This is a genomic window from Xenorhabdus stockiae (assembly GCF_002632825.1).
GTDB lineage: Bacteria > Pseudomonadota > Gammaproteobacteria > Enterobacterales > Enterobacteriaceae > Xenorhabdus > Xenorhabdus stockiae.
Map to the genome: position 1 here is coordinate 115,343 of NZ_NJAJ01000006.1, position 57,114 is coordinate 172,456.

Annotated in this window: 52 protein-coding genes and 2 tRNA genes (1 of these 54 running past the window's edge); 35 read left to right on the top strand and 19 right to left on the bottom strand. The window is 44.3% G+C overall.

Annotated features, from left to right (window positions below):
* Both tamB and Xsto_RS04265 read left to right on the top strand, forming a co-directional pair.
* Positions 1 to 2,061 carry the 3' portion of an autotransporter assembly complex protein TamB gene (tamB, locus tag Xsto_RS04260; protein ID WP_099124190.1) on the top strand. It extends 1,701 nt beyond the left edge of the window, so 2,061 of the gene's 3,762 nt are visible here — the last part of the coding sequence; its start codon lies off the left edge, out of view; its stop codon occupies positions 2,059 to 2,061.
* Positions 2,062 to 2,063: 2 nt separating this feature from the next.
* Complete coding sequence (locus Xsto_RS04265) at positions 2,064 to 2,411, top strand: gamma-glutamylcyclotransferase family protein (RefSeq protein ID WP_099109381.1); 348 nt, start codon at positions 2,064 to 2,066, stop codon at positions 2,409 to 2,411.
* A gap of 113 nt (positions 2,412 to 2,524) precedes the next feature.
* On the opposite strand, the gene ppa is transcribed toward Xsto_RS04265, so the two are convergent.
* Positions 2,525 to 3,055, bottom strand: coding sequence for an inorganic diphosphatase (gene ppa, locus Xsto_RS04270; protein ID WP_099109382.1), 531 nt, complete (start codon positions 3,053 to 3,055; stop codon positions 2,525 to 2,527).
* Positions 3,056 to 3,231: 176 nt separating this feature from the next.
* A complete protein-coding gene (gene fbp, locus Xsto_RS04275; RefSeq protein WP_099109383.1) occupies positions 3,232 to 4,236 on the bottom strand; it encodes a class 1 fructose-bisphosphatase in 1,005 nt (334 codons plus the stop codon).
* 170 nt (positions 4,237 to 4,406) lie between these two features.
* Between fbp and mpl the strand changes: the two genes are divergently transcribed.
* Positions 4,407 to 5,777 carry a UDP-N-acetylmuramate:L-alanyl-gamma-D-glutamyl-meso-diaminopimelate ligase gene (gene mpl, locus Xsto_RS04280; protein WP_099124191.1) on the top strand — a complete coding sequence of 457 codons (1,371 nt, stop codon included), beginning with the start codon at positions 4,407 to 4,409 and terminating at the stop codon, positions 5,775 to 5,777.
* 73 nt (positions 5,778 to 5,850) lie between these two features.
* On the opposite strand, the gene argR is transcribed toward mpl, so the two are convergent.
* The gene (argR, locus tag Xsto_RS04285) at positions 5,851 to 6,321 is read right to left on the bottom strand and encodes a transcriptional regulator ArgR (protein ID WP_099109385.1); all 471 of its coding nucleotides are present in this window, start codon (positions 6,319 to 6,321) and stop codon (positions 5,851 to 5,853) included.
* A 446-nt stretch (positions 6,322 to 6,767) separates the two neighbouring features.
* On the opposite strand from argR, the gene mdh reads away from it, so the two are divergent.
* The gene (gene mdh / locus Xsto_RS04290) at positions 6,768 to 7,706 is read left to right on the top strand and encodes a malate dehydrogenase (RefSeq protein WP_099120008.1); all 939 of its coding nucleotides are present in this window, start codon (positions 6,768 to 6,770) and stop codon (positions 7,704 to 7,706) included.
* A 117-nt stretch (positions 7,707 to 7,823) separates the two neighbouring features.
* On the opposite strand, the gene Xsto_RS04295 is transcribed toward mdh, so the two are convergent.
* Positions 7,824 to 8,087: a helix-turn-helix domain-containing protein gene (locus tag Xsto_RS04295; protein ID WP_086955129.1), complete on the bottom strand. Its 264-nt coding sequence runs from the start codon at positions 8,085 to 8,087 to the stop codon at positions 7,824 to 7,826.
* A gap of 187 nt (positions 8,088 to 8,274) precedes the next feature.
* Here Xsto_RS04295 and Xsto_RS04300 point away from each other — a divergent pair, with 187 nt between their 5' ends.
* Both Xsto_RS04300 and Xsto_RS04305 read left to right on the top strand, forming a co-directional pair.
* Entirely contained in the window at positions 8,275 to 8,622 is a 348-nt protein-coding gene (locus Xsto_RS04300; RefSeq protein ID WP_099109388.1) for a DNA-binding protein, read from the top strand.
* 88 nt (positions 8,623 to 8,710) lie between these two features.
* Complete coding sequence (locus tag Xsto_RS04305) at positions 8,711 to 9,091, top strand: DNA-binding protein (RefSeq protein WP_099109389.1); 381 nt, start codon at positions 8,711 to 8,713, stop codon at positions 9,089 to 9,091.
* Between the two features lie 27 nt (positions 9,092 to 9,118).
* Here the strand turns inward: Xsto_RS04305 and ispB are convergent, their stop codons facing one another.
* Positions 9,119 to 10,090, bottom strand: coding sequence for an octaprenyl diphosphate synthase (gene ispB / locus Xsto_RS04310; RefSeq protein ID WP_099109390.1), 972 nt, complete (start codon positions 10,088 to 10,090; stop codon positions 9,119 to 9,121).
* 250 nt (positions 10,091 to 10,340) lie between these two features.
* On the opposite strand from ispB, the gene rplU reads away from it, so the two are divergent.
* The 3 genes from rplU (at position 10,341) to cgtA (ending at position 12,227) form a co-directional block, all read left to right on the top strand.
* Positions 10,341 to 10,649 carry a 50S ribosomal protein L21 gene (rplU, locus tag Xsto_RS04315; RefSeq protein ID WP_099109391.1) on the top strand — a complete coding sequence of 103 codons (309 nt, stop codon included), beginning with the start codon at positions 10,341 to 10,343 and terminating at the stop codon, positions 10,647 to 10,649.
* A 20-nt stretch (positions 10,650 to 10,669) separates the two neighbouring features.
* Positions 10,670 to 10,927, top strand: a complete 258-nt coding sequence (gene rpmA, locus Xsto_RS04320) for a 50S ribosomal protein L27 (RefSeq protein ID WP_038261469.1) — start codon at positions 10,670 to 10,672, stop codon at positions 10,925 to 10,927.
* A 130-nt stretch (positions 10,928 to 11,057) separates the two neighbouring features.
* Positions 11,058 to 12,227: an Obg family GTPase CgtA gene (gene cgtA / locus Xsto_RS04325; protein ID WP_099109392.1), complete on the top strand. Its 1,170-nt coding sequence runs from the start codon at positions 11,058 to 11,060 to the stop codon at positions 12,225 to 12,227.
* Positions 12,228 to 12,525: 298 nt separating this feature from the next.
* On the opposite strand, the gene dacB is transcribed toward cgtA, so the two are convergent.
* Positions 12,526 to 13,974: a serine-type D-Ala-D-Ala carboxypeptidase gene (dacB, locus tag Xsto_RS04330; RefSeq protein WP_169926584.1), complete on the bottom strand. Its 1,449-nt coding sequence runs from the start codon at positions 13,972 to 13,974 to the stop codon at positions 12,526 to 12,528.
* Positions 13,975 to 14,289: 315 nt separating this feature from the next.
* Between dacB and greA the strand changes: the two genes are divergently transcribed.
* A complete protein-coding gene (greA, locus tag Xsto_RS04335) occupies positions 14,290 to 14,766 on the top strand; it encodes a transcription elongation factor GreA (protein ID WP_099109394.1) in 477 nt (158 codons plus the stop codon).
* A 151-nt stretch (positions 14,767 to 14,917) separates the two neighbouring features.
* Here greA and yhbY read toward each other — a convergent pair whose 3' ends face one another.
* The gene (gene yhbY / locus Xsto_RS04340) at positions 14,918 to 15,211 is read right to left on the bottom strand and encodes a ribosome assembly RNA-binding protein YhbY (RefSeq protein WP_038261477.1); all 294 of its coding nucleotides are present in this window, start codon (positions 15,209 to 15,211) and stop codon (positions 14,918 to 14,920) included.
* 135 nt (positions 15,212 to 15,346) lie between these two features.
* Between yhbY and rlmE the strand changes: the two genes are divergently transcribed.
* The 16 genes from rlmE (at position 15,347) to Xsto_RS04420 (ending at position 33,741) form a co-directional block, all read left to right on the top strand.
* A complete protein-coding gene (gene rlmE / locus Xsto_RS04345; RefSeq protein ID WP_099109395.1) occupies positions 15,347 to 15,976 on the top strand; it encodes a 23S rRNA (uridine(2552)-2'-O)-methyltransferase RlmE in 630 nt (209 codons plus the stop codon).
* 47 nt (positions 15,977 to 16,023) lie between these two features.
* Entirely contained in the window at positions 16,024 to 17,955 is a 1,932-nt protein-coding gene (gene ftsH / locus Xsto_RS04350; protein WP_169926585.1) for an ATP-dependent zinc metalloprotease FtsH, read from the top strand.
* Between the two features lie 114 nt (positions 17,956 to 18,069).
* The gene (folP, locus tag Xsto_RS04355; RefSeq protein WP_099109397.1) at positions 18,070 to 18,927 is read left to right on the top strand and encodes a dihydropteroate synthase; all 858 of its coding nucleotides are present in this window, start codon (positions 18,070 to 18,072) and stop codon (positions 18,925 to 18,927) included.
* A 54-nt stretch (positions 18,928 to 18,981) separates the two neighbouring features.
* A complete protein-coding gene (gene glmM, locus Xsto_RS04360) occupies positions 18,982 to 20,319 on the top strand; it encodes a phosphoglucosamine mutase (RefSeq protein WP_099109398.1) in 1,338 nt (445 codons plus the stop codon).
* 186 nt (positions 20,320 to 20,505) lie between these two features.
* The gene (gene secG / locus Xsto_RS04365; RefSeq protein ID WP_099124193.1) at positions 20,506 to 20,853 is read left to right on the top strand and encodes a preprotein translocase subunit SecG; all 348 of its coding nucleotides are present in this window, start codon (positions 20,506 to 20,508) and stop codon (positions 20,851 to 20,853) included.
* 109 nt (positions 20,854 to 20,962) lie between these two features.
* Positions 20,963 to 21,052, top strand: a tRNA-Leu gene (locus Xsto_RS04370).
* Positions 21,053 to 21,110: 58 nt separating this feature from the next.
* Positions 21,111 to 21,187, top strand: a tRNA-Met gene (locus Xsto_RS04375).
* A 242-nt stretch (positions 21,188 to 21,429) separates the two neighbouring features.
* Entirely contained in the window at positions 21,430 to 21,882 is a 453-nt protein-coding gene (gene rimP, locus Xsto_RS04380; protein ID WP_141554488.1) for a ribosome maturation factor RimP, read from the top strand.
* Positions 21,883 to 21,903: 21 nt separating this feature from the next.
* On the top strand, positions 21,904 to 23,412 hold the full coding sequence (gene nusA / locus Xsto_RS04385) for a transcription termination factor NusA (RefSeq protein WP_099109401.1): 1,509 nt from the start codon (positions 21,904 to 21,906) through the stop codon (positions 23,410 to 23,412).
* Between the two features lie 25 nt (positions 23,413 to 23,437).
* Entirely contained in the window at positions 23,438 to 26,218 is a 2,781-nt protein-coding gene (infB, locus tag Xsto_RS04390) for a translation initiation factor IF-2 (RefSeq protein WP_099109402.1), read from the top strand.
* 125 nt (positions 26,219 to 26,343) lie between these two features.
* On the top strand, positions 26,344 to 26,754 hold the full coding sequence (rbfA, locus tag Xsto_RS04395) for a 30S ribosome-binding factor RbfA (protein ID WP_099109403.1): 411 nt from the start codon (positions 26,344 to 26,346) through the stop codon (positions 26,752 to 26,754).
* The gene (gene truB / locus Xsto_RS04400; RefSeq protein ID WP_099124195.1) at positions 26,754 to 27,713 is read left to right on the top strand and encodes a tRNA pseudouridine(55) synthase TruB; all 960 of its coding nucleotides are present in this window, start codon (positions 26,754 to 26,756) and stop codon (positions 27,711 to 27,713) included. The genes rbfA and truB overlap by 1 nt, the downstream gene beginning before the upstream one ends.
* Before the next feature lie 124 nt (positions 27,714 to 27,837).
* Positions 27,838 to 28,107: a 30S ribosomal protein S15 gene (rpsO, locus tag Xsto_RS04405; RefSeq protein WP_099109405.1), complete on the top strand. Its 270-nt coding sequence runs from the start codon at positions 27,838 to 27,840 to the stop codon at positions 28,105 to 28,107.
* Positions 28,108 to 28,406: 299 nt separating this feature from the next.
* On the top strand, positions 28,407 to 30,548 hold the full coding sequence (pnp, locus tag Xsto_RS04410; protein ID WP_099124196.1) for a polyribonucleotide nucleotidyltransferase: 2,142 nt from the start codon (positions 28,407 to 28,409) through the stop codon (positions 30,546 to 30,548).
* Between the two features lie 185 nt (positions 30,549 to 30,733).
* On the top strand, positions 30,734 to 31,621 hold the full coding sequence (nlpI, locus tag Xsto_RS04415) for a lipoprotein NlpI (protein WP_099109407.1): 888 nt from the start codon (positions 30,734 to 30,736) through the stop codon (positions 31,619 to 31,621).
* 170 nt (positions 31,622 to 31,791) lie between these two features.
* Positions 31,792 to 33,741 carry a DEAD/DEAH family ATP-dependent RNA helicase gene (locus tag Xsto_RS04420; RefSeq protein WP_099124197.1) on the top strand — a complete coding sequence of 650 codons (1,950 nt, stop codon included), beginning with the start codon at positions 31,792 to 31,794 and terminating at the stop codon, positions 33,739 to 33,741.
* A 105-nt stretch (positions 33,742 to 33,846) separates the two neighbouring features.
* Here the strand turns inward: Xsto_RS04420 and Xsto_RS04425 are convergent, their stop codons facing one another.
* The 4 genes from Xsto_RS04425 to Xsto_RS04440 form a co-directional block, all read right to left on the bottom strand.
* Positions 33,847 to 34,227: a hypothetical protein gene (locus Xsto_RS04425; RefSeq protein WP_099124198.1), complete on the bottom strand. Its 381-nt coding sequence runs from the start codon at positions 34,225 to 34,227 to the stop codon at positions 33,847 to 33,849.
* Positions 34,228 to 34,414: 187 nt separating this feature from the next.
* Positions 34,415 to 35,134 (bottom strand): two-component system response regulator BtsR, encoded by a 720-nt coding sequence (gene btsR, locus Xsto_RS04430; RefSeq protein WP_099109410.1) that lies wholly within the window; start codon positions 35,132 to 35,134, stop codon positions 34,415 to 34,417.
* 2 nt (positions 35,135 to 35,136) lie between these two features.
* Entirely contained in the window at positions 35,137 to 36,834 is a 1,698-nt protein-coding gene (locus Xsto_RS04435; RefSeq protein ID WP_099124199.1) for a sensor histidine kinase, read from the bottom strand.
* Positions 36,835 to 37,001: 167 nt separating this feature from the next.
* A complete protein-coding gene (locus tag Xsto_RS04440) occupies positions 37,002 to 40,040 on the bottom strand; it encodes an inverse autotransporter beta domain-containing protein (protein WP_099124200.1) in 3,039 nt (1,012 codons plus the stop codon).
* Positions 40,041 to 40,938: 898 nt separating this feature from the next.
* Here Xsto_RS04440 and Xsto_RS04445 point away from each other — a divergent pair.
* The 4 genes from Xsto_RS04445 (at position 40,939) to Xsto_RS04460 (ending at position 45,105) form a co-directional block, all read left to right on the top strand.
* Positions 40,939 to 41,910, top strand: coding sequence for an HlyD family secretion protein (locus Xsto_RS04445; protein ID WP_099109413.1), 972 nt, complete (start codon positions 40,939 to 40,941; stop codon positions 41,908 to 41,910).
* A gap of 12 nt (positions 41,911 to 41,922) precedes the next feature.
* Entirely contained in the window at positions 41,923 to 43,128 is a 1,206-nt protein-coding gene (locus tag Xsto_RS04450) for an ABC transporter permease (RefSeq protein WP_099124201.1), read from the top strand.
* 16 nt (positions 43,129 to 43,144) lie between these two features.
* Positions 43,145 to 44,302: an ABC transporter permease gene (locus Xsto_RS04455; protein WP_099124202.1), complete on the top strand. Its 1,158-nt coding sequence runs from the start codon at positions 43,145 to 43,147 to the stop codon at positions 44,300 to 44,302.
* A 299-nt stretch (positions 44,303 to 44,601) separates the two neighbouring features.
* Complete coding sequence (locus tag Xsto_RS04460) at positions 44,602 to 45,105, top strand: GNAT family N-acetyltransferase (RefSeq protein ID WP_099124203.1); 504 nt, start codon at positions 44,602 to 44,604, stop codon at positions 45,103 to 45,105.
* 57 nt (positions 45,106 to 45,162) lie between these two features.
* Here Xsto_RS04460 and Xsto_RS04465 read toward each other — a convergent pair whose 3' ends face one another.
* Positions 45,163 to 45,450 (bottom strand): GIY-YIG nuclease family protein, encoded by a 288-nt coding sequence (locus tag Xsto_RS04465; RefSeq protein WP_141554487.1) that lies wholly within the window; start codon positions 45,448 to 45,450, stop codon positions 45,163 to 45,165.
* A gap of 270 nt (positions 45,451 to 45,720) precedes the next feature.
* Here Xsto_RS04465 and bhsA point away from each other — a divergent pair, with 270 nt between their 5' ends.
* The gene (gene bhsA / locus Xsto_RS04470; protein ID WP_099109417.1) at positions 45,721 to 45,972 is read left to right on the top strand and encodes a multiple stress resistance protein BhsA; all 252 of its coding nucleotides are present in this window, start codon (positions 45,721 to 45,723) and stop codon (positions 45,970 to 45,972) included.
* Between the two features lie 112 nt (positions 45,973 to 46,084).
* Complete coding sequence (locus Xsto_RS04475; protein WP_169926586.1) at positions 46,085 to 46,516, top strand: YhbP family protein; 432 nt, start codon at positions 46,085 to 46,087, stop codon at positions 46,514 to 46,516.
* Positions 46,517 to 46,518: 2 nt separating this feature from the next.
* On the opposite strand, the gene nrdG is transcribed toward Xsto_RS04475, so the two are convergent.
* The 4 genes from nrdG to pyrI form a co-directional block, all read right to left on the bottom strand.
* Complete coding sequence (gene nrdG / locus Xsto_RS04480; RefSeq protein WP_099109427.1) at positions 46,519 to 46,983, bottom strand: anaerobic ribonucleoside-triphosphate reductase-activating protein; 465 nt, start codon at positions 46,981 to 46,983, stop codon at positions 46,519 to 46,521.
* 4 nt (positions 46,984 to 46,987) lie between these two features.
* Complete coding sequence (nrdD, locus tag Xsto_RS04485; RefSeq protein WP_099109418.1) at positions 46,988 to 49,030, bottom strand: anaerobic ribonucleoside-triphosphate reductase; 2,043 nt, start codon at positions 49,028 to 49,030, stop codon at positions 46,988 to 46,990.
* Between the two features lie 180 nt (positions 49,031 to 49,210).
* Entirely contained in the window at positions 49,211 to 49,597 is a 387-nt protein-coding gene (gene ridA, locus Xsto_RS04490; RefSeq protein WP_086955166.1) for a 2-iminobutanoate/2-iminopropanoate deaminase, read from the bottom strand.
* A 211-nt stretch (positions 49,598 to 49,808) separates the two neighbouring features.
* On the bottom strand, positions 49,809 to 50,285 hold the full coding sequence (gene pyrI, locus Xsto_RS04495) for an aspartate carbamoyltransferase regulatory subunit (protein WP_099124204.1): 477 nt from the start codon (positions 50,283 to 50,285) through the stop codon (positions 49,809 to 49,811).
* A gap of 300 nt (positions 50,286 to 50,585) precedes the next feature.
* Here pyrI and Xsto_RS04500 point away from each other — a divergent pair, with 300 nt between their 5' ends.
* Together Xsto_RS04500 and Xsto_RS04505 are read left to right on the top strand one after the other, a co-directional pair.
* Complete coding sequence (locus tag Xsto_RS04500) at positions 50,586 to 51,314, top strand: M15 family metallopeptidase (RefSeq protein WP_169926587.1); 729 nt, start codon at positions 50,586 to 50,588, stop codon at positions 51,312 to 51,314.
* 41 nt (positions 51,315 to 51,355) lie between these two features.
* Positions 51,356 to 52,573: a DUF819 family protein gene (locus Xsto_RS04505; RefSeq protein WP_099124206.1), complete on the top strand. Its 1,218-nt coding sequence runs from the start codon at positions 51,356 to 51,358 to the stop codon at positions 52,571 to 52,573.
* Between the two features lie 21 nt (positions 52,574 to 52,594).
* On the opposite strand, the gene Xsto_RS04510 is transcribed toward Xsto_RS04505, so the two are convergent.
* Positions 52,595 to 53,095 carry a DUF2867 domain-containing protein gene (locus Xsto_RS04510; RefSeq protein ID WP_099124207.1) on the bottom strand — a complete coding sequence of 167 codons (501 nt, stop codon included), beginning with the start codon at positions 53,093 to 53,095 and terminating at the stop codon, positions 52,595 to 52,597.
* Positions 53,096 to 53,427: 332 nt separating this feature from the next.
* On the opposite strand from Xsto_RS04510, the gene Xsto_RS04515 reads away from it, so the two are divergent.
* Positions 53,428 to 55,746 (top strand): FdhF/YdeP family oxidoreductase, encoded by a 2,319-nt coding sequence (locus Xsto_RS04515; protein WP_099124208.1) that lies wholly within the window; start codon positions 53,428 to 53,430, stop codon positions 55,744 to 55,746.
* 82 nt (positions 55,747 to 55,828) lie between these two features.
* On the opposite strand, the gene Xsto_RS04520 is transcribed toward Xsto_RS04515, so the two are convergent.
* Positions 55,829 to 56,746 (bottom strand): bestrophin family protein, encoded by a 918-nt coding sequence (locus tag Xsto_RS04520; RefSeq protein ID WP_099124209.1) that lies wholly within the window; start codon positions 56,744 to 56,746, stop codon positions 55,829 to 55,831.
* A 174-nt stretch (positions 56,747 to 56,920) separates the two neighbouring features.
* A partial coding sequence (locus tag Xsto_RS21845; RefSeq protein WP_211284284.1) for a hypothetical protein occupies positions 56,921 to 57,114 on the bottom strand: 194 nt, incomplete at its 5' end.

A 57,114-nucleotide genomic window follows, 5' to 3' on the forward strand; every position in this document is an offset into this window, starting at 1 on the left:
CAGGTCGTTGCAGACTTAAACGCGCGTGGTGTGCGTTGGCAAAATGATTTGTCGGTAGATAGCGCGGTTATTAAAGGTGATTTACGGTCAACGGATCAAATTGAAGGCCGGTTATCAGTCACCATTCGGCAACTGAAACAGGCCGATTTGGCTATCAATAATCTGGAGCTTAACGCCAAGGGCACAGAAAGACAGCATGAGCTGCAATTACGGGTGGATGGAAACCCTGTATCAGGCCGTTTGGCCCTGAATGGCAGTTTTGACCGCAAACAGGAACGCTGGAAAGGTAATATCAATAATACCTATTTTGATACACCTGTTGGCGAGTGGCGTTTAAGTAAAGCACTGACGTTTGATTACCAAAATGCACAGCAGAAAGTGATCGTTGGTACTCACTGTTGGCTGAATCCGAATGCCCAGCTCTGTATTCCGAAACCGATAGAAGCAGGTAGCAGCGGACAGGCTGATATCGTACTGGAGCGTTTTGATCTTGCTATGATCCAGCCATATCTGGATAAGACAACTCAGCTAAAAGGGATATTCAGTGGTAATGCTAATGTTAAATGGACGGAAGGGCATCAATTACCACAGGTAAAAATGGCGCTTGAAGGTGATGGTGTTCAGCTTCGACAGGTTGTGGAAGGTTCTACGTTACCCGTTAATTTCGAAAGGCTGACTCTGAATGCAGGCCTGAAAAACGGAAAGGTTGATTTATCGTGGTTGTTTAAACTGGTCGGTAATGGCCAATTAGATGGTCATGTTCAGATAGATGATCTGGATGGACGGCGTAAATTATCTGGTAATGTCGATGCCCGTTTTCTTTCTCTTAATCTGATTAAGCCCATTTTGGATAAAGGTGAAAAAGCTGACGGAACTTTGAATGCAAACTTGAATCTTGGCGGGAGTGTCAAGAATCCATTGTTATATGGTTTTCTGAAGGCTGATGTTTTTCAGGTTAATAGCCACTGGTTGCCATTTGATATTAACCAGAGTCAGTTATCCGTTTATTTTGATGGTGTTCGTTCTGATTTAGAAGGGGTCATTAAAACGCCTCAGGGACAGCTTAATCTCCACGGGAATGCAGACTGGCGTAATTTAAATGCCTGGTCTGCCAGAGTCACTGCTTATGGGGATAAACTGCGGGTTACTGTGCCACCTATGGTTAAAATAGATGTAAGTCCTGATTTGGTTTTTGAGGCAACACCTCATTTATTGAAACTCAATGGTAGTGTGGGTATCCCATGGGCCCGGATTACTGTACAAGAGTTACCTGAATCTGCCGTAGGTATTTCTTCTGACGAAGTAATGTTGGATAAAAATCTTCAGCCGATAGAAAAGAAAAAATCTTCCATTTTGATTCAAAGTGACTTAAATATTCACATAGGTAATGATGTTCGCTTGAATGCATTTGGCTTGAATGCCCAGTTGAAAGGAGATCTGAAAGTTATTCAGGATCAACAAGGTCTGGCGCTGAATGGTCAAATTGATATTCCGGATGGTCAATTTCGTGCTTATGGGCAGGATTTACAGGTGCGCAAGGGGCTGATTATGTTCTCTGGCCCACCGGATCAACCACTGTTGAATATTGAAGCAATCCGCAATCCTGAATCGACAGCGAATAATGTCATCGCTGGGGTGAGGGTAATGGGGCTGGCAGATAAGCCTAAAATTGAAATTTTCTCTGAGCCGGTTAAATCGCAACAGGAAGCACTTTCTTACTTGTTGCGTGGTGAAGGCTTAGAAAAGGGAGGCTCTGACAACTCCCAGATGACTTCTATGTTGATCGGCCTCGGCGTTGCCCAGAGCGGTAAATTAGTAGGCAAAATAGGTGAAACCTTTGGTGTCTCTGATCTGGCTCTGGATACACAGGGAGTTGGTGATAAATCGCAGGTTGTTGTGAGTGGTAAGATTACCAACGACTTACAGGTGAAATATGGTGTTGGGATTTTTGACTCACTGGCAACTCTGACCCTACGTTATCGGGTGATGCCAAGATTGTATCTGGAAGCGGTATCTGGTATTGATCAGGCTTTAGATCTGCTCTATGAGTTTGAGTTTTAACGATGCGAGTTATTGTTTATGGTAGCCTGAGGCGCAAACAAGGCAATCACCACTGGATGACCTATGCCCAACTTTTAGGAGAGCATCGGCTTGAGGGGTATGAAATTTATGACCTGGGGCATTATCCCGCGGTAGTCCGCGGCGAAGGCACTCTTGAATGTGAAGTTTATCGCATTACATCATCCATTTTGACTGAACTGGATGATTTGAAAAAGAACACTCAGGAATATCAAAGGGAATTGATAAAAACCCCCTACGGCAGCGCATGGATTTATTTGTATATGTTATCTGTCGAGGGTCTTACCCGAATAGAAAGTGGTGACTGGCTGAAACGTCACGAAGAAAAATAACGATCTGTATAGTATTTTTTAGGATCACTTTAATTGACTAACTAAAAAAAGCCTCTGTGCCGATAAGAACACAGAGGTTTTTTACGATCAAAACTTGCTGTTATCCGTCAGGATTATTTTTTGGCAGCACGTTCGAAAGAAGTCAGGATTTCAGCTTTAGCGGCTTCAACATTTTCCCAGCCGTCAACTTTTACCCACTTGCCTTTTTCCAGATCTTTGTAGTGTTCAAAGAAATGGGTAATCTGAGAACGCAGCAGTTCTGGCAGATCGTTCACATCTTTAATGTGATCGTATTCTTTGCTCAGTTTAGTATGAGGAACAGCAACCAGTTTAGCATCTTCACCGGATTCATCGGTCATTTTCAGCATACCAACCGGGCGGCAGCGGATAACGGAGCCTGGCTGCAATGGGTATGGAGTTGGAACCAGTACGTCAACCGGGTCACCATCAAGGGACAGAGTATTGTTGATGTAACCGTAGTTGCACGGATAGAACATAGCCGTTGACATGAAACGGTCTACAAACAGAGCGCCGGAGTCTTTGTCGACTTCATATTTAATTGGATCCGCATTTGCCGGGATCTCAATGATAACGTAGATGTCTTCTGGCAGTTCTTTACCCGCCGGTACGTTGTTCAGGCTCATAAAAGGTTTCCTTCAATTTCAAACCAAAATGGAGTGCGGGGTATTATAGCCAAAACAGGCCTAAAGTAATTCCATTTTTCTGATTAGCGGAGTGAACCATAATTTATGAAAGGTGTATTTCTTTATGAAGAAGAGACGAAACACCGTCTCTTCAATTAACTATTTAATAAATCGATTTATTCTTCGGGAAATTCAGCCATAAAACTTTCGGCTTTTTCCACCATCGATTTGGTTCCGACAAACAGTGGAACGCGCTGGTGCAACTCGCTTGGTTTGATATCCAGTATCCGGCTTGTACCGTCACTGGCTTTACCGCCAGCCTGTTCAGCCAGGAATGCAATCGGGTTGCACTCATACAGCAGACGTAATTTACCGGTCGGATGGCTGGCTGTACTTGGGTAAATGTAAATACCGCCTTTCAGCAGATTGCGATGGAAGTCAGCAACGAGCGAACCGACATAACGGGTAGTGTAAGGGCGCTGAGTTTCTTCATCCTGCTCCTGACAATATTTGATGTACTTCTTCACACCCAGAGGGAATTTAATGTAGTTCCCTTCGTTAATGGAATACATATTGCCTTTTGCCGGGAACTGAACTTTTTCATGAGTCAGGCAGAATACACCCAGAGAAGGATCATAAGTGAAGGTATGAACACCACAACCAGTGGTGTAAACCAACATGGTGGATGAGCCGTAGACGACATAACCAGCCGCAACTTGACGATGGCCCGGTTGCAGAAAGTCTTCTTCAGTCACCGGTTGCCCGATTGGTGTAATTCGGTGGTAAATGGAGAAAATAGTACCGACGGAAACGTTTACATCAATATTCGAAGAACCATCCAGTGGGTCCATCAAAACAACATATTTTGCATTTTCTGCCCGGTCGCCATCAAAGATGACGATATCGTCTTCTTCTTCAGAAGCGATACCCGCTACTTCACCGCGAGCTTTCAGTGCTGCCTTGAGTTTTTCATTGGCATACAAGTCCAGCTTCATCTGAACTTCACCCTGAACATTTGAAACACCGCTGGTGCCCAGAATATCCACGAGACCCGCTTTATTGATGTCCCGATGAATGATCTTGGCACCCAGTTTGATAGCAGAAAGTAATGCGGTCAATTCACCTGTAGCATGAGGAAAGTCGTGCTGTTTTTCGACGATGAATTCGCCTAATGTTTTCATGACGAAGGCCCTGATTTGGTTATGATTTTAAAAGAGTGCATCACATATGTGTTGCACTTAAGTGCGGGCAGTTTAGCTAAAGAATAGAATGATTGATAGGTCATTGCATTTCTAATCTATGATTTGATGGTTAGAATAGTGATACACTTCATGATATCGGATAGAAATAAATGCGTATTCATATTCTTGGCATCTGCGGAACTTTCATGGGAGGGCTGGCCATCCTCGCTCGCTCGTTAGGCCACGAAGTGACCGGTTCCGACGCCAATGTGTATCCTCCTATGAGTACTCTGTTGGAAAATCAGGGTATTGAACTGATCCAGGGATACGATCCTTCACAACTCAATCCTGTGCCAGATATGGTGATCATCGGTAATGCCATGACACGGGGCAATCCTTGTGTTGAGGCGGTTTTGGATCGTGGTATTCCTTATACATCCGGTCCGCAATGGCTGCATGATCATGTTTTGCCGGAGCGTTGGGTTCTGGCGGTTGCAGGAACACATGGCAAAACGACAACAGCCGGAATGCTGGCATGGATTCTGGAAGCTTGTGGTTATAAACCGGGGTTTTTGATCGGCGGCGTACCGGGTAATTTTGAAGTTTCAGCACAACTGGGTGAAAGCCCGTTTTTCGTAATTGAAGCGGATGAGTATGATTGCGCTTTTTTTGATAAGCGTTCAAAATTCGTTCACTACAGCCCCCGCACGCTCGTTATGAACAATCTTGAATTCGATCATGCTGATATTTTCGAAAATTTGTCTGCGATTCAAAAACAATTCCATCATCTTGTCAGAGTTGTGCCGGGAACCGGTAAGATCCTGGCCCCCGATCATGACATTAATCTGAAACAGGTTATCGGCATGGGATGTTGGAGTGAATTGGAATATACCGGTGAAACAGGGAACTGGCAGGCAAAAAAAACGACTCAGGACAGCAGCACTTATCAGGTGTTCCATCATGGTGAGTTGGTCGGTGAAGTTAGCTGGTCATTAGTGGGTGAACATAATATGCATAATGGCTTGATGGCCATTGCAGCAGCTTACCATGTTGGAGTGCAACCTGCGGACGCTTGTCAGGTATTGGGTGACTTTATCAATGCTCGTCGCCGTCTGGAGTTAGTAGGTGAGGTGAATGGCATCTCGATTTACGATGATTTTGCCCATCACCCAACAGCAATTCTGGCAACGCTGGAAGCGTTGAGAAGTAAGGCCGGGGGTATGGCTCGTATCCTTGCTGTTCTGGAACCTCGCTCAAATACGATGAAACTCGGCATGAGCAAAAATGAGATAGCTCCTTCTCTGGGCCGTGCAGATGAAGTATTCCTGTTTCAGCCTGGTAATATTCCGTGGCAAGTTGCTGAGATTGCTGAACAATGTATTCAACCCGCCCGTTGGTGTTCTGATATCGATGCGTTGGTACGGATGATCGTTGAATCAGCACAGCCCGGCGATCATATATTGATTATGAGCAACGGTGGTTTTGGTGGTATTCATGAGAAATTACTGGCGGCGTTGAACAAAAAGGAACAGGCGGCCTGATTGTTCATGTGAGAGGATCGCAATGATCGGGCGATCCTCTGTGTGGCTAAACAGCGTTTGATCTATTATTAATTTACAGTTCTTGATCAAACAAATTGAGTATAGCTTCATAGAGCTGTGCCGTTGTAACAGCCTTTGTCGGGGTAGAAAAAACCGTATCATCCCCTGCTATGCTGCCAAGTATCCCTTCCGCTTTACCTAATGAATCCAGTAAGCGTGCAATCAACTGAGCTGCGCCGGGGCTAGTGCGAATAACCACGACTGAATGATTATAATCGACATCCAATACCAGATTTTTTAATGGGCTGGTGGCAGTAGGAACGCCTAATTCAGCTGGCAGACAGTAGACCATTTCCATTTTTGCATTGCGGGTTCTGACTGCACCAAATTTTGTCAGCATTCTGGAAACTTTAGACTGGTTAATGTTTTCAAAGCCTTCTTCCTGAAGTGCTGCAACAATCTCACCCTGAGAACTGAATTTTTCTTCTTTCAGTAATGCTTTGAACGCTTTTACCAAATCTTCCTGTTTCGAAGGAATTCGCATATTTCACCATCGTTAAATCCGTTATGAAGTCAATATTATGCAAAAGTGTGAATTTTTATGCAAGGAAGGGACGGAAAGACCGTGACAGGATGCATAATTACATGATTGAATAAGGTAAATGTATTGTTAATAAAATGGAATCACTAGCAGTAAAAGAGAAGAACAGATTAATTAACTCATTAATTCATAAGATAGCAAGAATAATTCCTAAAAAAGTGCCCGTTATCTCATTAACAGATAAGCATTTTGTCTAAAATAAAGAACTTTGGTGTTCCATCCTCAGGCTATTAGGTAGATAATCTGGCTGTTAACAGATTGTTTTTAATACGTAGTGATGAGTAAGGCAGAAGGCTTATCCCATACCTGTATTGAATATGGTAAATTGAGCCTCTTAACCAGACAGATTTCAGTTTATTACAGCACTTAATTTTTAAAGGAGTATCAGGATGAAAGTTGCAGTTCTCGGTGCAGCCGGTGGTATTGGTCAGGCACTTGCCCTTCTACTCAAGACCCAGCTTCCTTCAGGTTCAGAACTTTCTTTGTATGACATTGCCCCAGTAACCCCAGGCGTTGCTGCCGATCTGAGCCATATCCCGACAGCAGTGAAGGTCACTGGTTTTGCGGGTGAAGATGCAACTCCTGCATTGGCAGGCGCAGATGTTGTATTGATTTCTGCTGGTGTAGCGCGTAAACCTGGTATGGATCGCTCTGATCTATTTAACATTAATGCAGGCATTATCCGTAATCTGGTTCAGCAGATCGCTAAAACATGCCCGAAAGCATTAATCGGAATTATTACTAACCCTGTGAACACGACTGTAGCAATCGCTGCTGAAGTTCTGAAAAAAGAGGGTGTGTACGATAAAAACCGTCTGTTTGGTATAACAACGCTGGATATTATCCGCTCTAATACCTTCATTGCTGAACTGAAAGGCAAAAAACCAGAAGAGCTGGAAGTTCCTGTTATCGGTGGTCACTCTGGGGTAACTATTCTGCCATTACTGTCTCAGATCCCTGGTGTTAGTTTCACTGCTGAAGAAGTTGAAGCTCTGACAAAACGTATCCAGAATGCCGGTACTGAAGTTGTTGAAGCAAAAGCGGGTGGCGGATCTGCAACTTTGTCTATGGGACAAGCAGCTGCCCGTTTCGGCCTCTCCCTGATCCGTGCTTTGCAGGGTGACAGCAATGTTATCGAATGCAGCTATGTAGAAGGTGATGGCAAACACGCTCGCTTCTTCGCACAGCCTATTCGCTTAGGTAAAAATGGTATTGAAGAACGTTTAGATATTGGTCAGCTGAGTGAGTTTGAACAAAACGCACTGAATAATATGTTAGACGTTCTGAAAAAAGATATTGAATTAGGCGAAAAATTTATTAATGGTTAATTCAATTAATTTTTAATTTATTAATATACGAATTAACTTAAATATATTAGATAACTAAAACCGCTAACTTAAATACAGTTAGCGGTTTTTCTTTTCAATAAATATATTGATAGCTAATTATTCTTTTTTCTCTCTGATTTTCCTTTCTAATAATTCTCCGGTATGAGGGTCGAAATAACGGCTGGGCCATATTTCAGACGGATGAATACCTAAATAATTTGCTATTATCCATTCTCCCTTGGGCCATGGGCGAGAAAGAGTATTCGCCAAAGTTGATGAGCTTAATCCTGATTCACGGGAAACAGCGGCCAGAGTTGTTCCACGTTTACGTAAAGCAGCAATAATATCAGCAGGATGCCAATCCGATTTCATAGAAATCATTTTTTTAATCCTTTCCTATTAAATTTAGAGCCACATTAGTGGTATAACTAAAGCGTTAGAGTGAAATTAATAACGAACATGGATCTGTTATTAAGAAAATAAAATAACATTATTTTTTCTAAAAATATTTCTAATTTTTTCTTAATAACTTCTTTTTTGAACTTGGTTACAAAAATAGAGAAACATTATGAAAAAAGAGTGGTATACGGCAATGGAGTTGACCGGTGTAGGTGAGTTACCTAGATCACCACAAGGAGTGAATGCCAGAGCGAAACGTGAAGAATGGATGAGACAAAAGCGAGCGGGTGTTCAGGGTAGGGCAATTGAATATCACTATTCTTGTTTTCCTGAAACAACATTAGCCGCTCTGGAACTTAATGAAATATCGCCTGAATATCAGGTTCAGAAACAAGACCCTCTATCTATTTGGGTAAGTGCATTTAATTTACTCACGGATGAAGAAAAGGAGGTAATTACAGAAGTGATACTAAGAGATGGTATAAGAAGTTTTTTGGAAAAAATTCTAGCTACCTGAGCCAGCTTTTGAAAAGCCAAATTGAAAAACAAAGGGTATAAAATTTGGTTTTCTCTTTACTGCTCCGGTAATAAGCGAGGAGAGAGAGATGAAAAAAGAATGGTATTCTGCAAAGGAGCTCATTGGCCTCGCTGGTCTGCCATCATCCCCTCAGGGGGTAAACTTGATGGCAAGACGTGAAGGTTGGGAACAGCGTCGTAAGCGTGGGGTGCAGGGAAAAGCGCTCGAATATCATGTCAACAGCCTGCCTGAAGATGTTCTGAATGTACTGGCCGTGAGTGAAAGCTCGGTTGAGTATTACCGGAACAAACGGCAAGATCCGTTTATGATTTGGGTGGAAGCTTATTATCAACTGACCAAGCCCGAAAGGGAGCGCATGGTTAAGTTCATTTTACGGAAAGGACTAGCCAGTCTTGTCCAATACACAGGAATTCAAGAAGTTGAAAACAAAGGCAGTATCTCAGACTGAATAGTCTGAGATACTGATTGCATAAGCTCAGGAAAGTCGCTGCACAGCGATATGGGCAAGTCCCACAAGGGCCGCTTTGTATGGAGACTCATCAAGTACTTGTAACGCTGAAATTGCCTTATCAGCTTCTTCCTCGGCCCGTTGGCGGGTGTAATTGAGTGAACCACACTGTTTCATCGTTGTAAGCACAGTATCCAGCAAATGGCGGCCATTACCTTTTTCAATCGCCTCGCGGATCAATGCTGATTGCTCAGGAGTTCCGTGATTCATCGCATGTAAGAGCGGAAGAGTCGGCTTACCTTCATTCAGATCATCTCCGGTATTTTTTCCGAGCGTGTTATCATCGGAATCGTAATCTAAAAGATCATCGATCAACTGGAATGCAGTACCAAGATAGCGACCATAATCGCGTAGTGCTGCTTCCTGTTCCGGGGTTGCATTGGACAGAATAGCGGAAGAATGTGATGCCACTTCAAACAGGCGCGCCGTTTTGCTGTAAATGACGCGCATGTAATCATCTTCTGAAATATCCGGATCATTACAATTCATCAACTGCATCACTTCGCCTTCTGCAATGACATTCGTGGCATCGGACATCAGTTTCAGCACGCGCATTGAGTTGAGGTCAGTCATCATTTGAAACGAACGGGTATAGATAAAATCACCGACCAGTACGCTGGCTGCATTGCCATACATGGCATTAGCCGTTGCCCGACCGCGACGCATATCGGATTCATCTACGACATCATCATGAAGCAGGGTTGCTGTATGAATAAATTCTATCAGGGCAGCAACTTTGATATGTTTCTCTCCCTCATGACCCAGTGCCTTAGCGACCAGCACGGCAATCATTGGGCGAATGCGTTTGCCACCGCCACTAATAATGTAATAGCCAAGCTGGTTGATAAGCGCAACATCAGAATTTAATTGGTTAAGAATGGTTTCATTAACCGCTGCCATATCATCAGCTGTAAGTTTAATTATCGATTCTAAGTTCATGTTTTGGCTTCGGACTCTGATTCAGAGCTGTGCTCATTAATTAGTATATCAATAGATATCACGTTTTATTGATTGTACTTGAAAAACCGTTCAAATAAATGACAATCGAAAAACTCCGCTTTTTTCTCATCTGTTCTAATTCTGCTCTTGTCTTCCAAACGGTTTTTGCGTAGAATTCGCGCCCTATTGTGAATATTTTATAGCGCGCTCTGGAAAGAATTTTAGGGGGTGCGCGGAAAGCGGAGTTTATATGTACGCGGTTTTCCAAAGTGGTGGTAAACAACACCGAGTAAGCGAAGGTCAGACAATTCGCTTGGAAAAGCTGGACATCGCAACAGGTGAAACTGTTGAGTTTGACCAGGTTCTGATGGTCGCTAATGGTGAAGATATCCAGATCGGCGCTCCAGTAATCGAAGGCGTTAAAGTTAAAGCTGAAGTAGTTGCACACGGTCGTGGCGAGAAAGTTAAAATCGTTAAGTTTCGTCGTCGTAAACACAGCCGTAAGCAGCAGGGCCACCGTCAGTGGTTCACTGAAGTTAAGATCACTGGCATCGCTTAAGATATTAGGAGAGCAGATAAATGGCACACAAAAAGGCTGGCGGCTCGACTCGTAACGGTCGCGATTCCGAAAGTAAACGTCTGGGTGTAAAACGTTTTGGTGGTGAGTCTGTATTAGCAGGTAGCATCATCGTTCGTCAACGTGGTACTAAATTCCACGCAGGCAACAACGTAGGTTGTGGCCGTGACCACACCCTGTTCGCATTAGCTGACGGAAAAGTTAAATTCGAAGTTAAAGGTCCAAAAAACCGTAAATTTATCAGCATCGTAGCTGAATAAGTTTTTTGAACTTCGATCGAATCGGAAGCCCTGCAATATGTGTTGCGGGGCTTTTTATATTTTGGATTACGCCATCTCTGGGTACGATCTGCCATCCAGCTTTATAGTGGCTATCCTACGGAGAAAAGTGATGAAATTTGTAGATGAAGCCAGAATACTGGTTGCAGCGGGAGATGGTGGCAATGGCTGTGTCAGCTTCCGTCGTGAAAAATATATTCCAAAAGGTGGGCCAGACGGCGGTGACGGTGGTGACGGTGGTGATGTCTACCTGCTGGCAGATGAAAACCTTAATACCCTGATTGACTACCGGTTTGAAAAATCCTTCCGCGCTGAGCGTGGGCAAAACGGTCAGAGCCGTGATTGCACCGGCAAACGTGGTCAGGATATTACCATTAAAGTTCCGGTAGGAACCCGTATCCGCGATATCGCTACAGGAGAGATTCTGGGTGATATGGTGCGTCATGAGCAACGTCTGATGGTTGCCAAAGGCGGCTTCCACGGGCTGGGTAACACCCGTTTTAAATCCTCGGTTAACCGTGCTCCGCGTCAAAGAACAATGGGCACACCGGGAGAAACTCGTGACCTGATGCTGGAGCTGATGCTGCTGGCTGATGTCGGTATGCTTGGCATGCCGAATGCGGGTAAATCCACCTTCATTCGAGCGGTTTCAGCAGCCAAACCTAAAGTGGCTGATTATCCATTTACTACGCTGGTACCAAGCCTTGGCGTTGTACGTATGGATAATGAGCAGAGCTTCGTAGTCGCTGATATTCCCGGCCTGATTGAAGGTGCATCAGAAGGTGCAGGTTTAGGTATCCGTTTCCTGAAACATCTGGAGCGTTGCCGTGTTCTGTTGCATCTAATTGATCTGTGCCCGATCGATGAATCTGATCCAGTAGAAAATGCTCGTATTATTATCAACGAGTTGCATAAGTACAGTGAGAAACTGGCTGAAAAACCACGTTGGTTGGTATTCAATAAAGTTGATCTGACTGATCCAGAAGAAGCTAAGCTGAAAGCGAAAGCAATTGCGGATGAACTGGGTTGGGAAGGCGATTACTACATGATTTCAGCCGTGAATCGTCAGGGTGTGAAAGAACTCTGCTGGGATATCATGGAATTCATTAAAGTTCAGCCTCGCCAGATGAATGCTGAAGAAGGCGCTCAGCCGGAAAAAGTTGAATTCATGTGGGATGACTATCATAAGGAACAGTTGCAGCAGGTATCTGAGGAAGATGATCTGGATGACGACTGGGACGAAGAAGATGAAGAAGGCATTGAGTTTATTTATAAACGCTAATCGCTTATTTCAGATGCTTTAATGATGAAAAAGGGTGCTGTTAAAGCGCCCTTTTTTCTTTCTGGAATTCCCTTTTTATGAATTAATTATACCTTATGGATTTCGAGTTGCTTCGCGGCGGCAAGGGAATGACAAATTCGTCGGGAACGAATTTGCCCAGCCAAAGGCTGGCCTCCGGTGAGAGGCAGGAGCCTCTCAGTAATCCCCGGGAGCATAGGTAACCGTATTTTTATAAAAACGGTGACCGGGTTGAGTGAGCGTAGCCAACAAAGAGGCAACTTGAAAGACGACGGGTATATCAATTATTCTGGTATAGAAATTTATATAAATGATGCTCGAAACGAACCAGAGGAGCCCGACGATTCCGTAGATTTTCTGGAGTAACAGAGTAAGATGAAATAAATTGGACGAAAGCAATCTGTTGCCCACTGGCCGCTGTCATAAAGCCAGCAAGATTATACACCCCTTGCAATGAACCTGTTTTTGCAAATACCTTACCATCCACACCCGCAGTATGAAGTCCCGGACGATAGGCTAACGTGCCGTCAAAACCTGCTTTAGGTAACATAGAGATGATATCCAGCTCATTGTTGTGTTGCGCAATGAATTGCAGGATTTCCATCATTGTTGAAGGGGTGATGAGATCGTGACGTGAAAGACCAGAACCATCAACGATGACCGCATTACCGATATCAATACCGGCTTTTTGTTTTAGAATTTGGCGGATAGCATCAGAACCGGAACGCCATGTACCGGGAACATTAAAGTAATAATGGCCCAGAGTACGATAAACCGTATCTGCTATCATGTTATCTGATTTTTTTAGCATCACCTTGAGCAAATCAGGTAAAGGTGCCGATTGATTTATTGCCAGCGTTTTTTCGGGCTGCTGAGGAAATGATTGGCGCCGTAGATGGCCTTTCAGTTCAATTCCCGCGAGATGTAATTCATTTTTCAGAATAGTTCCAGCATAGCTTGCCCCATTCTGGACAGCAAATGCTAGTGGCAAGGGTTCATCGCGCTGAGTCAGGCAGCCAGTCAGGGTATATCGGTTTAATTCTCCTGTGGTGACATCAAGTTCACAGTATTTTGCTTCCGATGAGCCTTTAGCGAGCGTTTTAACTTCGCTGAAGACGTTGACGGGATAATAAGAAGGCGTGTGAACAATAGCTGGTTCATTAGCCTGTTCTGCACTATAGAGTAAGACAGAAAAGCAGTTTTTATCGACAATGGCAGCACCGGGCGGCGCGCTGAAACATTGGGTCATATCATTCCATACCCATCCTGGCGCTTTATCGTGGCTGGAAAAAATAGAAATGTCGATGATGAGATCGCCGTTAATCTGCTGTATACCCGACTGTTTTAGCTTCTCAACCATATTGCGTAGTTGCGTGCGTGTCAGTGATGGATCGCCGACAAAGCGGGCAATAAGGTTACCCTTTAATTTGCCATCTTCAATATTGGCATTGCTCTCCAGAGTTGTGACAAAACGAAAATCTTTGCCAAGCTGTAATAAGGCAGCTAATGCTGTCACTATTTTCTGAGTACTGGCCGGTAATGCCAGTTGTTGCCCACGATAATCAACAATTGGTGCTTTTTCACCGATTTTTTGGGCGATAAATGAAACGTTGGCCCCTGCTGGCAAATATTCAATATTCTTCTCAATTGAAGAAGCATTTGCACTAAAAACGCTCAGGCTCAGACTGAGCATACAAGCTATTTTGCTGGTAACTTTTAAAAGAGCCATAGATCTCGCATATAAATGTGGGTGTATTTCAATAAAATTTGTATTAATAATACTAAGACGCAATTCAGGAAAAAGTAAACGATGATCCATCACCAACTCTACGTTAAAATGATAGATTAGCAGGTAGAATGTGTATGTGAACTATCAGACTATTCTGTAGTTTACGCCCCTTTTATTGTCTGGAAGCCCGCCTGATAGGGTGTGCTCATTGTGTTGCAATATATTGCAATCTACTGTTATTGCAAAATAAGTTAACTTTTTGCAAAAATCAGGAAGATGTTGTCTGGGCTTAGGATTGATTTAGAGGTTTAATAAATGAAACAAATTCCGATGACGGTACGTGGCGCGGATAAATTGCGCGAAGAATTAGAACATTTGAAAAATGTACGTCGCCCTCAAATTATTGCTGCAATCGCTGAGGCACGTGAACACGGTGATTTGAAAGAAAATGCCGAATATCATGCTGCCCGTGAGCAACAGGGGTTTTGTGAAGGCCGTATTCAAGAAATTGAAGCTAAACTTTCTAATGCGCAGGTGATAGATATCACGAAGATGACCAACAATGGCCGCGTGATTTTTGGTGCGACGGTAACGGTGCTGAATGTTGATTCTGATGAAGAACAGACTTACCGCATTGTGGGTGACGATGAAGCGAATATCAAAGAAAATCTGCTTTCGGTTAATTCACCTATTGCCCGTGGCTTAATTGGCAAAGAAGTGGATGATGTCGCTGTGATTGAAACACCTGGCGGTAAAGTGGAATATGAAGTTCTGAACGTCGAGTATGTTTGATATTCAGCTGAAAAGCTAAGCTTTCCTTCCCACACGATGGTGCGGGAAGGAAAATGGTAAGTGGTCATAATACCGGTAATGATAATGAAAAGGCCCGATGAGGTCTTTTTTTGTCATGATAAAATGGCACTTTTGTATAAAGATATCGAGATTATTTCGGTAAACTAATCTTACGCTCTTCAGAAGGGCGATAGAGAACTAGCATTTTTCCAATAATTTGCACATTATATGCACCAGTTTCACGAACAATAGCTTCCGCGATCAAAGTTTTGATTTCACGGTCTTCGCCTGCAACTTTGACTTTGATAAGCTCGTGATGCGAAAGGGTTTGTTCGATTTCGGCCAATACGCCTTCAGTCAGTCCGTTGTTACCGATCATGACAACAGGCTTTAATGAATGAGCGAGACTTTTCAGGTATTGCACTTGTTTCTTGTTAAGAGTCATCGTTTTTTTGCTTAGTTGGGATTGAAAACGACCTATTCTACCGCCATCTCTTATCTATCACCATAAGTGTGTGGTGTGGTTTGATAAGAGAGTGAAAAAAATAAGACTCTCTGTTAGTAACAGTTGGAAAGAACAATGGCCAATAAAAAACGCTCAGCAAGCTCAAGTCGCTGGTTACAAGAACATTTTAGTGATAAATATGTTCTTAAGGCGCAGAAAAAAGGGCTTCGCTCCCGCGCTTGGTTTAAACTTGATGAGATACAGCAAAGCGACAAAATATTTAAACCGGGCATGACCGTTGTTGATTTAGGCGCTGCTCCAGGTGGGTGGTCTCAATACGTAGTCGGTCAGATTGGTGGACGTGGTCGGGTCATTGCCTGCGATCTTTTACCAATGGATCCCATTGTCGGCGTTGATTTTCTGCAAGGGGATTTTCGTGATGAGCAGGTATTGAAAACATTACTTGAGAGAGTTGGTGATAATAAAGTCCAGGTCGTCATGTCGGATATGGCTCCCAATATGAGTGGAACCCCCGCGGTCGATATTCCTCGATCCATGTATCTGATTGAATTAGCATTAGATATGTGTCGTGATGTGCTGGCCCCTGGGGGCAGTTTTATTGTCAAAGTGTTTCAGGGAGAAGGCTTTGATGAATACCTGAGGGAAATACGCTCCCTTTTTACGAAGGTTAAAATTCGTAAACCGGACGCTTCGCGGGCACGTTCGCGTGAAGTATACATTGTAGCGACGGGGCGGAAAGTATAGTACCCTGCTGCTATTTGTTAACACAGTTGTAATAAGAGGTTAATCCCTTGAGTGACATGGCGAAAAACCTGATTCTCTGGTTAGTCATCGCAGTTGTCTTGATGTTATTGTTCCAGAGTTTTGGTCCCGGCGATTCTAGTGGTCGTAGGGTGGATTACTCTAACTTCATCAGTGAGTTATCACAGAATCAAATAAGTGAAGTACGTATTTCTGGTCGTGACATTGATTTCACTAAGAAAGACAACGGTGGAAAATACAGCACGTATATGCCAGTTCCAGATGAGAAGCTGCTGGATACACTGCTAAACAAACAGGTAAAAGTTGTTGGTGAACCACCAGAACAACAGGGCCTGTTAGCGTCTATCTTTATTTCATGGTTCCCAATGCTGCTGCTGATTGGCGTTTGGATCTTCTTTATGCGTCAAATGCAAGGTGGTGGCGGTAAAGGAGCAATGTCTTTCGGTAAAAGCAAAGCTCGTATGCTGACGGAAGATCAGATCAAAACGACATTTGCGGACGTTGCTGGTTGTGACGAAGCAAAAGAAGAAGTGGGTGAGCTGGTGGAATACCTGCGTGAACCCGGCCGTTTCCAGAAACTGGGTGGTAAGATCCCGAAAGGCATCCTGATGGTTGGGCCTCCGGGTACAGGTAAGACCCTGCTGGCGAAAGCAATCGCAGGTGAGGCTAAAGTACCATTCTTTACCATTTCTGGTTCTGACTTCGTTGAAATGTTTGTTGGTGTTGGTGCTTCCCGTGTTCGTGATATGTTCGAACAGGCGAAAAAAGCCGCTCCTTGTATTATCTTTATCGATGAAATCGACGCGGTAGGCCGTCAGCGTGGCGCTGGTCTGGGTGGTGGACACGATGAACGTGAACAGACACTGAACCAGATGCTGGTTGAGATGGATGGCTTCGAAGGTAATGAAGGCATCATCGTTATCGCTGCAACCAACCGTCCTGATGTACTGGACCCTGCACTGCTGCGCCCTGGTCGCTTTGACCGTCAGGTGGTTGTTGGCTTGCCAGATGTTCGTGGTCGTGAACAAATTCTGAAAGTTCACATGCGTCGTATCCCGCTGGATACCGACATTGATGCCTCCATCATTGCCCGTGGTACACCTGGATTCTCGGGTGCCGATTTGGCAAACCTGGTGAACGAAGCTGCTCTGTTTGCTGCTCGTGGCAACAAACGTGTTGTTTCAATGGTGGAATTTGAGAAAGCCAAAGATAAGATCATGATGGGCGCAGAACGTCGCTCAATGGTCATGACGGAAGAGCAGAAAGAATCTACTGCTTATCATGAAGCAGGGCACGCCATTATTGGTCGTCTGGTTCCTGAACATGATCCGGTTCATAAAGTGACGATTATCCCACGTGGTCGTGCGTTGGGTGTGACTTTCTTCCTGCCTGAGGGTGATCAAATCAGCGCCAGCCGCCAGAAACTGGAAAGCCAGATTTCTACTTTATACGGCGGACGTCTTGCAGAAGAGATCATCTACGGCCCAGAGAATGTTTCTACCGGTGCATCGAACGATATCAAAGTAGCAACATCCATTGCCCGCAACATGGTCACGCAGTGGGGCTTCTCAGAAAAACTGGGGCCATTACTGTATGCGGAAGAAGAGGGTGAGGTTTTCCTTGGTCGCTCAGTCGCTAAAGCGAAACACATGTCGGAAGATACTGCTCGCTTAATTGATCAGGAAGTTAAGGTTCTCGTTGACCGTAACTACCAGCGCGCACGTCAGATTCTGATGGATAATCTGGACATCCTGCACTCAATGAAAGATGCGTTGATGAAGTATGAAACCATTGACGCACCTCAGATTGATGACCTGATGAACCGCACTACCGTCCGTCCACCGGCAGGCTGGGAAGGCGATAACAGAAATGGCGGTAATAGCAATAATAGTAATAACCGTCAGGATACATCGTCTCAGCAGCAGTCTGCGAAACCTGCGGATGGTAACCCAACCGCATAATCTACTCAAACCAAAGGCAACTATAAGTAATACAGGTTGCCTTTGATTTTGACAGACCGTACTGATTAAACCCCGGGGCAAACCTGGGGTTTTTAACATTAAGGCTCCCTAGCAATGAAACTGACAGCCAGAGGAAGTATCCTTGATCTTTCCCATCCACAGGTTATGGGGATTTTGAATGTCACTCCTGACTCCTTCTCAGATGGTGGTACACACAATACCCTAGATACAGCCTTACGCCATGCTGTCAGCATGATTGGAGAAGGTGCCACTATTATTGATGTCGGCGGGGAATCGACACGCCCCGGTGCAGATGAGGTCAGTGAACAGGAAGAACTGGATCGTGTTGTGCCCGTAATAGAAGCTTTGTCCCGGCGTTTTGATGTCTGGATATCGGTTGATACTTCAAAAGCTATCGTAATACAGGAAGCTGCAAAAGCCGGTGCTCACATTATCAATGATATCCGCTCATTACAGGAGCCGAATGCTCTGGAAGAGGCAGCCAAAACAGGCTTACCCGTTTGCTTGATGCACATGCAGGGACAGCCCAGAACGATGCAGGCAGAACCGCATTACACCGATGTTATAGCGCAAGTAAAAGCATTTTTGGAAGCTCAGATTGAGCGCTGTATCGCGGCCGGTATTGCAAAAAATAACCTGATAATCGATCCGGGCTTCGGTTTTGGTAAGAATTTATCGCATAATTATCAATTATTGGCTCAGTTAAAATCATTCCATCATCTTGGTGTGCCCATCTTGGCTGGCATGTCGCGTAAGTCAATGATTGGGCAGTTACTTCATGTACCCCCTCAGGAAAGAGTCACGGGAAGTGTTGCCTGTGCTGTCATTGCAGCAATGCAAGGCGCTCAGATTATTCGTGTGCATGATGTAAAAGAAACTGTGCAGGCAATGCAGATTGTTCAGGCAACTTTGTCAGAGAAAAATACGCTGTCAGCAACAGGCAATTTGTGAACAAAGAATGATCTGTGAACAAAGAATACGTTCAGCAAAGGAAGAAAGAAGTTTATGAGTAACCGTAAATATTTTGGTACCGATGGTATCCGTGGCAAAGTTGGCAACAGTCCGATTACCCCTGATTTTGTTTTAAAACTTGGCTGGGCTGCGGGGAAAGTACTGGCGCGCCATGGTTCTCGCAAAATTATTATTGGTAAAGATACCCGTATTTCTGGTTATATGCTGGAATCTGCTCTGGAAGCAGGCTTGGCAGCTGCCGGGTTATCCGCCTCATTTACCGGCCCGATGCCAACACCTGCCGTGGCATACCTGACACGCACTTTTCGTGCAGAAGCGGGAATTGTGATTTCTGCTTCCCATAACCCTTACTACGATAACGGGATTAAATTTTTTTCCATTGATGGCACCAAACTTCCTGATGATGTGGAAGAAGCGATTGAAGCCGAAATGGAAAAACCACTGACTTGCGTAGAATCCGCTGAGTTAGGGCGTGCTAATCGGATTGTTGATGCGGCTGGTCGTTATATTGAATTCTGTAAAGGTACATTCCCTAGTGAACAAAGCCTGAATGGATTGAAGATTGTACTGGATTGCGCTAATGGTGCGACTTACCACATTGCGCCAAATGTTCTTAGAGAACTGGGTGCTGAGGTGATAGCCATTGGTTGCGAGCCAAATGGCATTAACATCAATGAAGAATGCGGTGCAACAGATGTCCGCTTATTACAGAAGCGGGTACTGGAAGAACAGGCTGATGTCGGTCTGGCATTTGATGGCGATGGTGATCGCATTATCATGGTTGATCACCTGGGTCACAAAGTGGACGGAGACCAGATACTTTACATCATTGCACGTGAAGCATTACGCCAAGGACAACTACGCGGTGGAGCCGTTGGTACTTTGATGAGTAATATGGGGCTGGAGCTGGCATTGAAGCAGCTTGGCATTCCATTTGAACGTGCAAAAGTGGGTGACCGCTATGTATTGGAAAAATTACAGGAAAAAGGCTGGCGTCTGGGCGCGGAAAACTCAGGCCATATCATCTTGCTGGATAAAACCACTACAGGTGATGGTGTTGTTGCTGGTTTGCAGGTATTGAGCGCAATGGTACGTAATGACATGACCCTGCATGATTTGTGTAGTGGAATGAAGCTGTTGCCTCAGGTACTGGTCAATGTGCGTTTTGCGGGCAATAACGACCCACTTCAATCAGAACAGGTACTGGAAGTAGTTAAAGAGGTTGAAAACGAGTTAAATGGCCGAGGCCGCGTTCTGCTGCGTAAATCAGGCACTGAGCCTCTGATCCGCGTTATGGTGGAAGGGGAAGACGAAGAACAGGTCACTACATTGGCACATCGTATCGCTGATTCAGTGAAAGGGATGAGCTGATTTGTTGATTTTTTCCTCAATCAGCGTCAGTATTTAAAATTAACCTTGCTTGTCTGAGACGCTTTGGTTAGTATTCACACCCGCTCAATCAGTTAATTTTTCTAATTGAGTGGGTGATGCAGAATAACGTTACCGTAGTATAACGTCACAGTTATGGTAAATCCCACGAGGAAACGGGTACAACATATGTATGAAGCTCTTTTAGGTATATTCTTGCTGGTCGGTATCGGGCTAATTGCTCTGGTTCTGTTGCAGCAGGGGAAAGGTGCTGATATGGGTGCTTCCTTTGGTGCGGGTGCGTCTGCAACAATATTTGGTTCATCGGGTTCTGCGAATTTCATGACCCGTATGACAGCGGTTTTTGCAACACTGTTTTTTGTTATCAGCCTGATTCTGGGAAATATGACCACGAATAGGACGGGTTCAAGCGGAAAGTGGGAAAACCTTGCTGAGCCTGTAAAAACTGAAAAACAGGCAGAGACTCCAGCAATACCGGCAGCTCCAGCTAAACCAAATAGTGATATCCCTCAGTAATTTTTGGTAGAAAATTTTCTGTCAGAAATAGTCAGTAAAAGAATTGAAGTAGGGTTGTTTATTTAAACAGTTATTATTAGCCGATTAAGATAACAGTCCTATAATCAGTGCCGAGGTGGTGAAATTGGTATACACGCTACCTTGAGGTGGTAGTGCCTAAACAACGGGCGTACGGGTTCAAGTCCCGTCCTCGGCACCATAAATCTAGAAACTTGCGTTTTTAGTATTATCAGCGTAAGATTTGCCACGTTTTCGAACGCGGGATGGAGCAGCATGGTAGCTCGTCGGGCTCATAACCCGAAGGTCGTCGGTTCAAATCCGGCTCCCGCAACCACTTCTTAACAACTATGTACCTTTTCAAACAGTTATAAGCTTAGCGACCATAGAGGTATTAACCCTGATTTGACAGGTTGCTTCATGAGGTATAGCTTTGATAGGTATTACAAGAAGTTGGTTGAGACCACTGGCAGTAAACAGGGTCCAGTTGCATAAAGCCCCGCGTATCGGGGTTTTTTGTTATTTGACAGCAGAACTACTGGGCTAATATAGCCCTTTTTTTATGTCTTGGGGGTGGGCTTGTCCACATTAGAGCAAAAATTAACAGCGATGATTTCAGCACCAGTTGAAGCTTTAGGTTATGAATTAGTGGGCCTGGAGTTTATTCGCGCACGCGTATCGACACTGCGAGTCTATATCGATAGTGAGGAGGGTATCACTGTTGATGATTGTGCTGATGTTAGCCATCAGGTCAGTGCAGTACTCGACGTCGAAGATCCGATCCCAGGGCTTTACAACCTGGAAATATCTTCTCCGGGGCTTGATCGTCCACTGTTTAAGGCTGAACACTACCAGCGTTTCATGGGGGAAGAAATCAGCCTGATGTTACGCATGGCAATGCAAAATCGTCGTAAATGGCAAGGTATTATCAAAGCCGTTGATGGTGAAATGATTACGGTTACGGTGGATGGAAAAGACGAAGTGTTCGCACTGAGCAACATCCAGAAAGCGAACCTGGTACCCCACTTTTAAAGTTCGGATGAGGCAACTAGGATGAATAAAGAAATTCTGGCTGTTGTTGAAGCGGTTTCTAATGAAAAATCTCTCCCTCGCGAAAAAATCTTCGAAGCATTAGAGATTGCACTGGCGACAGCCACCAAGAAAAAATATGAGCAAGAAATCGATGTTCGTGTCTGCATCGATCGTAAATCCGGTGATTTTGATACCTTTCGCCGCTGGGTTGCGGTAGAAGAAGTCACCCAGCCTACCCGTGAAATCACACTGGAAGCGGCAAAATTTGACGACCCGGAAGTTGAACTGGGTGGTTATATTGAAGACCAGATTGAATCGGTAACTTTTGACCGTATCACAACTCAGACCGCAAAACAGGTTATCGTACAAAAAGTACGTGAAGCTGAGCGTGCAATGGTCGTTGATCAATTCCGCGAACAGCAGGGTGAGATCGTGACCGGTCAGGTTAAAAAAGTAAACCGTGAAAACATTACGCTTGATCTGGGTAATAACGCTGAAGCGGTTATTTTGCGTGAAGATATGCTGCCACGCGAAAACTTCCGTCCCGGTGACCGTGTACGTGGTGTCTTATATGACGTACGTCCGGAAGCTCGTGGTGCACAACTGTTCATCACCCGTTCCCGCCCTGAAATGCTGGTTGAATTATTCCGTATTGAAGTGCCGGAAATTGGCGAAGAGATCATTGAGATCAAAGCTGCTGCCCGTGATCCGGGTTCCCGCGCTAAAATCGCAGTGAAAACTAACGACAAGCGTATTGACCCGGTTGGTGCTTGCGTAGGCATGCGCGGTGCAAGGGTACAGGCGGTTTCCAGCGAGCTGGGCGGTGAAAGAATTGATATTGTGTTGTGGGATGATAACCCGGCGCAATTTGTCATTAATGCAATGGCTCCGGCGGATGTTGCCTCTATCGTTGTTGATGAAGATAACTGCACGATGGATGTTGCCGTGGAAAACAGTAATCTTGCTCAGGCGATTGGCCGTAATGGTCAAAACGTCCGTCTGGCGGCACAATTGCTGAAAAAACATCGTGGTGATGATCAGTGGGAACTGAATGTCATGACTGCGGAAGAGCTGCAAGCAAAACATCAGGCAGAAGCTCACGCTTCTATTGATACATTTACCAAGCATCTCGACATTGATGAAGATTTCGCCACCTTATTGGTCGAAGAAGGTTTCTCTACACTGGAAGAACTGGCCTATGTACCAGTTAATGAACTTCTGGCTGTAGAAGGTCTTGATGAAGAAACCGTTGAAGTTCTCCGTGAACGTGCGAAAGCGGCCTTGACAACGCTGGAACTGGCTCAGAAAGAGAGTCTTGGTGATCAGCAGCCAGCCCAAGATTTACTGGATTTGCCTGGCATGGAACGTGCTTTAGCGTTTAATCTGGCTGCCCGTGGCATCTGTACTCTGGAAGATCTTGCCGAACAGGGTATCGACGACTTATCTGATATCGAAGGACTGAATGATGAGCAAGCAGGAGAACTCATTATGGCAGCTCGAAATATCTGTTGGTTTGGCGATGATGCATAAATAAACTGTAGCAGGAAGGAACAGAATGACAGAGGTAACCGTAAAATTACTGGCAGAAGAGATCCAGACATCGGTTGAACGCCTGATCCAGCAATTCACTGATGCTGGCATTCAGAAAACCGCAACTGACTCTGTTTCCCAGAAAGAAAAAGAAGCTTTGCTGGCCCACCTGAACCGCGAACAAGGCGGTACTGGTGGCCAGCCAGGTAAATTGACACTACAGCGTAAAACGCGCAGTACACTGAACGTCCCTAGCACCGGTGGCAAAAGTAAATCGGTAGCGATTGAAGTCCGCAAAAAACGCACATATGTGAACCGTGACGCGATTGAACAGGCTAAAGCGGAAGAACAGGCGCAGCGTGAAGCGGAAGAGCAGGCTCGGCGCGAGGCAGAAGAGAAAGCGCGGCTTGAAACTGAAGCGAAGAAACTCGCGGAAGAGCAAGCTCAACGTGAAGCGGAAGAACAGGCAAAACGCGAAGCAGAAAAGCAAGCTAAACGTGAAGCAGAAGAAAAAGCCAAACGTGAAGAGGCTGAAAAGGCTCAGCGCGAGGCAGCGGAAAAAGAAAAAGTGACTACTAAGCAACATACCGAAACCAAGTCTAAATCAGTGCAAACTGAGGCAGCAGCGCAAAATGAAAAAGCGCGCCGTGAAGCTGAAGCAGCAAATTTAAAACGCAAAGCTGAAGAAGAGATGCGCCGTAAAGTTGAAGCAGAAGCAAAACGTGTAGCAGAAGAAGCACGTCGCATGGCAGAAGAGAATAAGGATAAATGGTCCAACGATGCTGATGTAAATGACAACAGCAACAGTGACTACCATGTAACAACTTCCCGTCATGCCCGTGATGCGGAAGATGAGAATGACGCCAAAGTTGAAGGCGATCGTCGTACCCGCAGCCGCGGTGGTAAAAACACCCGCCAGAAGAAAAATAACAAACATTCTGAGTCGAAAGCTGATCGTGAAGAAGCACGTGCAGTTGGCCGTACTAAAGGTAAACAGCGTAAGCCTAGTGCTTTGCAACAGAGCTTTAATAAACCTGTCGTCGCCGTTAACCGTGATGTTGTGATTGGTGAAACCATCACTGTTGCTGAATTGGCTAACAAAATGGCAGTAAAAGGCTCTCAGGTTATCAAAACCATGATGAAGATGGGCGCAATGGCGACTATCAATCAGGTTATTGATCAGGAAACCGCTCAGCTGGTTGCTGAGGAAATGGGTCACAAAGTTATCCTGCGTCGTGAAAACGAGCTGGAAGAAGCGCTGATGAGTGATCGTGACACTGGTGAAACTCAGGCTGAACCACGTGCGCCTGTAGTGACCATCATGGGCCACGTTGACCACGGTAAAACCTCTTTGCTGGACTATATCCGTTCAACCAAAGTGGCATCTGGCGAAGCAGGTGGTATTACTCAGCACATCGGTGCATACCATGTGAAAACTGAGAAAGGTATGATCACCTTCCTGGATACTCCGGGCCATGCTGCATTTACCTCCATGCGTGCTCGTGGTGCTAAAGCGACCGATATCGTTGTTCTGGTTGTTGCGGCGGATGACGGCGTGATGCCTCAGACCATCGAAGCTATCCAGCACGCTAAGGCTGCGAATGTGCCGGTTGTTGTTGCGGTTAACAAAATCGATAAGCCAGAAGCTGATCCGGATCGTGTGAAAAACGAATTGTCACAGTACGGCATCATTCCGGAAGAATGGGGCGGCGAGACTCAGTTCATGCATGTATCAGCCAAAGCTGGCCTTGGTATTGATGAATTGCTGGAAGCTATCCTGCTACAGGCTGAAGTACTGGAACTGAATGCAGTTCACTCTGGCATGGCAAACGGCGTGGTTATCGAATCCTTCTTGGATAAAGGCCGTGGCCCGGTTGCTACCATTCTGGTGCAGTCCGGTACGCTGAACAAAGGTGATATCGTTCTGTGTGGCTTTGAATATGGCCGTATCCGTGCGATGCGTAACGAACTTGGTCAGGAAGTCATGACTGCGGGCCCATCTATTCCTGTGGAAATCCTGGGTCTGTCCAACGTACCGTCTGCGGGTGATGAAGCGACTGTTGTACGTGACGAGAAAAAAGCACGTGAAGTTGCTCTGTATCGTCAGGGTAAATTCCGTGAAGTGAAACTGGCTCGTCAGCAGAAATCTAAACTGGAAAACATGTTTGCGAACATGGAAGAAGGTAAGGTATCTGAACTGAACATCGTTCTGAAAACTGATGTTCAGGGTACATGCGAAGCAATTTGTGACTCACTGCTGAAACTGTCTACTGACGAAGTTAAAGTGAAGATCATTGGTTCTGGCGTAGGTGGTATCACTGAAACTGACGCAACACTGGCGGCAGCTTCTAATGCTATCATTCTGGGCTTCAACGTACGTGCTGATGCTTCTGCACGCCGTATCATCGAAAACGAAAGCGTAGACCTGCGTTACTACTCTGTTATCTATAGTTTGATTGATGAAATTAAACAGGCGATGAGTGGTATGCTGGCGCCAGAATACAAACAGCAAATCATGGGACTGGCAGAAGTCCGTGATGTCTTCAAATCACCTAAATTTGGTGCGATTGCTGGCTGTATGGTGACAGAAGGTAACATCAAGCGTAATAACCCAATCCGTGTACTGCGTGACAACGTGGTTATCTACGAAGGTGAGCTGGAATCCCTGCGTCGCTTTAAGGATGATGTCAACGAAGTCCGTAATGGTATGGAATGTGGTATCGGTGTGAAGAACTACAATGATGTTCGCGTTGGCGATATGATTGAAGTCTTCGAAGTGGTTGAAGTGAAACGCTCCATCGATTAAAAACCACAATTGACCCGTTAAATTTCAGGTTATTCCTAATCAGGCGGTAACCTGAATAAACAGGGTAGAGATTCATTCCATTCTTGGGGGGCTTCATGCCCCCCAAAATGTCAGGAGATAAAACAATGGCAAGAGAATTCAGTCGTACTCAGCGCGTTGCTCAGGAAATGCAAAAAGAGATTGCCATCATTTTACAGCGTGAAATGAAAGATCCCCGCATCGGTATGGCAACTGTTTCAGGTGTTGAGGTTTCCCGCGATCTGGCTTATGCCAAAGTATTTGTAACTTTTCTGAATGCATTAGTGGACGGACACGATTCAGAGAAAGTTAACCTAGGTATCAAAGCATTGAATGAAGCTTCCGGTTTTATTCGTTCACTGTTGGGTAAAGCGATGCGTTTGCGTGTTATTCCTGAACTGACGTTTTCTTACGATAGTTCTTTGATCGAAGGGATGCGCATGTCAAATCTGGTCACCAACGTCGTGAAAAGTGACGAACAGCGTCGTGCTTCTACGGATCACAACGAGGAAAAATAATGGGGTGTCGTCGTAGGGGTCGTGCGATACACGGCGTACTGTTGCTGGATAAGCCGCAGGATATTTCCTCCAATGATGCTTTACAGAAAGTAAGGCGGGTCTTTAATGCCAGTAAAGCGGGCCATACCGGTGCGTTAGACCCGCTGGCAACGGGAATGCTGCCAATTTGCCTTGGTGAAGCGACTAAATTTTCCCAGTTTTTGTTGGATTCAGATAAACGTTATCGGGTCATTGCCCGTCTGGGGCAGCGTACTGATACTTCCGATTCACACGGTAAAATTATTAGTGAACGTGAAGTTCAGGTGACTTCCTCCCAGCTTGATGCAGCACTGGAAACATTCCGTGGGGATACTATGCAGGTTCCTTCCATGTACTCTGCATTGAAGCATCAGGGAAAACCGCTGTATGAATATGCCCGTCAGGGTATTGAAATTGAGCGGGAAGCCCGCCCGATTACTGTTTATGAATTACAGTTCATTCGCTGGGAAGGTGATGAGCTGGAGCTGGAAATTCATTGTTCCAAAGGAACCTATATCCGCACCATCATTGATGATTTGGGTGAATTGCTGGGCTGTGGTGCTCATGTTATTTATTTGCGCCGTTTGCAGGTAGCTAATTACCCTAATCACCGCATGGTGACACTGGAACAGCTCTATGAGTTAAAAGAACGGGCTGAAGAACAGCAGATTGAAGCAGGAGAATTGCTCGATCCATTATTATTACCGATGGATACCGCTGTAATGCATTTTCCGGTTATTCAATTGTCATCTGTTGTTGCTGCTTATTTTAAGCAGGGCCAGCCGGTTCGAAGCCAACATAGCCTGCCATCTGGCGAATGGGTGCGGGTTAATGAAGGTGATGAAAATAAATTCATCGGCATTGCTGTTATTGATGATGATGGCCTGGTAGCTCCGCGTCGGTTGGTTGTAGAAACTACCGAAGATGGTGAAATGCATTAAAAGTAGCATTTATGGGGTTATCTTGCGCTTCATCTATTTGCAGCGTAGAATAATGCGCCTGTATATGGGTGGCTGAATTAGAGATCGGCACTCATCATTTTTAAACTATATTTGGAGTTATACTATGTCTCTAAGTACTGAAGCAAAAGCGCAGATTATTGCTGATTTTGGCCGTGGCGCTAACGACAGTGGTTCTAGCGAAGTTCAGATTGCCCTGCTGACTGCACAAATTAACCATCTGCAAGGTCACTTTGCAGAGCACAAAAAAGATCACCACAGCCGTCGTGGTCTGCTGCGTATGGTTGCACAGCGTCGTAAACTGCTGAACTACCTGAAGCGTAAAGATCTGGCATCTTACACCACGCTGATCGAGCGTCTGGGACTGCGTCGCTAATCGATGAGTTTCAGTGGAAAGGGGCCTATCTGGCCCCTTTTCTTCTAGAAAATGGAGATTAAGAAATCTTAAGTTCCATTTTTAACTAGTTGAACCTCTTCAGTTACAGTGACTCGCGCGGCTAATGAGAGTACTTAAAAAGACATTTTTGGAAGATTTCAGGTTACACCGCAGCTATTAACGCTGCTACTTGAAAGGTAAAGGGCCTAAGTACTGTCATTAGTCGTGAGGGTGTAGCGAAGAGAACATCCATTGTTGCTGATATTTAAACGTAGCAACACAAACGAAGGAATATTATTTTGCTGAATCCGATTGTTCGTAAATTCCAGTATGGTCAGCACACTGTGACCATCGAAACTGGCATGATGGCGCGTCAAGCGACAGCCGCTGTTATGGTTAATATGGATGACACCGCGGTATTTGTTACCGTTGTTGGTCAGAAAAAAGTGAAACCAGGTCAGGATTTCTTCCCACTGACTGTTAACTATCAAGAACGTACTTATGCGGCTGGCCGTATTCCAGGAAGTTTTTTCCGTCGTGAAGGCCGCCCGGGTGAAGGCGAGACTCTCGTTGCCCGTCTGATCGACCGTCCACTGCGTCCTCTGTTCCCTGAAGGTTTCCTGAACGAAGTTCAAATCATCGCAACCGTTGTTTCCGTAAACCCACAGGTTAACCCGGATATCGTTGCTATGATCGGTTCTTCCGCAGTATTGGCACTGTCTGGTATCCCGTTCAATGGCCCGATTGGTGCTGCGCGTGTTGGTTATATCAATGACCAGTATGTGCTGAACCCAACCAGCGATGAACTGAAAAACAGCCGTCTGGATTTGGTTGTTGCAGGTACAAATAACGCTGTACTGATGGTTGAATCTGAAGCAGAACTGCTGACAGAAGAACAAATGTTGGGTGCGGTTGTATTCGGTCATGAGCAACAACAGATTGTGATTGATAACATCAACGCACTGGTTGCTGAAGCAGGTAAAGAGAAGTGGGATTGGTCACCTGAGCCAGTTAACCAGTCTCTGCATGAACGTGTAGCTGAGCTGGCAGAAAGCCGTCTGGGTGATGCTTACCGTATCACTGAGAAACAAGATCGTTATGCTCAGGTTGATGCTATCAAAGAAGAAGTAGCTGCAATCATTCTGGCAGAAGCAGCAGAAAAAAATCTGGAGCTGGAAGAGTCAGAAGTTTTTGACGTACTGGCTGTTCTGGAGAAAAACGTTGTTCGTAGCCGTGTTCTGCGTGGTGAACCACGTATTGATGGCCGTGAAAAAGATATGGTTCGTGCACTGGATGTTCGCACTGGCGTCTTGCCACGTACTCATGGCTCATCTTTGTTCACCCGTGGTGAAACTCAGGCGCTGGTTGCAGCAACTCTGGGTACTGAGCGTGATGCACAGGTTATCGACGAACTGATGGGTGAGCGTACAGACCGCTTCCTGTTCCACTACAACTTCCCTCCATACTCTGTAGGTGAAACCGGTATGGTTGGTTCACCAAAACGTCGTGAAATCGGTCACGGTCGTTTGGCGAAGCGTGGTGTTCTGGCGGTAATGCCTAGCATTAATGAATTCCCGTATACCGTGCGTGTCGTTTCTGAAATTACTGAATCCAATGGTTCTTCTTCTATGGCTTCCGTCTGTGGTGCTTCTCTGGCACTGATGGATGCAGGCGTGCCGATTAAAGCCGCAGTTGCTGGTATCGCTATGGGTCTGGTGAAAGAAGGTGAAAACTTTGTGGTTCTGTCTGATATTCTGGGTGATGAAGATCATCTGGGCGACATGGACTTTAAAGTTGCGGGTAGCCGCGATGGTATCAGCGCATTGCAGATGGATATCAAAATTGAAGGTATCACCCGTGAAATCATGCAGATTGCTCTGAATCAGGCTAAAGGTGCCCGTTTGCACATTCTGAGCGTGATGGAACAGGCTATCCAAAGCCCACGTAATGATATCTCTGAATTTGCACCACGCATTCACACTATTAAGATCAATCCAGACAAGATCAAAGATGTGATTGGTAAAGGCGGTTCAGTTATCCGTGCACTGACAGAAGAAACCGGTACAACCATCGAGATCGAAGATGATGGTACTGTGAAGATCGCAGCAACTGACGGCGACAAAGCTCGTCATGCTATCAGCCGTATCGAAGAGATCACTGCTGAGGTTGAAGTTGGCCGCATTTATGCTGGTAAAGTGACTCGTATTGTTGACTTCGGTGCATTCGTTGCTATCGGTGGCGGTAAAGAAGGTCTGGTACATATTTCTCAGATCGCCGACAAGCGCGTAGAGAAAGTGACTGACTATTTGCAGCTTGGTCAGGAAGTTCCGGTTAAGGTACTGGAAATCGATCGTCAGGGTCGTATCCGCCTGAGCATGAAAGAAGCTGTAGCTAATACTGCCGCTGAAGCACCACAATTACCGGAATCATCAGTAGAATAAGTTTGACGTAATGAACGGCGTCCTGTAAAAAGGGCGCGGCTTATCCTGATATATTTCTGCTCACCTCTGGTAGGTGGGCTGAAAAATAAACGGTAAGCCAATTTTTCTGGCAGGATGCCAGAAATAAACAATGTGGGGTGGAGCAACAGGGCATTCTGATTAATGTCTGACTTCGGGAGTAGGAAATGAATTCTTTTCTGCGCTGGTGTTACGTTGCAGCTATTTTTCTCCTTGTGGGATGTGGTGGCAGCACAGGGTGGCGTAAAAATGAAGTTTTTGCTATTCCACTTCAACCGACATTGCAACAAGAGGTTATTCTGGCACGCATGGAACAAATACTTGCGAGCCGTTCTCTCAAGGAAGATGAGTATGCACAGCTTTTATATGAAAGAGGTGTGCTGTATGATAGCCTTGGGCTGAGGGCATTGGCACAGAATGATTTTTCAGTGGCTTTATCTATCCGTCCTGATATTCCTGAAGTTTTTAACTATTTAGGGATTTATTTTACGCAGGCAGGCAATTTTGATGCTGCCTATGAAGCGTTTGATTCTGTTTTAGAGCTTGATCCAACTTACAACTACGCGCGAATGAATCGCGGCATCGCATTGTATTACGGCGGCCGTTATCGTTTAGCGCAGGATGATCTGCAGGCGTTTTATCAAGACGATCCAAATGATCCCTTCCGTTCGTTGTGGTTGTACCTTGTGGAAGAGAAACTCGATCCCAAGGTTGCAATGACTAGCTTGTCAAATCGTTTTGACAAAGCGAACCGGGGGCTATGGGGCTGGAATATCGTTGAATTCTATTTAGGTAAAATCAGTGAAAAAACACTGATGGAACGATTGAAGCAGGATTCGACAGATAACACTTCGCTCGCTGAGCATCTCAGTGAAACTGACTTCTATTTAGGTAAACATTACCTAAGTCTGGGGGATGAGGATAGCGCGGTTGCGTTATTCAAGCTGACGGTAGCTAACAATGTCCATAACTTTGTTGAGCACCGCTATGCATTGTTGGAATTGGCGCTGCTAGGCCAAAGACAAGATGACTTATCGGAATCGAACCAACAATAGCTGACGAACATTTTCACGACAGATTTTTAAGTCCACATCTTAAGGGGTGGGGGCTTGTTTGTTCGTTTAATAACATAATTTGAGCCAGTTCACATTTTAAATGAAAATGACAGAAATTCTTTTCACTGTGTTATGTAGACTGGCCGCCACGATTAATGAGGCACCATTACATGACCACTGAGACTGAAATCTCTTTTGCTGATTTAGGGTTATCAGCACCAATTCTTTCTGCGTTGCAAGACATGGGCTATGAGAAGCCTTCTCCAATTCAACAGCAATGCATTCCTCACCTGTTAAATGGTCGTGACGTGCTGGGTATGGCACAGACTGGTAGTGGTAAAACTGCGGCATTTAGCTTACCTCTACTGCATAATATTGATGCTGAGCTTAGAGCTCCACAGATCCTTGTGTTAGCACCGACCCGTGAACTGGCGGTACAGGTTGCTGAAGCATGTTCAGATTTTTCTAAACACATGCGCAGTGTGAATGTTGTCGCACTTTATGGTGGACAGCGTTATGACGTTCAGCTGCGTGCTTTGCGTCAGGGGCCACAAGTTGTTGTAGGTACACCAGGTCGTCTGCTGGATCACCTGAAGCGTGGTACGCTGGATCTGTCTAACCTGAAAGGTCTGGTACTGGACGAAGCTGACGAAATGCTGCGTATGGGCTTTATCGAAGATGTTGAAAACATCATGAGCCAAATCCCGGCAGAACATCAGACTGCGCTGTTCTCAGCAACTATGCCTGAAGCGATTCGTCGTATTACTCGTCGTTTCATGAAGGAACCACAGGAAGTTCGTATCCAGTCCAGCGTAACCAACCGTCCGGATATCAGCCAGAGTTACTGGTCTGTTTACGGTGGTGTACGTAAAAACGAAGCACTGGTACGTTTCCTTGAAGCAGAAGATTTTGATGCAGCGATTATTTTCGTACGTACCAAGAATGCAACTCTGGAAGTGGCAGAAACTCTTGAGCGTAATGGCTATAACTCTGCGGCACTGAACGGTGACATGAATCAGGCTCTGCGTGAGCAGACTCTGGAGCGTCTGAAGAACGGTCGTCTGGATATTCTGATCGCAACTGACGTTGCTGCTCGTGGTCTGGATGTTGACCGTATTAGCCTGGTTGTTAACTACGACATCCCAATGGATGCGGAGTCTTATGTACACCGTATCGGTCGTACAGGCCGTGCAGGCCGTGCAGGTCGCGCTCTGCTGTTTGTTGAAAACCGCGAACGTCGTCTGCTGCGTAACATTGAACGTACAATGAAGCTGACAATCCCAGAAGTAGAACTGCCGAATGCAGAACTGCTGAGTCAGCGTCGTCTGGAGAAGTTTGCTGGTAACGTTCAGCAGCAGCTGGAAAGCAGCGATCTGGATCAATACCGCGCTCTGCTGTCTAAGCTGGGCACCGGTGAAGAGCTGGATATGGAAACACTGGCAGCAGCACTGCTGAAAATGGCACAGGGTGAACGTCCACTGATCCTGCCACCAGATCCTGTTCGTCGTCCTCGTCGTGAATTCAATGATCGTGGTGATGACCGTCGCCGTAATGGTAATGGCTTCGGTGAGCGTGATCGTGGCGACAGAGGTGACAGAGGCGACCGTGGTGATCGTCCTCGTCGTGAACGTCGTGATGTTGGCGACATGGAACTGTACCGCATTGAAGTGGGCCGTGATGATGGTGTTGAAGTTCGCCACATTGTTGGTGCGATTGCTAACGAAGGTGATATCAGCAGCCGTTACATCGGTAACATCAAACTGTTCGCAACTCACTCTACTATTGAGCTGCCAAAAGGCATGCCGGGAGACCTGCTGTCACATTTCACTCGTACTCGTATCCTGAACAAGCCACTGAATATGCAGCTGTTAGGTGATGCACAGCCATTTGAACGTCGTGAGCGTCGTGGTGGTGGTCGTAACGGCGGTAATGGTGGTAATGGCGGTAACGGTGCACGTCGTGATCGTGACGGTTTTGGCAACGGCAACGGTGGTGGTCGTCGCTTTAATAACAATGAACGTCGTGGTGGCGGTGAGCGCGGTTCTTTCCGTGGCCGTGGCAATGACGATTTCAACGGTGGTCAGCGTCGCCGCCAGCAACCAAGCAATGGTAACGTGTAATACGCCATTGAGAGTTGCTTTGTGTTAGCTGTAACACATTGAAAAATTGATATAAAGAAGCCCTTTCTTCTTACTGGAGAAAGGGCTTTTCTTTTTTTATTCGGATTATTTTCGGCCTAGAATATCTTTAACTTCCGCATCTGAAAGTAAGCACTCACCTTGATGGATAATCATTTTTTGGATAATTGCTCTGGAGACAACATACGTAATTTCCAGTAATACCCGTTCTTCTACGGAGCAAAGGCCACCTTCGGATTGTTCCAATGGATGAATAAGTAGCCGATGTCTGCGCCCAAGAAATCTCTCAATAAATCGCATCAGACCATGTTGTTTAAACAACGAATCCAATTGCAGCTTTGCATCATAGAAATCCCCAACCAATAAGCGAGAAGTGCTGAAGTTTCCTGTAATACTCAGTTCTTTTTGATTATTGAGATTTTTCAGGGTCATTTGATTGGTTTTAATTTTCAGGTAGAGATCGACCATACATATCCTTATTTTATTTTGGCTTATACACTTCGTCTTTCAAGTTGCCTCTTTGTTGGCTACGCTCACTTACCCCAGTCACCGTTTTTATAAACATACGGTTATCTATGCTCCCGGGGATGAGTTCCCTCGCTGCCGCGATGCATTTTGAAATCCATTGTGTATAGATAGGGTGCAGACAAAATGATTAATTCAATCCCAGTTCCTCTTTGAGAGGTTTTAAATAACGGCGGCTGACGGGAATACGTGCATCATTGCGTAAAACTAATTCTGCGTGACCATTTTCCCCGAAAACAATTTCCCGCAGATGGGTCATATTGACCAGATACTGGCGATGGCATCGGGTCAGGGGAGTACGGGTTTCCAGTGTACGCAGAGTTAACTCCGTAAAACCTTCTTGCCCGTTGGCGTTCATCACATAGACACCACTCATGCGTGAGGTGATGTATAACACATCATCCAGTTGCATCAGCCATATCCGGCTATGTCCTGTGCAGGGGATATATTTCAGCTGCTCATTTTCTGGCTGTAAGTCTGCCAGATGCTGTTTTTGATAGCCTGAACGCAGTCGCTGTAATGTTTTGCTCAACCGTTCTTTTTCCAACGGCTTTAGCAGATAATCAAAGGCGTGTTCCTCAAATGCTTGTATAGCATATTCATCAAAAGCAGTGAGAAAAACGATATAGGGGCGGTGCTCCGGGTCGAGCATACCCACCATTTCCAGCCCGGTAATGCGGGGCATTTGAATATCAAGGAAAACCACATCCGGTTTCAGACGATGAATAGTACCAATTGCTTCTACTGCATTGGCACATTCACCAATGATTTGAATATCCGTTTCTTCTGCCAGCAGGCAGCGTAGATTTTCGCGGGCCAGTGGCTCATCATCAACAATCAATACATTCATATTTACGTTTTCTTATCAGCTTCTTCTTCCAATGGTAAACACAAAATGACACGAGTAAACTCTTCCGGCTGGCAATCAACACGGACACCATAGTGCTCACCGTAGCGAAGTCGCAGCCGTTTATCTACCAGACTCATCCCAAGTCCATCCCCCAATTTTTGTGGGCAATACAGCCCTGCATTATCTTCAATTTCAACCAATAACAGATTGGTTTGCTGGTAGGCTCTAATCGTAATTCTTCCCGTATCCAGTAACTGTGATGTGCCATGTTTAATTGCATTTTCGACCATAGGTTGCAGGGAAAATGCGGGTAATCTGGCGTAGCGCAGTGATTCAGGGATATCTATGGTTATCTGGAGGCGTTCACAGAAGCGCGCTTTCTCAATCTGTAAGTAAGCATTCACATGCTCTATCTCATTTTGCAGTGTGGCAATGTCTTCCGGACGTTTCAGATTTTTGCGGAAAAATGTTGAGAGGTACTGTACGAGCTGGCCTGCCTGATGGCTGTCACGTCGTATTACGGCCTGCAATGTATTCAGGGCATTAAATAAAAAGTGAGGATTCACTTGCGCGTGAAGCAGCTTCACTTCTGATTGCAGCAAAGATTGTTTATTCCGCTCATATTGCCCGGCAAGAATTTGGGCTGAAAGCAGGCTGGCAATCCCTTCCCCTAACGTCCGGTTGATTGAACTGAATAAGCGGTTTTTGGCTTCGTACAATTTGATTGTGCCGATGACTTGCTGATTCTCACCCCGAAGAGGGATAACCAATGCTGAACCCAGCTTACAAGTGGGGTTTAGAGAGCAACAATAAGGGATTTCATTACCATCGGCATAGACGACCTCATTATTGGCTATTGCGCGATGTGATTGCTCGGAGGCAATGGGAGTGCCCGGCAGATGATGGTCTGAGCCAATCCCAATAAACGCCAGTAACTTATCCCGATCTGTAATTGCCACAGCACCGATTTCTAGTTCCTGATAGATGACTTTTGCCACACGCATACTGTTAATTTCATTAAATCCCTTCAGTAATATACCTTCGGTACACACCGCAATTTTCAACGCCTGAGCAGAAAAGGCGCTGGTATATTTTTCAAAGATAGCCCGCCTGTCCAGCAAGATACGGATAAACATGGCAGCACCGATACTGTTGGCGATAATCATCGGAGCGGCAATATTTTTTACTAACTGGAGAGCTTCACTGAAGGGGTTAGTAAACAGCAGAATAATTCCCATTTGGGCACATTCTGCAAAAAAAGTCACAATAGCCGCAGTCCATAAATTAAGTAATTTATTGATCCTGCCTCGCTTCATTAAATAAATATGGACAAGGCCGCCAAGTACACCCTCTATGATTGTTGATACCATACAGCTGAATGCTGTCATTCCACCAAGAGAATAGCGATGTAATCCCCCGGTGAATCCGACCATTGCCCCAACAGTCGGCCCACCAAGTAAACCGCCGAGTACAGCACCGATAGCGCGGGTATTGGCGATAGAATCATTCACATTCAGGCCAAAATAGGTTCCCATCACGCAGAAGATGGAAAAGATGACATAACACATCAGCTTATGAGGTAAGCGAACACTCACTTGCAGTAGAGGGATGAACAGAGGTGTTTTACTCAGCAGCCAGGCAATCACCAGATAAATGCACATCTGCTGGAGAAGTAATAACACGAGGTTAAATTCATACATTTTTTTTCACAGTAGATTTAATAATTATAAATAAATTTATACAGTTATTATCAAAGTTTGAATTTAACATCGTCAATAGAATAGCGGGAATTAACGTAGTTTTGGATGAGAAGAAGATAATCCGCCCTGAATAGAGCGGATTTTTGCTCATAAAATGTGTAGAAGGATTATATACAGATAACGTAATCGGTCACTGTTTCGTTGATAACATGCGCTGTTCCGTCATCAATATTAACGGCATAATGGGCTTTTTTGCCGTCGTCATCTATTCCTGAAGTTGAAGAGCGATAAGAACGGAATTGTGGCCATCCGTACAGATCATGCATTTCATTCTTCTGGTGGATTTGGTACAGATTGAGTAGATCTTCTTTTGTCGGTAATTCTTTATGTATTTTATGGCAATACCACACGGCTCCCCGATAAATACGGCGCGGCCAGTGTTCACCATTTTCGGTGTATGTAGTCATTCCATGCATCCCCATAGCATCCAATTCTGCTTGTAGCAGAGGTCGGCTAAAGACACGTCCATTCGCCCCTGTCGCTGTATCGGCCATATGTCCCCAGAAATTCGCATATTGAGAATCAGGACTGGTTGCAACGGTAAAGATGACATTCTCAGTTTGCGGTGCTGAAACTCCATACCCTGCTACTTGTAACGTTGTTTTGACACCCAGACCATGTGGATCAGTGAGGGGAAGGGATAATGTGCCATTATCACCAGTGACTCCCTGGTAGTGACCGGCATTACCATTGACTTGTAGTGTTACCGCCTGATGAATGTTCTGACGATTCAGTGCCTCAGTGGTTTTTACCTCTACCGGCACATTTCTTACGGGGTGACCGTGATTGAATGTTTGTACACTCAGAGTAATTGTTTCGCCTTTTTTAGCTTTGCCAGTATTGGCGGTGACTTTCAGATTATCTGCAATGCCCTTGATTTTGCCGCCTTCTGTACCGCCATAGGTATAATTACCCTGTTCCTGGCCCATACTGGTATCAATCGTTTTTGTGTTTCCAGTAATATGAAGCCCGTTTTGTGCCTGAACAACGAGTGCTTTGACTCTGCCTGCATCTTCCAGTGTCAGTGTATAAGTGGGGATTTTACCTGATTCAGTAATTGTTGAGCCTTTAGTAATATCAACATTTCCTTTATCTCCCCACTCATAGCGCGACTTGTCTGTACTTTCGCCATTATTGGCATTGAAGGTATAGGTCGCTTTAAGCGTATGGCCCATTTCCAGTCGGCCAGACATTCTGACATCTTTAATGATGGGTTTATCAGGATGGAAGAACGTGATTTCTATTGGTGTGAAATTCAGCTTTTTGAATTTAGCAGTTACTGTCAGTACACCTATTTTTTCGCCAGCAGTGAGTAATGCTTCATAGGTGCCCGGTTGAGTTTCTTTGATTTTTCCAATCGTTGGTGCTTCGCCTTCTCCACTTAATTCGCTGCTGACGAATTTGAGATCTTCGGCAGAATCAGGAATCGGGTTGCCATTGCCATCTTTTAGCATCAGTTTAAGGGTGGTGCTGGAATGACCATCGGCGGACAGCTCGTGATCTCTTGCTGTGAATGTCGATTTATCAACACTTGCCTCTGCTTGTAGCACCTGAATCTGAGTCTCTGCCCGTTTGGAAGCATTATCGTGTTCATCATAAGCAATCGCGCTTATGGTATAAGCATTGTTACCACTATGGTGATACTTAGGTAGTGTCAGCAGGTAAAGCTTGTCACTTTGGCGTTCAATTTTACCGCCATTGGCGAGTAGGTTTGCTGCATCCCACTGAATCGTTTTCAATCCATACTTGCTGTTTACACTAATATGAATCGGTTTTATTTCACCGGCATGACCGGAAATCAGGCTATCTAATGTCAGGCGGATAACTTCACGTTTACGGTATTCCAGAACGATTTGGTTATTACGATCAACGAGATCATATCGGCTACCCTGTAGAGTATGACTGAAACCAACGGCATCAGGATTAGTTTGTTTTGACCACGGAGTGCCGATTTCATAATTCATTTCTAAATTGAACTGCGTATCTCCATTGCCGGACATATCCTGTTTGCGGTCGATACCAAAAGTCAGTAGTGGGATAGGGGTATAGTTAATGCCAGCGGTAAACGCAGCCGGGTTTTTCCCGCGGTGATCTTTATTGATTAATCCGACTTCATGGCCGAAATATTGTTCATATACCAGCTTACCACCAAACTGCGGCAGAGCGGGGATATAGCCCTGTGCTCTCAGATCGAACCCATTAGCAGGACGCTCATCATAATCTTTCAGGAAGCGTGATTCTCTCCAGTTACTTAAACGTAAATAGCCGTTCATTCCCAGTTTCAGATAATTGCGAGTATATTCTGCACCGAGGCCAAACCGGGTATTATTTCCGGTAAAATCGTGATCCAGAAAAGCGTTATATCCCAACATCCAGCCATCAAAAAATTGTCGTTGCCCGACTCCGAAATTAATGGTGTTGCGTTTATCAATACGACGTAGGCCAAACTGAGTAAAATTCATTTTACTCTCGCTATCATACAGAGGCAGCAGCATATCAAGCTGACTGCCATCCAGGTGACCGCGTCGATCAATGTTAGCCTGTACCCGTGCTGTACCGTAATGTCCCAGCCAATTCTGGAGTTGTTGATTGGCTTCGCCTACAGCCAGATTACTTAACTGATTAATTGCGCTGTTGCCTACGTTATCGCTGCTCAGTATTTCTCCGATGCGAGTGGCTGAATTTGCCAGAGAGCTGCCGGTATCATCGGTTTCGGGGAACTGCCCTGATTCCATCTGTCCGGATTCAACCGGCCTTGATACAAATTGTGCCGATGAAAAGTAATTGAAGGGTAAATACTTATTAGGACGAGGTTTGGGAACGTTAATCTCATCACCTGCGTTAAGTTCTGAAAATGGCTTATGGAAAGCGCGTAACTGATTTATTTCTTTAAGTTGATCAATAGTGAAACTATAGCGTTTAGCAATTGTGTAAATAGTTTCTCCTGGTTTCAGGATATAAGACTCTGTCGGTATTGCTATCAAAGGAGCATATTGAGAAGTCGTCGGTGTTTCAGCCATGGCGATAGTGGGAGCAAATGCGCCAGCCAGTGGAAACGAAAACTGGGCGATAATGTTTACCCAGGCTACTCGTTTCAGCACAGCTTGCTGATTTTTTACCCACGGCTCATCAAGTTTTTTATACATAAATATTAGACCTGTAACAGTAAAAGCGTCAGGTGATGACGGTATAAAAGAATGGCAAAGTGGCATTGCCTTATTTAAGGCACCACAAATGAGCTAGCAAAAATTCTGCTAGACAATTAACGCATGGATTATTTATCTGGAATAAATAATATATGTGGTTTTTTATTCCAGCATAAATTTATTTTTTGGTCAACACTACTTTCTATATTAGTCGTTTAAAATAAAAAAAGAGAGCTAGAAATAGAATAATTAAGAAGTAATTTATACCTGTCTCATTATTTTTCAACACTATGATTTTATTGATTATATCAATTGATTCATAGCGTTGCAGAGTGCTTATTTACATGATGGGAAATTATCTGATGAAGGAATGAAATAATTCTAAATATAATGAATTTTTTGACAATTAAATATCTATTGCTAATTATTACTGGTTTTTGTTTTCATTTTCATTTTATTAAGTATTGCTACTTTGATTTATTATCGAAATGTATTTAGATGCAAAGCAAATAAGAGCGATTCTTTTATTTATAATAAAATATTAATTAATAAATTAATTTTAATTATAAAAAGTATTAAGTAAGGCAATTCGACTCTGAAAATTGATTAATTTCCTTCCATGCCGCCCCTAAAAATTGATTAGGTATATAATGTTATAAATGATTGAGCAAAGTATTTAACTTTTGTCAATGATGAAGCGCACGAATTTCTAAAAAGGATTTGTGAAAATAGTGTCACACTAGGCAACTAATCGTCATTCGATAAGAAACAGATCATAGAGATTAAGGGTTAAAACGACAAATTAAGACCATGTTGTTGCATGGGTTCAGTTAAACTTAATGCCGTAAATCTCCGACGAGTTTTGTTCGGGTAGTATGTTTGGAGCTTACAAAACATAATGAAGAAAAGAACACTTTTCACAATATTGCTGATTATTTTTCTGACAGCAATGGCTGTACTCTTTCGTTCACATCATCAGGATTTATTGTTACAGGGAGAAGTTGACGCTCCTGAAGTGATCATTACGTCCAAAGCATCCGGACGTGTAGCTGCGCTTCACGTTAGGAGAGGTGACGATGTTAAAGCAGGGCAATTGCTGATTAGTCTTGATGGCCCTGAATTGGCTGCAAAAGTTGCCGCTGCTCAGGCAGCCCGTGATCAGGCCAAAGCAAAACTCGATTTATCCATCAGTGGTACACGGGAAGAGAATATCCGCAGTCTGGAGGCTGCATTTTTGCAGGCAGAATTTGGCTATAAAAATGCAAAGCGTGAATTTGAGCGGCTGAGCAATATTTCAGTCAAAGGCTATTCATCTGCCAGTGAACTGGATAATGCCCGAAATGCCCGCGATATCGCCTATCAGAAAATGTTGGCAGCGAAAGCAGATCTGGACGCGGGAAAAAATGGCGATCGTATTGAACTGAGGCAACAGTATCAGGCTGCACTGAATGAAGCGGAAGAAAAATTACAGGAATTAAAAATTCAGAGTAATGATTTACAGGTAACAGCCCCTGTTGCTGGTGAAATCGGGCCACTTCCGGCAGAAGTCGGTCAGCTTTTTAATGCCGGCAGCCCACTGGCAACCCTCGTACGTATTCCCGAAACCTACTTCGTCTATAACCTGCGTGAAGATATTCTGGCAAAAGTGCGCAAAGGTGACAAAGTTAAACTGCGTGTACCGGCGCTGGATAACAAAGAGATTGAGGCAGAAGTGCGTTATATCGCGCCAATGGGAGATTACGCGACAAAACGTGCAACCCGCGCGACAGGGGACTTCGATCTGAGAACATTTGAAGTACGTTTATACCCATCACAACCGATTGATGGTCTGCGCCCCGGTATGAGTGCGTTATGGCTCTGGGGTCGCTAAGGTGGCAGGCTGATGAACAAAAAAGGTGGATGGTTTGGTGTTAAGTGGAGCAGCTTTGGATGCAATAGTTTTAGATGGCATGCTCATGAATGGAATATCTTTAAGCAGGCCTTTAATAAGGAACTGAAGGTTGCATCTCGTAGCCCGGTTTTTCACTGGCTGAGTTGGTTGTTTCCGTTGTTGCTGTTTATCTTAATCAGTGCCACCTTTTCGGAAGGGACGCTGTTAAACCTGCCTGTTTCGGCAGTGGATAATGATCACAGTTCCTTATCACGATCGCTGATCCGTAATCTGAATGCAGCACCCCATGCAAATATCAAAACTTATGATGGTGGTCTGGCTGAGTCCTTAAAGCGTCTGGGCAGCGCAGAGGATTATGCTCTGCTCTATCTTCCCTTTGATCTTGAAAAAGATGCGCTGAGTGGGAAACAGCCAACAGTGAGGATGTATTACAATGCGCTGTTTTATGGTGCGGGTCGTTATGCATCTGTGGATTTTAGTGGGCTGATGGCAGAAACGAATGCTAAATATCGTAGTGTTATCGCATCTGAAATTGGCCGTCAACTCCCTCCGCTTGCCAGAGCGACCATGTCTTATGACAGTCTGTTCAATGCCAGTGGCAGTTATATTTACTACCAGCAATTTGCTGCAACCATCCACTTATTACAGCTTTTTGTTGTAACCGGTACGATTTATACCATGGCGAGAGGTAAACATCTCCTGAGCGAAAAATCATTTGTACCGGCTTTAATAGGGAAACTGGCTCCGCATACATTGATTTTCACTCTGTTGCTGATGGTAGAAATTATGGCGCTGGTGGCATTTTCTGATGCCAAAGTTGCAGGTAACCCGCTCTATATGCCTGTGGTTGGGTTTTTCTATGTGATCGCGGCTCAAAGTATTGGCCTGTTACTGTTTACTTTTACCAACAGTGCAATAACGGCTTATACCCTTATTGGGATGCTGGTGAGTATCGCAATGTCGTTTTCCGGTATGGTTATGCCTGAATTATCAATGGTGTGGCCAGCAAGACTTATTTCAAATCTGGAACCGTTAACCCATGCTTTAAATGCTATGTTCGATATTTTTTTACGGGAAGTGTCATTAAAAATCATCGTCTACGTTTGCATGTTACTGGCAATTTACCCTTTGGTTTGTGCCTTACTGGTTCGCAATCGTCTGTGGAAACGGCTTAGTCAGTCTGGGGAGAGCCTATAATGCGGGAAGCCGGAAAATGAATAACTGGAAAATGTACTGGCAGACTTTCCGCACGGTATTGTTGTCAATGTTGGAAAAACCCATGTGGCTGATGTTGATTGTTTCTCTGTGCGTCATGAGTCTGGTTTACGTTAAACCCACATTATGGGATCTGCCCGTCGCGGTTATTGATCAGGATAACAGCTATATGAGCCGTGCATTGATCCGTCACGTTGATGCGACAGCAAAAGTAGAAACCAAAAATTATGCCAGTCTCGAGGATGCCCGTGCTGACATGCTGCATCGGGAAATATTTGCCATTATCATTATCCCGACAGATTTCGAGAAGCGTCTTTTAGGCGGGAACAATGTGACAGTTCCGGTTTATGGTGATGCGACTAACCGTCTGGCTAACGGGGAGATTCAACAGGATTTAATACTGGCTTATCAAAAGTTACTATCAGAATACAATACAAAATTACTTTTGAAGTCGGGGTTCAGCACAGAACAGGTGAAGGTTCTGTTACAGCCAATTAAAGGAGAAACAGTCGGATTATTTAATCCTGGGGTGAGTTATGCCGCCATTGTCTTCCCCGGATTATTAGTCATGCTTTTGCAGCACTCCCTACTGATAGCCAGTGTGCGTGTCAGCATCGCTATACGTGAAACCCCCAAAGGCAAGCCCCCGCTACCTGTCTATCTGGGAGCGCTGTCCGCACTGTTGCCTATCTGGTTGTTTTTATCTGTCATCTTTTTTGTGCTATGGCCGTGGGTACTGGGATACAGGCAGGATGCGCCAGTCTATCAATTGTTGTTGATGACTTTTCCATTCCTGCTGGCGGTACTGGGGCTGGGCAAACTGGTTACAGAGTGCTTACGCAGTGTGGAAATGATTTATCTGACACTGGCGTTCATTACCACTCCGGTGTTCTATATTTCCGGCACAACCTGGCCCATACAGGCAATGCCAGATTGGGTAAGGGCAATCTCATCCGCTTTACCATCCACATGGGCAACTAAAATTATTGCGGGTATAAACCAAATGAATATGCCTCTGCAAAGTATGCTGGGGGATATTGCGATGATCTTACTCCTTGGTGTTATCTATATGATCCTGGGGATCTTGGTTGGGATGCTACGTAATGGTGAATTACGGGAGCTGAGAGGATTTATGAAACACCTGAGAAGGAAATAATAATAATCTCGAATTATCGTCAGAGAGATAGTGAAAATATATTGATTTGGGGCAGGTTCCGTGTAAAGGTTTCAGATGCTGATTTACTGCATCTCAATGTCAGTTTTTATGACGGATTTTTGAGATAGCATCAGGAAATATCACAGTATTTTGGCAGAATAACAAATTCCTTTTTATGAAAAAGGAACTGGCTTGTATTAGGTTAAATCCACTCTCCATTTTGATTTATTATAGTTAGCTGAATTTATCAAAATGGAACAGAAAGAGGGCGCTGATCAGCACGATCGCGCGTTATCGTCATGTTAATCAGGGTCGAAATTCCGGTTGATGCTATGGGGATTGATCGCTTGTTGCGGGAATCCTTTGAGACATCGGCAGAAGCTGAGTTAGTCCACAAGCTAAGAGAAGATGGCTTGTTGACACTGGGTGTTGTTGCGACTGACGATGAAGGTCACGTGATTGGCTATGTTGGTTTTACACCGGTTGATGTCAATGGACAGGATCATAACTGGGTTGGGTTAGCGCCATTGGCGGTGGCCGAATCGTACCGTCGTCAGGGGATTGGCGAGAAGCTGGTGTATGAAGGCTTGGACAGCCTGAATGAATTCGGCTATGGGGCAGTGGTTGTACTTGGTGAGCTTGAATATTATCAGAGATTTGGTTTCAGGCCCGCTGAAGAGTATCAACTACATTGCCAATGGTCTGGCTGTGAACGATATTTTCAGGTTTACACTCTGGCAGATGTCTCGCTGGATGATTGCCATGGTCTGGTCACGTATCCCCGTCATTTTGCTGACGTATGACATGTTACCGGTATTCTGATGGCAGCATGTAAGTGAACAAAACTCAGTTAACAGAACCTATGATAGGTAGGTAACTATACAGACAGGCTGGGCAGTCACCAGCCTTTCTTTTTGCTGCTTACTCAGTTGTTTTACCCGATATTCCAGTCTCAAAGCCGTACTCCTGTCTGGCATTGCGCTGTGATAGACCAACGTTAATGGCCCTTTTCCTTTCAGCGCTTTTGCTCCTTTTCCGGCTGTATGCTGAGCCAGACGGCGAGAAACATCTGTCGTAATTCCAGTATATAATGAACCATTCCGCGTTTTTATCAGGTAAAGATACCAATCAGATTCTTTAATATTCATTATTTTTCTTAAGTTATTTCCAATGTATCAATCACAATAAAAATTAATACATTGTTTGTCTATCATCCTAATGATTATATTTCTACAATTATAACTTATGGATTATATTAAATTATATGTCTATTCACCGTAGGTGATCATTTTTTCAATTCAAAATTATTGAATAAGAATAGCAGTAATTGCTAATTATCATTTTTCTGATAAGCGTATAAATTGATCCGCATCACAAAGGGTAACTCCTATATTTACAAGTAGTCAGAGGATTTAAAGATGAAAAATGTGAAATTTATTGCTGCCGTGTTGTCATTAAGTGCTATTTCATTTGGTTCATTCGCAGCAACTGAGGTCAAAAGTGCTGCTGGAGAGAAAATTGGTGTGGTTTCTGTAGCAGGAGCGGAAACGCTGGATAGCCTGACTGAGGCATTATCCAAAAAAGCTGATAAAGCTGGAGCCCAATCTTTCCGTATTATTTCTGCAACCGGCAAAAATAAATTGTATGGTGTTGCTGAAATCTATAAATAACTTATAGTTACCCCAGACTATACTTATTTATTAGATAAATATCAGAACACGTCACTGGAAGCTATCTAACGTGTTCTGATTAAAAGGCAGAAATATAACGGTATATAAATAGATGGAATCGGATAAAGAAAAATTAATAATATCTCAGTATATTGCCAATCAACATGTCTTCACACTTTGTACTTCTTCACCTCAGGATCTCTGGTGTGCCAGTTGTTTTTATCTCTTTGACGCTGAAAAAATGGTTCTTTGGTTTATGACCGAAGCTGATACGCGTCACGGTAAAATAATGCAGGAAAATGCCATCGTTGCGGGAACGATTGCAGATCAAACGCACAATATTTCTCAGATCAGAGGTATTCAGTTTCGTGGTGAGGTGGTTGCGCTGACAGGTAAAGATGAAACCATTGCCAGAGCGGCTTATTGCCACCAGTTTCCTGTTGCGATAACGGCAAAAACACCTATTTGGCAATTGAACCTGAATGAGATCAAAATGGTGGATAATTCGTTTGGTTTTGGCAAAAAATTATACTGGCAGCGTTAATCTCAGCGCAGATAGTGAATCACCTGATTACGGCTGCCCCGCCAGATCAGCATCGGCTCTTGTTGCTCCTGTTCAAATTTCCCGTCAACTAATACATTAATATGGCTGACAATCTCCTGCTGAAGTTCATTTAATTCGTTGAGAACATAGCCTGTCCATAGCCAGATATCTTTATCCGGGCACTCTGTTTTGACCCGTTTGACCAACCTGAGAATCGCTGCTGTGTTATCGGGATGAAGTGGATCGCCACCGGATAATGATAGCCCTTGTCGCCTGATACGATGATCATTCAGATCAGCGATGAGCTGATTTTCAACTGCCAGAGTAAAAGGACGACCGGAATCAGTCCGCCACGTTGTCTGGTTATAGCAGCCACGACACTGATGGGAGCAACCCGCGACAAACAGAGTGCAGCGGGTTCCGGGGCCGTTGACCACATCGACTGGATAATATTGATGGTAATTCATGGTATTAGCCAATATTCCCATTATTGAGATGTTTAATGCGGCGTTTTACCTCTTCCTGTTTACCCGTATTAAATGGACGGGCATCAGGGCTGCCAAGATACCCGCAAACCCGTCTTATCACGGAAACCTGGGCTGAATCATGATTACCACAAGCAGGGCAGGTGAAGCCTTTACTGGTACAGGAAAACTCTCCGGTAAAACCGCATTGATAGCATTCATCAATCGGGGTATTGGTTCCATAATAAGGAACACGGGAATAACTGTAATCCCACACATCTTCCAGTGCTTTTAAATTATGTTGTAGGTTGGGATATTCGCCGTAGCAGATAAAACCGCCATTCGCTAACGGAGGGTATGGTGCTTCAAAATCCAGTTTATCGTAAGGATTGACCTTCTTCTCTACATCCAGATGGAAGCTGTTTGTGTAATAGCCTTTATCTGTAACTCCACTGATTACTCCGAACTCAGCGACATCAAGACGACAAAAACGGTCACATAAACTCTCGCTTGGCGTACTGTATAAGCTGAAGCCATAGCCGGTTTGCTGTTTCCATTCATCGATGGCTTTACGCAGATGTTCAACGATAGCGAGTGCTTTTTGGCGGCGCTGTTCATTATCAAATAGATGAGTATGGTCACCATATAACGCATTAATCGTTTCATGGATACCGATATACCCTAACGAAATAGAAGCCCGCCCATGTTTGAAGATTTCGGCAATGCTGTCATCTTCTTTTAGCCTTACTCCACAGGCTCCTTCCATATAGAGAATAGGGGCGACCCGTGCTTTGGTACTTTCCAGCCGCTCAATGCGCGTCATTAATGCTTTTCTGGCAACCAGCAAGCGTTGATCTAATAACTGCCAGAAGCGCATTTCATCACCCTTTGCTTCAATTGCAATGCGGGGAAGATTCAGGCTGATAACGCCTAAATTATTGCGCCCGGCATGAATCTGCTGACTATCCTCTTCATAAACGCCCAGAAAACTTCGGCAACCCATCGGGGTTTTGAATGAGCCGGTGACTTTTATCACCTGATCGTAATTAAGAATATCGGGATACATACGCTTGCTGGCACATTCCAGCGCCAATAATTTGATGTCATAGTTGGGATCACCAAACCGGTGATTCAGCCCATCACGAATGGCAAAAACCAGTTTCGGGAATACTGCCGTTTTGCGGTTTTTACCCAGACCTGCGAGGCGATTACGTAAAATAGCCGTCTGAATTAAACGGGATTCTTTTGATGTACCCAACCCAAATCCGAATGTCACAAACGGCGTTTGCCCATTGGCGGTATGCAGCGTATTCACTTCATATTCCAGAGACTGGAACGCGTCGTAACATTCTTTTTCCGTGCGGGCTTCTGCGTAAGCTTTCTTATCTGTGATTTGCCACTCTTCAGCAATAATCAGGTGCTTGTGATAGCTGGCTTTAACAAAGGGAGCAAGCACTTCATCAATGCGGTCAATGGTTGTGCCGCCATAAATATGACTGGCGACCTGAGCAATAATTTGGGCTGTGACGGCAGTCGCTGTGGAGATAGACTTTGGCGGCTCAATCTCGGCATTTCCCATTTTAAAGCCGTGGGTCAGCATCCCTTCTAAATCGACCAACATGCAGTTAAACATCGGGAAAAATGGAGCATAATCTAGATCATGGTAGTGAATTTCGCCTTTCTCATGTGCCAGAACAACATCACTCGGCAGCATATGCTGTTTGGCATACTGTCTGGCAACGATCCCCGCCAACAAATCACGCTGAGTAGGGATCACTCTGGCATCTTTATTCGCGTTTTCATTGAGTAAAGGCAGGTCGCTTTGTTCGAGCAGACCGCGTATTTCCTGATCCAGACGATCATGCCATCCGTGGAGAGTATTTTCCTCGGCGTTAACCAGATGGTCATTACGCTGCATCACAACCGTTTTCACAATAGAATTCCTCAGTATGTTATCCACCAGATAAATCGTAACGACTATTGCTGTGCCTATCACAATGACAGTTGCATAATGGCTAGTTTTTAACTTTATGTGGATAACCTTGTGCATAAGCACTATATGTAGTGGTTATTTTATATTTAAGCACAATATGTGGAGTATTGAAGCGAATATAGCGCTCAATAAATTGATCTGAGACAAAGAAAGGGGAAGTTGTTCCACAAAGAGATATACACAAAAAAGAGCAACCAACCCCAATATTGAGCCTATCAGGGTTGATAACGCTATGAATTAGCTACGTACTGCAATCGCTTCGATTTCGATTTTTACATCTTTTGGCAGACGCGCCACTTCAACACATGAACGAGCAGGGAATGGCGCGTTATGTTCAGTGAAGAACGCTTCATAAGCAGCATTTACAACAGTGAAGTCATTCAGGTCTTTAACAAATACAGTTGTTTTCACAATATTGGCAACTTTCAGGCCAGATTGCTCAATGATGGCTTTAACGTTTTCCAGTGACTGGCGAGTTTGCGCAGTAATATCTTCAGAAACAGCACCTGTTTTTGGATCAACAGGGATTTGACCGGAAGTAATAACCATGCTGCCCAGATCAACACCCTGAACATAAGGGCCGATTGCGGCTGGTGCATTTTCGGTATGAATGGAACGTGACATTAGGGGAACTCCTGTTTAACGTCAGAATTAAAGATACCCGTCGTCTTTCAAGTTGCCTCTTTGTTGGCTGCACTCGCGCACCCCAGTCGCATAGTTATCTATGCTCAGGGGATTTTCTCTTTTGCCGCCGCGATACAACTCGAAATCCATAGGGTATATGTTGAGAAGGCTTTATTATAGTGTCACTCGGCTTGGCATCAACTGCGGGATCTTAATCGTTGTTGATAACAGCCTGACGATCAAACTCTTTCTCACAGTACTTACAGCGAACGATAACATCATTTGCCGTTTCCATCACATGGAAGCTGCTTTCTACAGGCTCATTATGGCTGATACAGTTACCATTAGGGCAGACAAGGATACCGTCAATCTGTTCTGGCAGGTTGATTGGCATTTTCTTCACAACAACATAATTTTCAATGTTATTGACGGTTGCATGTGGTGCATACATAGCGAGCTGGTTTGCCTGCTGGGCTGTCAGGAAGGTATTTTCGAGTTTGATCAGATCTTTCTTCCCTAAGTGATTGGAAGGCAAATTCAGGCCAATAGTAATACGCTGATCAGTTTCTGTGAGTTTGAAGAGAGACAATAATTTAAAACCGATCTGAGCCGGAATATGGTCGATAACTGTGCCACATTTAATGGCTTCTACTTGCAACTGATGGTCTTGTGGATGCGCTTGAGTCATGTTGTGTTGTGAATACCGTCTGGTATTCTTCCTCCGAATATTAGGGGATACCGACACATATTTTGTCATATAAGATTTGGCATTGCATCTTGTGTAACCGACACAATTTTAAATGGTATTTAACCGGTTCAACAGAAAGAAAATTAAAATTTGATAGCTTTTAACTTTGTTGCTAGTCTGTAAATACCTTGTTATTTTCAAATAAATTAAATTAATGATTAAAGTCTCTTTTATTTAACTAATTAATAAAGTTTATTTAAATATAACTAAGTGAAAACAAAAAAGAATATGAAGGTTAATATGCTGCATTCTTTTACTGAGCGTAAAATTAGTACAAAAAAGCTTTTTGACTGGGAAAGCATTAATAAAATATCTATTAATGAATGTCATGAACCTTTAGAAATTATTTATGAAACGGATAAAATAAAACTGAAACCGGTTTATTTTCTTGCTGGTATCAATGGTGCTGTTGAATATTGTGCAGTAAGAAAAAGCGTGGCTGAAAAATTAATACAGGCTTCACAATTATTACCTTCTCATTTAGGGCTTTTAGTTTTGGATGGGTGGCGTTCACGAGAAACTCAGCTTGCATTGCAGGAGAAAACACGGGCTACCATTGCGCAGCAGTACAGCTATTTATCCATTGAAGAACAAAAACTATTACTGGAACAGTTTGTGGCACCGGCCCCGACTGAGCAAAATCCGGTGAGTCCCCATCTGACAGGGGGTTCAGTGGATGTGACGCTGTTTGATATTGCCTCCGGTAACGCATTGTTTATGGGCACAGAATTTGATGAAGTAGATGATCTGTCTTACACCGCAGCCTTAGAACAAGCATCGGATACAAACATGCCGGCAGTATTATACCGTCGGATATTGCATCACATTATGGTTCAGGCTGGCTTTACTAACCTGCCGACTGAATGGTGGCATTACGATTATGGTAATGCTTTATGGGCATTCTATAAAAATGCTCAGGCTGTTTATGGTGCAGTGGAAGGCATCAGGGGATCAGACAGCACAATATAGAATATTATCGGTCTGAACATAATAAGAGGTTAAATTACATAATGAAAAATACCTTAATTGACGCTGATAATTCATTAATGCTGTGGGCTTTTATTATGATTGCGGTAGCGGCTGCAATTATGCTGGAGCAAAAATATAAATGGGCCACTAAAATACCGGGCGCTGTTATTGCTCTGGTCATCGCTATTTTTGCTTCTAACTTACATATTATTCCGACCGAAGCTCCCGCTTATGATGTTGTCTGGGAATATATTGTCCCTTTAGCCATTCCGCTACTGTTATTTAAAACCAATTTACATAATCTGATTACCGGCAGTTGGCGGTTATTTATATTATTTTTGATTTCCTCTGTCGCGACGATGATTGGCACAGTTGTTGCCTTTCATTTACTCAGAGGATATATCCCAGAGCTGGATAAAATCAGTGGGATGATGTCTGCATCTTATACGGGGGGTGGGGTCAACTTTGCCGCAATGGCAGCCAAATTAGCACCATCTGAAAGTATGACGGCATCCGCTATTGTTGCTGATCATATGATGATGGCCGCTTATTTTATTATCCTGATGGTCATATCCGGCTGGTCAGTGGCAAGGAAATTCTGGGGAAGCCCTTATTCTGATGCGATTGACAATAATCCTGAACTGGATAAATCGCGGACTTTAGCTGCTGCTTACTGGAAACCAAAAAATATTGCTCTGAAAGATATTGCGTTGGCACTGGCATGGTCAATTTTTATTGTGGCGCTGTCATTCCATCTTTCATCATGGTTAAAGGCGTTGTTCGGGCAGCCTGACAGCATCTATCAGGAACTGGTTTTCAGTTTAATATCAGATAAATACCTGCTTCTTACTACAGTGACATTTATTCTGGTATCGATATTCAAAAAAACCTTCAGCAATCTTAATGGTACGCAGGAATTAGGCACTTACGCTATTTATATGTTTTTTGTTGTTATCGGCATACCGGCATCTGTCCACGCTATTATCAGTAATGCGCCATTGCTGTTTGTCTTTGTTTTTATTATTGCCATGATTAACCTGTTGATCACTTTCTCAGCAGGGAAAATATTTAAATTCAGTCTGGAAGAAAATATTCTTGCCTGTAATGCCAATATTGGCGGGCCAACCACAGCGGCGGCAATGGCAATCAGCCGTGGCTGGAATTCCTTGGTCGGACCGATTATGGTCATTGGTACAGTTGGTTATGTTATTGGTAATTATGTCGGCACGTTTGTTTATTTTGTGGTGGAGAATATGTGATAACCGATGAAATTCAGTCTGTCAGGAAAGTGTCATCTTCCTGAGCATACGGTTCACAATAATACGGTGTGCAAGAGCTACCGGGATCATATACATTTTCCCAAAAAAATTATGGGTAATAACGGATGCTGTGACAGTAACTTTATAGCCTTTTCCCTGATTATCATTTGATAAAACATTCAGGGAGACTAAAACGGTTAAGTGTATATCTTCTGATAGCAGGCATAATTCATCATTACTGATACGGATAATCTTAAAAAAATCAATAGAGCTTCCTTCTTGCATGTTTTCGTCTAAATGCCCGCCAGAGAACCCATTGATTTTTTCAACACCTGCGAGACTTGATATTTTATCTCTGATTGCAAAAGACAAACGTATCCAGAATGGTGTTTTCTTTGTCATTTCATTATAAACAGTCAGGGCAGTGGCTTTATTTTTAATAAAAGTATTTTGCTGGCTGTAATAGTCTAATTTATCTTTTTTATTTAAAAGCAAAAAACCAAAATCATCACGGTAGTACATATGACACCACGCTATTATTTTTCCTAATATACACTTCGTCTTTCAACTTTCCCCTTTGATAAAGTATAAAAAATGCTCACAATTGAATTAAAAATGAACAATACTTTATCTTGCTAACGTCTTATCATTGCATTTATTTTCACCAACTCAAATATGCTATCTGACAATGTGATATCCATCACATGGCAGGTTACAGTATCAACAGGAAGATAATTCGGTTTTCTCGTTGTATAAGAACGGAATAAGTATCACAATAAATCTGTTCGGCGTTCCTGATTCATCTGCCATCCGTGGCCAATTCTTTGACCACCAGGTTAAAAATAGAGATTGTTATGAAATTCAAATCAAAAATAAAACCCTATCACGCCGCAGCGGGAGGTTGGGGGTCATTGGAGGCAACAACACGTTTTGTCTTTGATAGTAAACAAGTATTAAAGAATATGGTTAATCTGATGCGCATGAACAAACCCAGAGGCTTTGACTGCCCGGGATGTGCATGGGGTGATGATAACAAAAGTCTTTTCAGCTTTTGTGAAAATGGCGCGAAAGCAGTTACTTGGGAAGCCACCCGGCGTTATGTAGACCGGGAGTTTTTTGCCACACATAGTGTTAGCAAACTCTACGAACAAAGCGATTACTTTCTGGAATATCAAGGGCGCGTTATTGAACCGATGCGCTATAACCATGAGACAGATCACTATGAGCCTATTAGCTGGGAGCAGGCTTTTTCTTTGATCGCCAGACACATTAATAGAATGGAAAACCCGAACCAACTGGAGCTGTATACTTCCGGTCGGGCCAGTAATGAAGCCTCATGGCTGTATCAGCTATTTGGCCGGGTACTGGGGACGAATAACTTTCCTGATTGCTCAAATATGTGTCATGAAGCCAGCGGTTACGGGTTACTGAAAAGTCTGGGAGTGGGTAAAGGAACGATTCGTCTGAATGATTTTGATCATGCAGATGCCATTTTTGTCTTTGGGCAGAATCCCGGTACAAATCACCCACGGATGCTGCATAGCCTGCGGCACGCGGCAGAGCACGGAGCCAGAATTGTTACCTTCAATACATTGCGTGAACGCGGCTTAGAGCGCTTTGCTGATCCACAAAAACCCCTCGAAATTGTTACTCCAATGGCAGGCAATATCAGCCACCGTTATTATCAGCCTAAATTAGGCGGAGATATGGCTGCTGTGCGGGGGATGGTCAAAGCGTTGTTGGAAGTTAATAACGCTCGTATAGCTGCCGGAGCAGCGGGTATTTTTGCTCAAGACTTTATTTCGGCTCATACCGAAGGTGTGGAGGCTTATTTACAGGAAGTGGCTGCCACTCAATGGTCATTTATAGAGGAACAATCAGGTCTGACGCAACAACAGCTACGTGAAGCTGCGGATGTTTATCTGCATGCTGAACGTGTGATTTGCACTTGGGCAATGGGTATTACTCAGCATAAACACTCTATTGATACAGTTCGTGAGATCACAAACCTGCAATTACTGTTTGGTCAGTTAGGTAAACCTGGTGCTGGAGTGTGTCCGGTGCGTGGTCACAGTAACGTACAAGGAAACCGGACGATGGGGATTAATGAGCAACCGTCTCAGGCTTTCCTTGATAGTCTGGCAAATCACTTTGGTTTTGAACCTCCCCGTGCTCATGGTCATAATGTGGTGAAAGCGCTGGAAGCGATGCTGCGTGATGAAGTGAAAGTACTGATTGCGTTGGGTGGAAATCTCGCTGCTGCTGCGCCGGACAGCCCACGTACAGAAGAAGCACTTCGACATTGTGATTTGACTGTTCATATCAGTACAAAATTAAATCGGAGTCATCTTGTTACCGGTAAAAAAGATGCTCTTATCCTACCGGCACTGGGGCGTACAGAACAGGATATTCAGCTCAGTGGTGCGCAGTTTGTTACGGTAGAAGATTCTTTCAGCATGGTGCACGCCTCCGAAGGGATAAACAAACCACTATTTGATACACAGCGTTCTGAAACAGCAATTGTTGCGGGCATTGCTAATGCGGTTTTAGGTAATACGCCAGCAATTAACTGGCTGGAATTAGCCGGAGATTACAACAAAATCCGTGATCACATTAGCGCAACTATTCCCGGTTTTGCTGACTTTAATAAAAAATGTGAACATCCGGGCGGCTTCTATCTTGGTAATGCGGCGGCAGAGTTGCGCTTTCAGACCCCGAGTAAAAAAGCTGAATTTAGTCATGCACCATTGCCAGACACACTGTTTCCCCAAATTGCTGGAGAAGACGTTCCTTTTGCTTTGCAAACCTTGCGCTCCCATGATCAATACAATACAACCATCTATGGTTTAGACGACCGCTATCGTGGCGTTTATGGTCAACGGGAGGTCTTGTTTATGAACCCGGAAGATATTGCTCAATCGGGCTATCAGGAGGGAGATCTGGTTGATATCGAGACCATCTGGCACGACGGTATTGAGCGCAAAGTATGTGGATTTAAATTAGTCCCTTACACTATTCCGCGCGGTAATCTTGCCGCTTATTACCCTGAAACCAATCCGTTAGTACCGATGGACAGCTTTGGTCATGGTACAGGTACACCCACATCCAAATCTGTTCCGGTGAAGTTATCGCTGACTGCATTGAAGGATTCAGAATCTCAGCGCCTCATATAATACATTGATTCAGGCTCGTTTTTTGGGAAAGACATTAAAACCGAGCCTGCTGTTCGGCCTTGAATCAAATGAAGGTAAATAATCAGAGCAGATTGAATTTTTCATTAGGTTGCAATAAAGCCGGTAATGGCGTCTGGTCATTCATTTCCATCAGATGGCGTTCAATGACGGTACAAATGGCATTGAGAGGTAAATCATTGGGTGAAGTTCCGAATGGATCTTCTAATTCTTCAGCTAACGCATCCCATGATAAGAAAGCATAAGAAATAAACACCGAAACAAATGGTGTCATATAGTGTAAATCGGTAACCAGAGCAAAAGGCAATAGGGTACAGAAGAGATAAACCGTTCGCTGGAGTATCAGTGTATAGGCGAAAGGTACGGGAGTACCGGCGATACGTTCACAGCCACCCAGAATATGGGAAAGCTCATTGAGGTTCTTATCCATCATTTCATAGGTAATATCACTTAATAAACCCCCTTTCCTCCACTCACCGAGAAGAAGGCTCATTTTCAGCAATAACCGATTAGTTGGCATTGGGCTGTGAATAATTTCAGCATATATTTCTGCGGGCAGAAGGCGATATAAATCTTCTTTTGGATCAGTGCCACGCAACTGATGTTTTAAACTCCAGCTAAATGCGATAAGTAAAACAGAAAATTGTTGATGTAACTGAGTTTCATCTGGCTGAATACTCTTAATCTGGCGTAACAACGAGCGTTGAGTAACCAATAACGATCCCCAAAGTGCTCTGGCCTCGACAAAACGGCTGTAGCTGGTGTTATTGCGAAAACCGAGAAAAATGGCGATAGCGATCCCCAGCAGGCTAAACGGGGCGACGGTCAAATGAATACCAAGGTGTTCATACCACTGATAACTCACAACTGCGATGATAGACATGAGTATATTCAGCATTAAACGGAAGGTGATTTTTGATAAGACTGAGCCATGCCAGTCAAATAGACGAAAGAACCAGTGTTGGTTAGGACGGATGATCATGGTGAATACAAACTTTTATAATTATTAACTAACTAAATAAGACCATCCTAATACTATTGTAATTACAGCTCCAGAATTTCACATTTTTTCTTAGTCTGAGGTTAAAAAAAACGCCTCCTATCAGGAGGCGCTATGCCGTAGTTCATTGCGTTCAAATCTCCTTAGATAGGAGACTTAATATTTAGAATGGTGGTTAAAATGTAAGTCGATTAATGAAGAAGCGCCATTCGCTGGCTGGATTTTATAGGATACCTGTGCCGTAGAGTGCAGTTCATGGCTGATAAACTGTTCCGCCGATACCGTGAATTTTCCCTTTCCGAATAGGTAAGGCCCGCAGGACCATTTGCCGGATGCAGTAACGGTGGTAT

Excerpts from the sequence above, each read along its gene's own strand:
- Xsto_RS04265 (WP_099109381.1), top strand. The coding sequence starts at position 2,064 with ATGCGAGTTATTGTTTATGGTAGCCTGAGGCGCAAACAAGGCAATCAC.
- ppa (WP_099109382.1), bottom strand. The coding sequence starts at position 3,055 with ATGAGCCTGAACAACGTACCGGCGGGTAAAGAACTGCCAGAAGACATC.
- fbp (WP_099109383.1), bottom strand. The coding sequence starts at position 4,236 with ATGAAAACATTAGGCGAATTCATCGTCGAAAAACAGCACGACTTTCCT.
- mpl (WP_099124191.1), top strand. The coding sequence starts at position 4,407 with ATGCGTATTCATATTCTTGGCATCTGCGGAACTTTCATGGGAGGGCTG.
- argR (WP_099109385.1), bottom strand. The coding sequence starts at position 6,321 with ATGCGAATTCCTTCGAAACAGGAAGATTTGGTAAAAGCGTTCAAAGCA.
- mdh (WP_099120008.1), top strand. The coding sequence starts at position 6,768 with ATGAAAGTTGCAGTTCTCGGTGCAGCCGGTGGTATTGGTCAGGCACTT.
- Xsto_RS04295 (WP_086955129.1), bottom strand. The coding sequence starts at position 8,087 with ATGATTTCTATGAAATCGGATTGGCATCCTGCTGATATTATTGCTGCT.
- Xsto_RS04300 (WP_099109388.1), top strand. The coding sequence starts at position 8,275 with ATGAAAAAAGAGTGGTATACGGCAATGGAGTTGACCGGTGTAGGTGAG.
- Xsto_RS04305 (WP_099109389.1), top strand. The coding sequence starts at position 8,711 with ATGAAAAAAGAATGGTATTCTGCAAAGGAGCTCATTGGCCTCGCTGGT.
- ispB (WP_099109390.1), bottom strand. The coding sequence starts at position 10,090 with ATGAACTTAGAATCGATAATTAAACTTACAGCTGATGATATGGCAGCG.
- rplU (WP_099109391.1), top strand. The coding sequence starts at position 10,341 with ATGTACGCGGTTTTCCAAAGTGGTGGTAAACAACACCGAGTAAGCGAA.
- rpmA (WP_038261469.1), top strand. The coding sequence starts at position 10,670 with ATGGCACACAAAAAGGCTGGCGGCTCGACTCGTAACGGTCGCGATTCC.
- cgtA (WP_099109392.1), top strand. The coding sequence starts at position 11,058 with ATGAAATTTGTAGATGAAGCCAGAATACTGGTTGCAGCGGGAGATGGT.
- dacB (WP_169926584.1), bottom strand. The coding sequence starts at position 13,974 with ATGGCTCTTTTAAAAGTTACCAGCAAAATAGCTTGTATGCTCAGTCTG.
- greA (WP_099109394.1), top strand. The coding sequence starts at position 14,290 with ATGAAACAAATTCCGATGACGGTACGTGGCGCGGATAAATTGCGCGAA.
- yhbY (WP_038261477.1), bottom strand. The coding sequence starts at position 15,211 with ATGACTCTTAACAAGAAACAAGTGCAATACCTGAAAAGTCTCGCTCAT.
- rlmE (WP_099109395.1), top strand. The coding sequence starts at position 15,347 with ATGGCCAATAAAAAACGCTCAGCAAGCTCAAGTCGCTGGTTACAAGAA.
- folP (WP_099109397.1), top strand. The coding sequence starts at position 18,070 with ATGAAACTGACAGCCAGAGGAAGTATCCTTGATCTTTCCCATCCACAG.
- glmM (WP_099109398.1), top strand. The coding sequence starts at position 18,982 with ATGAGTAACCGTAAATATTTTGGTACCGATGGTATCCGTGGCAAAGTT.
- secG (WP_099124193.1), top strand. The coding sequence starts at position 20,506 with ATGTATGAAGCTCTTTTAGGTATATTCTTGCTGGTCGGTATCGGGCTA.
- nusA (WP_099109401.1), top strand. The coding sequence starts at position 21,904 with ATGAATAAAGAAATTCTGGCTGTTGTTGAAGCGGTTTCTAATGAAAAA.
- infB (WP_099109402.1), top strand. The coding sequence starts at position 23,438 with ATGACAGAGGTAACCGTAAAATTACTGGCAGAAGAGATCCAGACATCG.
- rbfA (WP_099109403.1), top strand. The coding sequence starts at position 26,344 with ATGGCAAGAGAATTCAGTCGTACTCAGCGCGTTGCTCAGGAAATGCAA.
- truB (WP_099124195.1), top strand. The coding sequence starts at position 26,754 with ATGGGGTGTCGTCGTAGGGGTCGTGCGATACACGGCGTACTGTTGCTG.
- rpsO (WP_099109405.1), top strand. The coding sequence starts at position 27,838 with ATGTCTCTAAGTACTGAAGCAAAAGCGCAGATTATTGCTGATTTTGGC.
- nlpI (WP_099109407.1), top strand. The coding sequence starts at position 30,734 with ATGAATTCTTTTCTGCGCTGGTGTTACGTTGCAGCTATTTTTCTCCTT.
- Xsto_RS04420 (WP_099124197.1), top strand. The coding sequence starts at position 31,792 with ATGACCACTGAGACTGAAATCTCTTTTGCTGATTTAGGGTTATCAGCA.
- Xsto_RS04425 (WP_099124198.1), bottom strand. The coding sequence starts at position 34,227 with ATGGTCGATCTCTACCTGAAAATTAAAACCAATCAAATGACCCTGAAA.
- btsR (WP_099109410.1), bottom strand. The coding sequence starts at position 35,134 with ATGAATGTATTGATTGTTGATGATGAGCCACTGGCCCGCGAAAATCTA.
- Xsto_RS04435 (WP_099124199.1), bottom strand. The coding sequence starts at position 36,834 with ATGTATGAATTTAACCTCGTGTTATTACTTCTCCAGCAGATGTGCATT.
- Xsto_RS04440 (WP_099124200.1), bottom strand. The coding sequence starts at position 40,040 with ATGTATAAAAAACTTGATGAGCCGTGGGTAAAAAATCAGCAAGCTGTG.
- Xsto_RS04445 (WP_099109413.1), top strand. The coding sequence starts at position 40,939 with ATGAAGAAAAGAACACTTTTCACAATATTGCTGATTATTTTTCTGACA.
- Xsto_RS04450 (WP_099124201.1), top strand. The coding sequence starts at position 41,923 with ATGAACAAAAAAGGTGGATGGTTTGGTGTTAAGTGGAGCAGCTTTGGA.
- Xsto_RS04455 (WP_099124202.1), top strand. The coding sequence starts at position 43,145 with ATGAATAACTGGAAAATGTACTGGCAGACTTTCCGCACGGTATTGTTG.
- Xsto_RS04460 (WP_099124203.1), top strand. The coding sequence starts at position 44,602 with ATGTTAATCAGGGTCGAAATTCCGGTTGATGCTATGGGGATTGATCGC.
- Xsto_RS04465 (WP_141554487.1), bottom strand. The coding sequence starts at position 45,450 with ATGAATATTAAAGAATCTGATTGGTATCTTTACCTGATAAAAACGCGG.
- bhsA (WP_099109417.1), top strand. The coding sequence starts at position 45,721 with ATGAAAAATGTGAAATTTATTGCTGCCGTGTTGTCATTAAGTGCTATT.
- Xsto_RS04475 (WP_169926586.1), top strand. The coding sequence starts at position 46,085 with ATGGAATCGGATAAAGAAAAATTAATAATATCTCAGTATATTGCCAAT.
- nrdG (WP_099109427.1), bottom strand. The coding sequence starts at position 46,983 with ATGAATTACCATCAATATTATCCAGTCGATGTGGTCAACGGCCCCGGA.
- nrdD (WP_099109418.1), bottom strand. The coding sequence starts at position 49,030 with ATGCACAAGGTTATCCACATAAAGTTAAAAACTAGCCATTATGCAACT.
- ridA (WP_086955166.1), bottom strand. The coding sequence starts at position 49,597 with ATGTCACGTTCCATTCATACCGAAAATGCACCAGCCGCAATCGGCCCT.
- pyrI (WP_099124204.1), bottom strand. The coding sequence starts at position 50,285 with ATGACTCAAGCGCATCCACAAGACCATCAGTTGCAAGTAGAAGCCATT.
- Xsto_RS04500 (WP_169926587.1), top strand. The coding sequence starts at position 50,586 with ATGCTGCATTCTTTTACTGAGCGTAAAATTAGTACAAAAAAGCTTTTT.
- Xsto_RS04505 (WP_099124206.1), top strand. The coding sequence starts at position 51,356 with ATGAAAAATACCTTAATTGACGCTGATAATTCATTAATGCTGTGGGCT.
- Xsto_RS04510 (WP_099124207.1), bottom strand. The coding sequence starts at position 53,095 with ATGTACTACCGTGATGATTTTGGTTTTTTGCTTTTAAATAAAAAAGAT.
- Xsto_RS04515 (WP_099124208.1), top strand. The coding sequence starts at position 53,428 with ATGAAATTCAAATCAAAAATAAAACCCTATCACGCCGCAGCGGGAGGT.
- Xsto_RS04520 (WP_099124209.1), bottom strand. The coding sequence starts at position 56,746 with ATGATCATCCGTCCTAACCAACACTGGTTCTTTCGTCTATTTGACTGG.